Here is a 50,477-nt window from a genome sequence, read left to right as displayed (position 1 = left end):
AGCAGGAGCTTTGGGGAATGTTGCTTGCCTACAACCTGCTGCGTTTTATGATGTGCCAGATGGCGTATTCCTTGAATACGGTAATGCCATACCAAATAGGTTTTAAGCAGGCATCGATATTTTTGGTGAGTCAGTTGCAGATGCTCCCGGCAGTCGCGCCCGGAAGATATCCAGAAGTGCTCAGGTATATCCTCGATATGGCAGAGAGCTTTGTGCTTCCAGAGAGGAGGGAGAGGACATATCCAAGAGCAGTAAAGAAAAGGCCCAGTCGCTATGCGACTAGGCCTTCTAGAAGGCGTAATTCAGCTTAATTCACATGCATTAGTGAGAAATCACCGCTTTTTTTCATTTTCGTCTTTGTCTTTGTCTTCGTGTTTGCTTTGGCTATTTGTTAACGCTTTGTCCACGCATCATGCCAGTAAGCCGAGATGGCAGGTGCATACGCGGCATTCGCGCACCAGCCTGAGTTTGGCCACGGTTTGCATTGGTACAATGCGTTATCTGCGCCGACAACAATGTCACCTTCTTTGTAAGCGGTACCGGCTTGATAGGCTGGGTATTCCCCCGGTGGTGGTGTCACTTCTGGCTCAGGGTCAGGCGTTGTACAGACATCGTCCGAGGCTTTCTTCCACACCCCCCATTCGCCCGTTGTTCCCGGCGCTTCACCTTGTGTCCACCATCCTGCTTGCCACACAACGCCTTGGTGCGCAACGCGATCGCCACTGAGGTAAATCGCCTGTTTGCGCCAATCCGCGGTGCAGACTTCATTCGCTTCGACGGTAACAAGGCGCTCAACGTTCGTTTGCTGTGCGTTACTGTCGATGGCGGTATAGGTCAGCACATACAAACCGGCTTGTGCTGTATTCACTGCGCCTGACACCGTGATGTTCGCGGTAATGTCGCCATCTTCAACATCATGTGCGCTGACGCCTGCAAGCGGATCGAAGCGATCATTGATTTTCAGCGTGATGTTCTCTACGCCGCGAAGGGTCGGGGCTTCACCAAGCTCAGTCGTGATTGTGCTGGCCGTTGGCGTGTCGGTTGGCGCGGTGATATCCATGCTGTCGAGCAAGGTGTTGTTGCAGTAAAGCTCGGCGCGATAGGGTTGGCTCTCGGTCGCCACGTTGACGTGGAATCGGTTCATCAAGCCATCGTTTAAGCGACGGTTGTGCAAGTTAAAGGTAAGTGTGCCATCGTTGTGAGTCTGAACATTAAGCTGACAAGATGATGGCGTGAAGTTGTCTTCGTACACCGCGCCGAACGCGCCGTTCAGCGCGGGGTAGAAATAACTCGGCAAGGTGTTCTGTGGGTCGTAATAGCCAACCAATGTAGTGACAGCGATGCCTTGCTCGTGTGGAACGCGATCAAGGGTACGGTCTATGATGTTGCTGTCGACTTGAACCCATTGGCCAGCCTCAAAACGGAAAGCATGTTGCTGACCATTGATGAGTAGCATCGATGTGTTACCGAAGTGGATGTGTGAGTTGTAGCCTGCGGTAGAGCGGAATACCGCCACTTTGCCTTCGAAGCTTTCATCTTCTGGTAAGTAGAAATCTCTCGCCCAATGGCCATTGCCCGTGTTGAGTCGTACTGCGTCTGCGGTGGCAAACAGCGCATGGAATTGACGGCTGTTTTCATCGAAGTTATTTAGCGCGTTGTTGTCGCTGACGACAGCAATGTTAAAGGCCAAATCGTCGGTGAGGGTATTTGCCCACGGTGTCATGGTCAGGCTTTCTGTATCCCATTTGCTGAAACCGGTTGGGGATGCAGCGTCGAAATTGGCTTTGCTTTCCAATAGGGTCTGAAACACATTCAGCTCATACGGGGTATGCAGCGTGTATTCATTGCCCCCTGGGTGCAGCGGCCAACCGCCAGCCATGGTTCCCCAGCCAAAGCTGTGACCTTCGAACGGTTCGGCGCATTGTCCTTCATAGCATGATGCGCCGTTGGTTCTCGCTTTGCTCAGGTTCGGCAGGAAGGTGTTTTCAAACAGATCCCAGCCCCACGTTGAGTTGATTTGGGTTGAGCTGTTGTGCACTGAGCCTTTGAATCCGCCCAAATAATGCGCTTCAGGGTGAACCGAGCCAATGCCCGCGCCCAATTCATGGCCAACTTCGTGGCTAAACTCATTGCCTGTTGAGCTGACAACGGATGCAACGCCAGCATACGAGCCGAGCAAGCCGTGATTGATGATGCCGTTACTGTAATTGCCCCGTGAGTTGTTCACTGTTATTTGCGCTGCGTGATACGGCGCACTGATATTCCATCGGGCACTGTCCATTACGCCAGCGCTGTTTACGCCGTAGTTGGCGCTGTTGATACCCGCAGAGATAAGCTCGCGCGCAATGCGATAGTGAGAGTCACTGCCGTAGGCATCGGCACTGCTTGGGTCGACATCAACCAGTAGGCGACCATCTGGTAGCATGATTTCTTCGAGGTGGATGGGCGCATAAGGGTTCACAATCAGTTTGCTGATTTGCAGAGATTGGAAGTAATCACGGTGAAGGTTTTTGTCTGCCATGAAGCGGAATTCACCGCGCGGTGGTGTTAATAGGCCGACATCGACGGTGTTAAGGATTAATGTCGTGTTCGCCCCCACTTGAATGCCTTCAACCGTGCCTTCGCTGTCACCTGCGGTGAGCGTTAAGCTAAAACCTGGCTGAATGACGTCGGCTGGCAATATTGTGGTGTAGGCGGTTTCGCTGTAGGCGAGGTTGCCATAATCGACATCGGATTGTGCATACCACAGCCCATCCACATTGTTATAGGTGATGCTGTTGCCGCGGCTTAAGGTGTCAACACCATGGGAATAGTGAAGCGTTGAGTTGTAGCCTGCTTGTGAGGTGAAAGTGACGATTTTGCCCGTGAATTTTGCGCCTTCTGGCAGAATAAATTCATAAGCAAAGTTGCCGTCGCTGGTGGCGACTTGGATCGTATCGTACTCGGCGAGTAGGGCTTTAAAGGTCGCTTGTCCTTGTTCGCCTGCAATGCTACCGATGGTGTCGTTGGTGCGCAACGTGTGCGCGTAGGCATCTGGCACGACAACCGTCACGTCTGTTTCAATTTGACCCGCAGGTTTTGGTTGTTCTGTGGGGGCCTTCAAGGTGGCGTGGTGAACAGGTTTACCTTGGCTGTTTTTCACCACCACCGACAGATCATCGCCCTCAATGGCTTGTGCGTCGTGCGGTTCAACGATCACCAATGCTTTGCGTAATGCCACTAAATGAGGTTGGCGATCACCATCGATGTTATGAATGGTCGGCATGATGACACTTTGCGCCATGCTGACGCTGGCTTGCAGTGTACCTTGCGTGTCTGACGGGAGCTGTTTTTGATTGAAGTAGACCTTCTGATTCGCCAAACCTAACGGTGATGCGTCAAACGTTTGTGTGATCGCATTGGTTGCATGAAAGGCATGGCTGGTGGTGCTGAGTAACAGTGTTGAGAGAAAGCTGGCTATGTACGTCTTATTCATATGCGCTTTGTTTTTTATAATGAGTGTTGGGAGTGGAAATATAGGGAGTTATGAATAAGTGGGTTACTGAAAAATAAGGAACTTTGAAGCAGTCCCTCAAAAGCGAAGAAGGAAAAGGAAGCATCATCAAACTCTCTATTGAGTATGTGCATTTTTACAGCAATTTTTACCAAACTTTTACACCCTTACTGCTTCTCTTTTGTTCATAACTCCTTGATGATGTGCTCAATTATTTAGCGAGGATTGCGTAATGTCTGTATTGGTCGAAGTGTGTATCGATAGCCTTGAATCTCTTCCTATTGCTGAAAAAGCCGGTGCGGGACGCATCGAATTGTGCAGCTCATTAGCCACGGGCGGTTTAACAGCCAGCGCGGGGTACATGAAAGCGGCTGCCCGCGTGGCCAATATTCCGGTGTACGGGATCATTCGTCCGCGTGAAGGGGATTTCCTCTACAGCAGTGACGATGTGGAAATCATGCTGGAAGACATTCACACCGCCCACAAAATGGGCCTGAACGGCGTGGTGATCGGTGCTTTGAATGCGCAAGGGCACATTGATGCCGATGCGGTGAGCGCCATGATCAAGCAAGCGAATGGATTGGGTATTACTTTCCACCGTGCTATTGACCACTGCGCGTCGCCGTTTGATGCGTTGGAGTTTTTGATGTCACACCACGTCGAGCGCGTGCTGACGTCTGGCTTGGCGAAGCGCGCAGATGAAGGCATGGACACCCTAAAAGCGATGGTGGAATTCTGCCAAGGCCGACTCGGCATTATGCCGGGCGCAGGCGTTTCTTCTGACAACGCGAAGCAGATTGTTGATTTCACGGGCGCACATGAAATCCATTTGTCTGGCAAAACGACGCGTGCTTCGCACATGCAGTTTCGCAATGAGAAAGCCACCATGGGGAATGGCGACAGTGATTTCGATATTACAGTGACCAACCCCGACACCATTGCTCGTGCCATTGCTGCGGTTCGCGGTTAACGTTTTTTGAGAAAGCCACTGCGGCGCGAGGTGTGTCGACAGGGAGAGGGAAATAACCAAACGCCAGATACAAAAAGGGCCCGGTGGTCCGGGCCTCATTATATTTGTGTCAGCTGACTTTGGCTTTACGCTACACGTGCTTAGCGCACGTTATAGTGTTGGGGGAACAACCGCTGTTGAGATGCGGTCTAAAAGCCGATTACAGGTCGTCAGAGTGCTCAGACAGGAACGCTGCAACACCTTTAGGTGACGCGTCCATACCTGCTTTACCTTCTTCCCACTGTGCTGGGCAAACTTCACCGTTTTTCTGGTGGAAGTTCAATGCATCAACCATGCGTAGCATTTCGTCGATGTTACGGCCTAGTGGAAGGTCGTTAACCACTTGGTGGCGAACCAGACCGTCTTCGTCGATCAGGAATGAACCACGGAACGCAACGCCCGCTTCTGGGTGCTCAACGTCATATGCTTTACAGATTTCGTGCTTAACGTCAGCAACCAATGGGTAAGCAACTTGACCGATACCGCCGTCTTCAACAGCAGTGTTACGCCATGCGTTGTGAGAGAACTGAGAATCGATTGAAACACCGATTACTTCAACGCCTTTCGCTTGGAAATCAGCAAGACGTTTGTCAAAAGCGATTAGCTCAGAAGGACATACGAAGGTGAAATCTAGCGGGTAAAAAAAGACAACCGCTTTCTTACCTTTGGTGAACTCTTTGAAGTTAAAGTTATCTACGATTTCACCATTGCCCAGTACTGCTGCTGCAGTAAAATCTGGGGCTTGACGGCCAACTAGTACCATTTCTCAGCTCCTAAATATTTTTAGCTTTAAGGTGTAAAAACCTTAATTCCTTATTGAACGCGACAAACTATAAAGGAACTGGTAGATTGAAAAAAGTGGATTTAACAGATTAAACCAATCGGAAAAATCGATGACAAAATTCCCTTCTCTCAAACAGCTCCATTATTTGGTCACGCTGCATGAAACCCGCCACTTCGGTGAAGCGGCTAAACAGTGTTTCGTCAGTCAGTCTACACTAAGTTCCGGCATTCAAAATCTCGAAGACTTAATCGGATCTCAACTTATTGAGCGCGATAACAAAACCTTGGTATTTTCTGCAATCGGCGAAGATGTTGTGTCACGAAGTCGAGAGATTTTGGCGCGCAGCCAGGACCTCATGGAGTTGACGCAAGTGAGTGAAATGCCAATGCAGGGCAAACTGCGTGTCGGCTGTATTCCTACCATTGCGCCGTTCTTGTTGTGCGACCTTGTTCAAGCCGTGAATCAAAACTTCCCTGAACTTGATCTTCTGCTTCGTGAAGACACAACGGCGAACCTATTGAGTGCGCTGAAAAGCGGTGAGATGGATGTGCTGATTTTGGCGTTGCCTGTTGAAATTGGTGCCATGGCAAGCCGCGTGGTAGGGCGAGACGTGTTCAAAATGGTACTCAGCCGTTCCCAAGCGGCCACCGTGCCTGTGCCGGTGAGCTATGCAGACTTGCCGGATGAATCTGTTTTCTTGCTCGAACGTGAGCATTGTTTAACTGATCATGCAGTTTCAGCCTGTAAGTTAACCTCAACCGCTAAGATTAACCCCTTCACAGCCACCAGTTTGCATACCTTGGTGCAAATGGTCGCGAATGGACTGGGCACAACCTTTATCCCACAAATGGCCATAAATCATGGGCTTGTTGATAATTTGGATTTGGTGGTCGTAGAGCCTCCCGGTACGGAAGCGTATCGCGAAATTGGTTTGGTATGGCGTCCAACGTCCAGCCGTCAGCCAACATTTGATGCGTTGGCTGATCTGGTAGAAACATTGTTGTAAGTGTTTTTCGGTCGTTTTTTGCCCATTTCTGATGCCTTAATGACAGAATGCTTACTTAAATAACGAGGAATTCTTCATTTGTCTCTATGTGCGATCATGCATAAAACGATGAAATTTCCTCGATTATTTCAAGAATCTTTAGCTCCCATTGCTTTCCAACTAAAGTTTGGTGTTTTTCTCTAGTATTCATTCCTCAAGCAACACTTTCCTCTTTTTACACGCCAGTAAGCCTCCTGCAGTTTTGAAATTAAATTCTGTAGTCCTCCCCACATTTTTTTTGACGATAATTAATGCCTTATCGATAGGTTTTGTTAGAAATATATTTTTCATTTATCTGTTAAATAATTGTTATGAAAAGAATTTTGGCAAAATTAAAGTTCGGCTGCTACGTTTAATTGTGGGTGTCTCATTTTCAACACTCTCATAATGATATGAAATTTTATTACGTAATGAGTTACAAAAATCAGACTAAAGGAGGATTTCATCACGAACGGTGGAAGAATCTGAGATTTGTTTTAATTTAGTGTTTTGAGTTAAAACTCTAAAATTTATAACTTGTTGTAATTTATATAATTGATTGGTTTTGTTGGTTGCTTTGATTGATGGTGAGGTGTTGACCTTCAACCGTAAATACGACAGCTTAATAACAGAGCGAGCCAAATCAGAACATGCAATACGAGAGCGGTAACGATCGGTTTGTTGTGATTTAGTTACAAAAGGATTTTGGGGGAATATTTATGACAGTACAAACACAACAGGAACTGACGTTTGTTCCACCGCTAACAGAAAAAGAAGCGGATGTACTGACGAATGATGCAATGGCTTTTTTACAGGCACTCGCCACACGCTTTGCTGATCGCATCCCTTCATTGCTAGCAGCACGTGAAGAGAGACAAGCGACGTTTGATGCGGGCGCACTGCCGAATTTCTTGCCGGAGACTGCGGATGTTCGTAGTGGTGACTGGTCTATTCGGGGTATTCCTGCCGATCTTCAAGATCGCCGCTTAGAAATTACAGGTCCACCAGAGCGCAAAATGGTGATCAATGCGCTGAACGCCAATGTGAAAGTGTTCATGGCAGATTTTGAAGATTCTTTTTCACCCGCATGGGGACCGGTACTTGATGGACAACGCAACCTGACGGATGCCATCAACCGTACCATTTCATACGAAAACCCAGCAAACGGTAAGCAATACCACCTGAATGACGACCCTGCGACACTGATTTGTCGTGTACGTGGTCTGCACTTAAAAGAGAAGCATGTGCTGTTAAATGGCACGGCGATTCCTGGTGCGCTGTTCGACTTTGCCCTGTATTTCTACCGTAACCATAAAGCGCTGCTTGAAAATGGCTCAGGCCCTTACTTCTACTTGCCGAAACTGCAGGCGCACCAAGAAGCGGCATGGTGGAACGATGTGTTCTGTTTCACTGAAGACCATTTTGAGCTGCCGCGTGGCACCATTAAAGCCACCATCTTGATTGAGACGCTGCCGGCTGTTTTCGAGATGGAGGAAATTCTCTACGCCTTGAAAGACCATATTGTTGCACTGAACTGTGGCCGCTGGGATTACATCTTCAGCTACATCAAAACATTCAGAAATCACCCAGACCGCGTGTTGCCCGATCGTCAAGTCGTGACGATGGAGAAGCCTTTCCTCAACGCGTACTCACGTTTGTTGGTGAAAACGTGTCACCGCCGCGGTGCGATGGCCATGGGGGGAATGGCGGCGTTCATTCCGTCGAAAGATCCTGAAAAGAATGCATGGGTACTCGATAAGATTCAAACCGATAAGTCGTTAGAAGCCAATAACGGACACGACGGTACGTGGGTTGCCCACCCTGGTTTGGCGGATACCGCAAAAGCGGTGTTTGATGCAGCACTCGGTGACCGTAAAAACCAACTGGATGTGCTGCGTGAGCAAGATGCACCAATCACGGCAGACGAGTTACTGGCGCCGTGTGAAGGTGACCGCACAGAAGAAGGCATGCGCCACAACATTCGCGTGGCAGTGCAGTACATCGAAGCGTGGATTTCAGGTAACGGATGTGTGCCTATTTACGGACTGATGGAAGACGCCGCAACCGCAGAAATTTCTCGCGCATCGATTTGGCAGTGGATACGCCACGAAAAATCGCTGAGCAACGGCAAAATAGTGACGGCCGAGTTTTTCCGTCAATGTTTGGCTGAAGAGATGAACGTTCTACAAGAAGAATTAGGTTCTGACGTATTCAATAAAGGGAAATACCAGCAGGCGGCCAGCATGATGGAGCAGCTGACCACCAGTGATGCGCTGGCAGATTTCTTGACCTTATCTGGATACGAATTGTTGGATTAAAAAGCCCCGGCTTTTTGACCGAGTTTTAGATTAAACCCAAGACGCGTTAACCCAAGTTTAGGAACACATTGAGAGAGGGAATCACAATGACGATGACAAGACAGCAGCAAATCGACGCAATCAAAGCAGACTGGGCAGAAAACCCGCGCTGGAAACATGTAAAACGAACATATACGGCAGAGGAAGTTGTTGCGCTGCGTGGTTCTTTCATCCCTGAGCAGACAATCGCTCAGCGTGGTGCAGACAAATTGTGGGAACTGGTAAACGGTTCGGCGAAAAAAGGGTATGTGAACTGTTTGGGCGCGCTGACTGGCGGTCAAGCGGTGCAACAAGCGAAAGCAGGTATCGAAGCGATTTATTTGTCTGGTTGGCAGGTGGCGGCGGATAACAATACTGCATCAAGCATGTACCCTGACCAATCGCTTTACCCTGTAGATTCTGTGCCTGCAGTGGTTAAGCGTATCAACAACTCTTTCCGCCGTGCGGACCAAATTCAATGGTCAAAAGGTGGCACACCAGAAGACGGCACGGATTACTTCCTACCGATCGTTGCGGATGCTGAAGCCGGTTTTGGTGGCGTACTGAATGCTTACGAGCTAATGCGTTCGATGATTGAAGCGGGTGCGGCAGGTGTTCACTTCGAAGACCAGCTAGCATCAGTGAAAAAATGTGGTCACATGGGTGGTAAGGTGCTGGTTCCTACCCAAGAAGCCGTTCAAAAACTGGTAGCGGCGCGTCTCGCTGCTGATGTTGCAGGCACCACCACCCTTGTGATTGCACGTACCGATGCGAATGCCGCTGACCTGCTTACCTCTGATTGCGATGAGTACGATAAAGACTTCATCGTGGGTGAGCGCACGGCTGAAGGTTTCTACAAAGTACGCGCAGGTATCGAACAAGCGATTTCTCGTGGCCTTGCGTATGCTCCGTATGCCGACCTGATTTGGTGTGAAACGGCAAAACCTGATTTGGAAGAAGCGCGTCAGTTTGCCGAAGCGATTCATGCGAAATACCCAGATCAACTGCTGGCCTACAACTGTTCGCCTTCGTTCAACTGGGAGAAAAACCTGGACGCAGACACCATTGCACGCTTCCAGCAAGAGCTGTCAGACATGGGCTACAAGTACCAGTTCATCACTCTCGCGGGTATTCATAACATGTGGTACAACATGTTCGAACTTGCCCACGCGTACGCACAGGGTGAAGGCATGCGCCACTACGTTGAGAAAGTTCAGCGTCCTGAGTTTGATGCAGCTGAGCGTGGTTACACCTTCGTTGCGCACCAGCAAGAAGTGGGTACCGGTTACTTCGATACCATGACCAACACAATTCAAGGTGGTAACTCGTCAGTGACTGCACTGACAGGTTCTACTGAAGAAGACCAATTCTAATAATAAAAAAAGCAACACTGTTCCTAGCATCCACTGTTCAAGCGGCCTCCTTCGGGGCCGTTTTTTTGGTTTGAAGGCGAGATACGAGATACGAGATACGAGATTTGAGGAAGAGCAGATAAGGGCAGGAAGAGCAGGAAGAGCAGGTCCTGGATCCTAGGAAAAGCGGAAGCCAGAGCCAGAGCTAGAGCTAGAGCTAGAGCTAGAGCTAGAGCTAGAGCTAGAGCTAAAGCTAGAGCGACTCCTCCGCTTGAAAAGTTGACGGGATAAGGGCGAGAGCCGATATTTCCTCGTACTTAGGCTCTTGATTTTTCTCCTCCAACTTTTCAAGGGGAAGGTTGGGAGGGGGTTGTTGGCTCGAAGAGCTAAGGGTTTATCGACTTGAACTAAATTTTGGTCAATTGTCTGAAATGACGAATAAAAGGATTGATTAACATCGCCTGTGTTCTCATTCTTTTCTCGCAATCTCGCAATCTCGCAATCTCGCAATCTCGCAATCTCGCAATCTCGCAATCTCGCAATCTCGCAATCTCGCAATCTCGCAATCTCGCAATCTCGCAATCTCGCAATCTCGCAATCTCGCAATCTCGAAATCTCAGCCTTTCTTCTTTGCAGCGTCCAGTACTTGCTCATAAATAGGAGGGAAGGCATCGATAAATGCGTCGTAATGCTGCAATAGCACGGGGGCAGTGTCAGCAAGTGGTGCCATTCTTGGGCTTCGGGTCGACATGCGGCTTAACACATGTTGAAGCGTCTCGGCGTGTGCATAAGAGGGGATCCACTGCTCCCGCCACATGCGTGAAGACAGCGTCAGAAAGCGCTCGGGGAGGGGGAAAGGTTCATCCAAGACAGCACGTTGGCATTCGGATTCGGCATGTTCGACAAATTGGGCAAAGGAAACGTCCGAGAAACGATCCCAATGTTGGATTAACGCGTGATCCCAAAACACGTCGAGCGCAATCGCGCTGTATCGATAGAGTGCGGATGGAAAGCGTTGGCGACAGGTTTTTATCTCCGGTAAGGCATCAATCGTGCTATCGACGAAACGATGCAAATAGATGCCTTCCACTGTCAGGGGGGAGAACTGATTGTCTGGTCTGCCTTTTACAAAGTCCGCCAGCAAGTTTCCCATTAATTGGCTGTCGCATTGTGTTGCTACGTGTAAATGCGCAAGGTAATTCAATCCGCCTCCTTACCGTCACTTTTGCTAAGGCAAGGGAGCATCTGACCAGATTGCGCGTGAAATTCATAGGCCTAAATCTAGGCCACGATCTCTTCTTCCTCTTCCATAGGTTCTGTTTCTTCTTGAATTTCAAGAAGGTTGATGGCGATGGCAACGAAGTCGGTGTCTGTAATGATACCGACCAATCTGTTGTCATCTACCACAGGTAAACAGCCGAATTTATGCCGTTGCATATAAAGTGCGGCTTCTTTTAAGCCACCGTGCGAAGAGACGGTGCAGATCTCCTTGCGCGTAAAGCATTCAAGCGGGGCATGCATAGGATCGAGCTCGCCAATGGCTTTTTCTAAGCTAGAACTTTGCGCTGATAACACATCGCGTTGTGTGACTAAACCACGCAGTGTGTTGTCTGCTGAAACTATCGGTATATGTCGAATTCGCTTGGATTCCATCAGGCGTTTTGCGTCATATATCGTATGCTTAGAAGTGAGAGTAATGGGTTCGGGTGTCATCATCTCGTTAACCGTCAACATATGACCTCCTTAAAGACATAATAAAATGAGGGTTACCTGTTGAGTGTAGAGAAAACCTGACAAGGTAAAGGTGACGGTATTCAAAGATCTGCCTGGCAGTTGTCTCGATGCTCACACTCTCATCAAGCAGTAGCGAATGCGCTGAAAACACAGTTTTCAGGGGAAAGAAGACTGGTTTGAGGGATACACATTATGTGGGGAAAATACCTGATTGTTGCGGCAATGAGTTTGTCGTCATTTTCGTTTGCCGCTGAAAAAGAAGCGCGCGTCGTTGGGGGCAGTGATGCCACGATTTCACAAGCGCCTTGGCAGGCCTTTGTCAGGATCGGTAACAACTTCTGCGGTGGTGTTATCATCTCGGATTTTTGGATCCTGACTGCGGCACACTGCTTAGATACTGCGGGATCGGATGACCCTTTCTCGTTGGCGTCTGCATCATCGGTAACGGTTTACACAGGAACGGCTGAAACCTTCAATGCAAATTTCTCTGATTTCCTGTCAGAGGTCGATGCGGTGTATGTGCATGGTGGTTACAGCAAAGATTCGCTAGAGAACGATATCGCACTGGTGAAGTTGTCTTCGAGTGTGCATGCGAATGCTTCAAGCGTTGTGTTGGCAGATACCAGCGTTCAAGCCAATGTTGATGCTACTGGTAATCAAGGATTAGGCGATCTCAGGTTGTCGGGCTGGGGTTTCACAGATACTGGACGAACCACGTCCACTAACACCCTCCAAATCGCCTCATTATCAACAGTATTAGATTCGACATGCGCAAGTGCATGGGGGGCGACAGTGTCTGGCGTCTCTAGTTACCAAAACAAGTTCTTCTGCGCACAAGAAAGCAATGTGGGTGCCTGTAACGGTGACTCCGGCGGCCCGCTAATTTGGATGGATCCAAACCGCGCATCCGATGCCGATAACGGCGCAACGCTGGTGGGCATCGTGAGTTTTGGCGTGAACGCCCAATGTGCATCCAGCACTTTCCCTGATGTCTACACGCAAGTGTCCAATTACAGCGATTGGATTGGTGCGTGCCAAGCGGGTAACTGCGTTAACTCTTCCTCGAATACGGTGTCTGGCGGGGGAGGTGGGGGGGCTATTCACTATTACCTCTCCGTCTTTTTGCTTTTAATTTTGATGTTAAGGCGTGAAAGCACAAGATTCTCCCCTGTCTTAAAAAGAGGAATGTGAGTGTCTATTAAGATAGGTACTGTTTTCATACTCTACAGCTACTGATTGCGGAACGCGTATTGCGATATTGTTACCCTGAAAACAACTCAGTGGTAAGGGTTCAATATGAGAATAAAGCAATGGATGGCTGTAGTATCTCTCGCGACTGCTATTTCGCCAATGACGGCGATGGCTGCAACCGAAGGTGCTGAAAAATCACCGCGTATCGTTGGCGGCGGTTTTGCGCCTATCAGCGACGCGCCTTGGCAGGTGTTTTTGGAAGTTGGAAATTTCGTGTGTGGCGGTGCCATTATTTCCAATGATTATGTGTTGACCGCAGCGCATTGTGTCGAGGGGGCTAGCGCGTCGAATATCACTGTGTATGCGGGTATTGAGGATCTCAATGATCTAAACGGTAACGGCATCGCGGTATCTTCTGTATTAAGTAACCCAAACTATAACAGCAGCTCGTTAACGGCTGATGTTTCCCTTATTCAACTTGCTGGGGCTCTCCCCTCAAATGCAAAGCCTATTCAGCTTGTAGACGCCAGTGAGCAAGCTGATCTTGATAATGAGTTTGCAGTAGCTGAGGACCAAAACCTCTATGTTTCTGGGTGGGGGGAAACCTTTACAAATAGCAGTATCAGTCGATACCTAAAAAGAACATACTTGGATGGTGTCTCTGATACTACTTGTGGTTGGACTCGCAGTGGTGGTGGGGTTGTTCAAGCGTTCGCAGATGCTTTCATTTGCGCTAATGATCCTCTGGTTCCAACGGGCATTTGCTCTGGTGATTCCGGCGGTCCCTTAGTCTGGCAAGATCCTAACCACGCGGCAGATGCTGATAAAGGTTATCGTCTCGTCGGTCTTGTAAGTTTTAGCAGCACTGATGGTTGCGCTCTCACAGGTATAGAAGATGGTTTTACGCAGTTAAGTACTTATCGAGATTGGATCAGTAATAACATGAATGGCGGTTATTTAAATCCGAACGTGAGCTTTGATGCGGATATTTTCGATGCGTCAAGAACGTATACGCCTCCTGCTGATATTCCTACAGTAACTCCGCCTGTTAACGATACACCTACTACCCCTACTACCCCTGCTACCCCTGCTACCCCTGCTACCAGTGGCGGCGGTGGCGGCGCTATTTCTTTGTTCGCATTAGTACTTTTGAGTTTTTTACTAGGGTTTAGCATCTACTCAAGACGTCGATTCCTTTCCTAATGCCCTAGTGTTTGTATTGGCTGGCCACCCTCGGTCAGCCAATTCTCGAAATGAGACATCCCTCGGTAAAGCACCAATAAACACAACACCTCTGTAACCAATTCGATACATTGCCTCCGAACTAACCAAATTACGTTGGGAGAGATATTGATGAAAATATCGAAATGGATTGCTGTATTTTCGACAGTCGTCATGGGGATTATTTCTACTGCTTCAGCAGCACATGCATCCGAACAGCATAGTGAGCGTGCGCCCAGAATTGTGGGTGGGGATAACCTAACGATTGATCAAGCACCCTGGCAAGTGCTGGTTCATGCATCTAACGGCATTATATCGGGGTACTGTGGCGGTGCGATCATTGCTGATAATTACGTTCTAACGGCTGCCCATTGCCTGACCAAGTTTTCAGCTCAGGAGCTGACGGTTTTCGCGGGAAATGAGGTCTGGCTGGATGGTGAGCCTATTGAAGTGTCAACCATGTTTATTCATGAAGACTATGATGATAAGTCATTTTTTGCTGATATAGCCTTGCTCAAATTAAGTGGTTCCCTTCCCTCAAATGCTAAATCAATCTCGTTAATCTCTGCATCAGAGCAGAGCGAGTTAGAAACAGAAATGGGGATTTCGATGCCAAACAACTTTTTTGTTTCTGGCTGGGGAGCAACAAGCGGTGATGGAGTCAGTGAAACCATCCTGTTGAAAGGTGTGTCGATGACGGGCGTTTCTGATTCGAGCTGCGGTTGGAATTATGACTCGAATTACCAATTTAATTCGGCATTTGCCAACTCCATTATTTGTGCGAACAACACGCAAGCAGCGGGTGCATGTTCTGGAGATTCAGGCGGCCCTCTCGTGTGGCAAAACCCTAACCGTGTCGCTGACAGCGACGAAGGCAAACGTCTGGCTGGGGTTGTGAGTTTTGGCTACAAGTATCAATGTGGAAGTCAGTTTTATGAAGACGGCTTTACACAAGTCTCAACCTATCTGAGCTGGATTAACGCCAAGATGGCGGAGGGCAACAGCGTTGCATTGGGCGGCGGTGGCGGTGGCGGTGCTGCAGGCTGGCTATCCTTCATTGCGCTTGGGCTCTTCATGATGCGTCGACGTTTACACCTTTCATAATTTCTGACAAATTGTCTCTGCTTAAATGCAGTGAGCGAGCCCCATCCTGCTTGATATTGCAGCGCTTCCGCCTATACTAGCGGGCTGCTACAGAATGGGGCTTTTTCAATGCAAGTATCCGATTTTCATTTTGACCTTCCAGATTCTCTGATTGCGCGTTATCCGCAGCCAGATCGTACGTCCAGTCGCCTACTGCAACTTGACGGTAACTCCGGTGAGCTTAGCCATAAGCAGTTCACGGATGTGCTTGATCTTGTTGAGCCAGGAGATTTGATGGTGTTTAACAACACCCGAGTGATCCCTGCGCGCGTTTATGGTCGCAAAGCGTCTGGCGGCAAGATCGAAATGCTGGTGGAGCGCATGCTGGATGAAAAGACGATCCTTGCACATGTTCGTGCGTCTAAGCCGCCAAAACCGGGTACGCAATTGTTCCTCGGTGAGAATGACGAATTCGATGCGGAAATGGTTGCGCGTCACGATGCCTTGTTTGAGATCCGGTTCAGCGGCGAGCAAGCGGTTTTAGATATTCTGAACCAAGTCGGTCACATGCCACTGCCGCCGTACATCGATCGTCCAGATGAAGACTCAGACAAAGAGCGTTATCAAACGGTTTACAATGAAAAGCCGGGCGCTGTTGCTGCGCCAACGGCAGGTTTGCATTTCGATGAGAAAATGCTTGCTGCGCTAAAAGCTAAAGGCGTAGAAATGGCGTTTGTTACCTTGCACGTCGGCGCAGGTACATTCCAACCTGTCCGTGTTGATAGTATTGATGATCACGTGATGCATGCGGAATACGCAGAAGTATCGCAAGAGGTAGTTGATGCGGTTAACGCGGCAAAAGCGCGTGGCAACCGCGTTATCGCCGTAGGCACCACGTCTGTGCGTTCACTGGAAAGTGCAGCCCAAAGTGCAAAAGAACAAGGCTCCGAATTAAAGCCGTTCTTCCAAGACACCAAGATTTTTATCTACCCAGGGTATGAGTGGAATCTGGTTGATGCGTTGGTGACCAATTTCCACCTTCCTGAATCAACCCTGATCATGCTGGTGTCTTCGTTTGCTGGCTATGACCATGTAATGAACGCTTATCAGCAAGCGGTTGAAAATGAATACCGTTTCTTTAGTTACGGCGATGCGATGTTTGTAACACGTCAGACTGCGTTATAATCAGTCGCTGTATTAAATCTATTCTACTGGCTGTCAGCCTATAAGTTGACAGCCAGTTTTGTCTCAGTGCGATGAGGATGTCCCTTATTGGCACCATAGCGCCAGACTGTTTCTCTGGCATTTCGGAGGTATTGTGAAATACGAACTGCTTAAAAAAGAAGGCCGCGCACGCCGTGGTCGTCTGACTTTCGAACGAGGTACTGTTGAGACCCCTGCATTCATGCCTGTGGGTACTTACGGTACGGTTAAAGGTATGACGCCAGAAGAAGTGGCGGAAACCGGCGCTGAAATTTTGCTGGGTAACACGTTCCACCTTTGGTTACGTCCTGGCCAAGAAGTGATGCGCGCACACGGCGATTTGCACGATTTTATGCATTGGCAAGGTCCTATCCTGACAGACTCAGGCGGTTTCCAAGTATTTAGCTTGGGAAAAATGCGTAAAATCACCGAAGAAGGCGTGCATTTCCGCAACCCGGTGAATGGCGATCGCATCTTTATGGACGCAGAAAAGTCGATGGAAATCCAATACGACTTGGGCTCTGACATCGTGATGATTTTTGACGAGTGTACGCCATACCCTGCGACACACGACGAAGCAAAAAAATCGATGGAAATGAGCTTGCGTTGGGCACAGCGTAGCCGCAACCATTTCGATAAGATGGAAAACAAAAACGCGTTGTTCGGTATCGTTCAAGGTTCTGTGTATGAAGACCTGCGTGATGTGTCTGTTGAGGGCCTAACAAGCATCGGATTTGATGGCTATGCTGTCGGTGGTCTTGCGGTAGGTGAACCAAAAGAAGACATGCATCGCGTTCTGGAACATACCTGTCCAAAACTGCCTGAAGATAAGCCACGTTACCTGATGGGTGTGGGCAAACCTGAAGACTTGGTGGAAGGTGTTCGCCGCGGTATCGACATGTTTGACTGTGTTATGCCTACGCGTAACGCACGTAACGGCCACCTGTTTGTGACTGGTGGTGTGATCAAGATCCGTAATGCGACGCATAAAAGTGACACAACTGCACTGGATCCACAGTGTGACTGTTACACTTGCCGCAACTACAGCAAGGCGTATCTGCATCATCTTGATCGCTGTAATGAAATTCTGGGTGCACGCCTTAACACGATCCACAACCTGCGTTATTACCAGCGCCTGATGGAGAGTTTGCGTAACGCTATTGACGAAGGTAGATTAGAAACCTTCGTAACAGAATTCTACGCACGCCGTGGCCAAGACGTGCCACCGCTGAAAGAAGACTAAGGTCTTTGTGCCTCTTTAAAAGTTCTTTTAGAGAGGCTCTGATCTAAATAAAAATGTTCAAATTGATACTACGAGGACGTGACTGAATGTTTATTTCACAAGCTCATGCAGCAGCAGAAGGCGCACCACAAGGTGGCGGTATGCAGCTATTTATTATGCTTGGCCTGTTTGCCGTAATTTTCTACTTCATGATTTATCGTCCACAGGCAAAACGTGTGAAAGACCACAAGACCCTGATGTCGTCGATGGGTAAAGGTGACGAAGTACTAACTGGCGGTGGCCTTGTTGGTAAAATCACTAAGATTTCAGAAGACAACGATTTCATTGTTATTGCTCTGAACGACAACAACGAAGTAACTATCAAAAAGGATTTTGTGACTGCTGTTCTGCCTAAAGGCACGATTAAGTCGCTATAAGCCCCTAACCATAAAGGATCATAGCAGTGCTAAACCGTTATCCTTTGTGGAAGTACATTATGGTTGCGTTGGTGATTTTCGTCGGCGCACTCTATGCACTTCCCAATATTTACGGTGAAGATCCAGCGGTTCAAATCACCGGGGCGCGTGGCGCCTCGGTTGATATCTCAACTCTGGATACCGTAAAAGCTACCCTCGAAAAAGATAAGCTTCCTTTCAACTCCATTGCGCTAGAAAACGGCACAGTACTGGTACGCTTCTCCGACACTGATAACCAAATCGCAGGACGTGACGCGCTAAGCGAATCGCTCGACGAAGGGTTAATTGTTGCTCTCAACCTTGCGCCAGCTACGCCATCATGGCTTGAAGCCATTGGTGCGAATCCTATGAAACTGGGTCTTGACCTTCGCGGCGGCGTGCACTTCTTGATGGAAGTGGACATGGACGCAGCAATGGAAAAGCTACTCACTCAACAGGAAGAGACATTCCGTACCGAACTGCGTGAAGCGAAAATCCGTTACCGTGGTCTTCGCGTTGGCAGTGATGACAACGTTGAAGTGATGTTCCGTAATGAAGCGGACATGGATGCGGCAGAAGCCGAACTCGAGAAATTGCATCCTGATATGGTGTTTACCACTGACAGCAGCCGTTTCGCGGTGTCAGGTAAATTCACCGAAGAGCGTTTGCTTGAGATCCGTAACTACGCCGTTAGCCAGAACATCACGATTCTTCGTAACCGTGTGAATGAGCTGGGTGTTGCTGAGCCATTGGTTCAACGTCAAGGTGCAAGCCGCATCGTTGTTGAGCTTCCTGGTGTTCAAGACACTGCACGTGCAAAAGAAATCTTGGGCGCTACAGCAACCCTTGAGTTCCGCGAAGTGGATGACAGTGCCGATCTTGCTGCCGCAGCGGCTGGCCGCGTGCCACCGGGCAGTGAAATCAAAACAGATCGTGATGGTCGCCCTGTCGTTCTGAAAAAGCGCGTTATTCTTGGCGGTTCAAGCATCACCGATGCAAGTTCTAGCGCTGATGAATACAACCGTCCTCAAGTTAACATCTCGCTAGACAGCGACGGTGGTAGCAAGATGGCTGCGTTCAGTAAGAACAATGTCGGCAAGCTAATGGCGACGGTATTTGCTGAATACAAAGACAGCGGCAAACGTGACGAAAACGGCAAAATCATTCTTTCTAAACATGAAGAAGTGATTAACCAAGCGACCATTCAAACGGCGCTGGGTCGTAATTTCCGTATCACGGGGATTGATTCACAATCAGAAGCGCAAAACCTTGCGTTGTTGCTTCGTGCGGGTGCATTGATTGCCCCTATCTCGATTGTAGAAGAGCGCACCATTGGTCCATCTATGGGTCAACAGAACATCGATATGGGTATTAAAGCCTGTATTTGGGGTTTGGTTGCGGTCATGATCTTTACGCTTATCTACTACCGTAAATTCGGCATCTTTGCGAACTGTGCGTTGTTTGCCAACATCGTGCTTATCATCGGTATCATGTCGATGATCCCGGGCGCGACCATGACCTTGCCAGGTATTGCAGGTATCGTGTTGACCGTCGGTATGGCGATTGATGCCAACGTGCTGATATTCGAGCGGATACGTGAAGAGTTAGCCGAAGGGCGAAATCCGCAGCAAGCGATCCATCAGGGATACGCGAATGCATTCAGCACCATTGCCGATGCCAATATCACTACCCTTATCACAGCGATCATTTTGTTCTCTGTCGGTACAGGCGCAGTGAAAGGCTTCGCCGTGACGCTGTCTATCGGTATTTTGACCTCTATGTTCACCGCAATTATCGGTACCCGTGCACTGGTTAACCTTGTGTACGGCGGTAAGCGCATTGATAAGTTATCGATTTAAGGAGGCATAAAAATGTTTCAAATTTTAAAAGCCGACCTGTCGATTAACTTCATGCGTTGGTCAAAGACTGCTTTCATTTTCTCTTTGCTAATGATTGCAGCATCGTTCGCGAGCCTATCAACCAAATGGTTAAACTGGGGGTTGGACTTTACTGGCGGTACGCTGATTGAAGTTGGTTTTGAGCAACCTGCAAACCTTCCGATGATCCGTGAATCGCTGGAGGCCAATGGCTTCGGTGATGCGGTGGTTCAAACCTTTGGTACTGCACGTGATGTGATGGTGCGTTTGCGTCCACGCGATGATGTTAAAGGTGAGTTGCTTGGCAACCAAATCCTTGATGCCATTAAAGCGGGCACTGGCGAAACCGTTGAAATGCGTCGTATTGAGTTTGTCGGTCCTAACGTGGGCGATGAACTGACGGAAGCGGGTGGTCTTGCCATTCTTGCTTCATTGATCTGTATTCTGCTGTACGTCTCTGTTCGTTTCGAATGGCGTCTTGCTGCGGGTGCGGTGATGTCTTTGGCGCACGATATTATCATTACGCTCGGTATTTTCTCTTTCTTCCAAATCGAAGTTGATTTGACCATCGTGGCAGCATTGCTGACGGTGGTAGGTTATTCATTGAACGATACCATCGTTGTGTTTGACCGTATTCGAGAGAACTTCCGTAAAATGCGTAAGGGTGATCCAGACGAAGTGATTAACGCCTCTGTCTCTCAGACATTGAGCCGTACATTGATCACCTCTGGTACAACCTTGTTCGTTGTTATTGCCTTGTTCCTTCAAGGTGGCGCGATGATCCATGGTTTCGCTGCAGCATTGTTGATTGGTATTACCGTGGGTACTTACTCATCAATCTACGTTGCATCTGCACTGGCACTCAAGTTGGGTATTACCCGTGAACACTTACTTCCACCTCCTCCTGTGGAGAAGGAAGGCGAAGAGTTCGATGCAATGCCGTAACGCATGCTGAAATAAAAAATGGAGCCGAAAGGCTCCATTTTTTTTATGGGGGAAAACGAGTGTCGAGAGGCGAGAAAAGAGCAGTTTTGAGGTAAGAGATAGAGCAGGGAGAGAAAAGATTGACGGCTTTGACCAACTTGTAAAAATCGTATCTCGTATCTCGTATCTCGTATCTTGCCTCCAAACAAAAACGGCGCCCCGAGGGACGCCGTTTTTTTCGATTCTAACGAATCTTATTTCTTCATTGCTTCGTTCGCGTTGTCGCGAACTTTCGCCAAAATACCTTTCAGTACTTTAGGGCTTGCAGACACGATGTTGCCTGTCTGCATGTAATCTGTTGCGCCAGAGAAGTCGGTGCACAGTGCGCCTGCTTCACGCGCGATAAGCTCACCCGCTGCCATGTCCCAAGGTTTCAAGCCTAGCTCGAAGAAACCGTCGAAACGACCCGCTGCAACGTAGCAAAGGTCAAGTGCTGCAGAACCCGTACGACGGAAGTCTGCGCAATCAACGAAAAGTGCACTAACGACTTTCATGAAGCCTTCAGAGTGTTGTTTTGCTTTGTACGGGAAACCTGTCGCTAGAATAGTGCCGGTCAGGTCTTTCGGGCTGTTCACACGAATACGCTTGCTGTTTAGCTGTGCGCCAGAACCGCGTTGTGCAGAGAACAGTTCGTTACGGATTGGGTCGTAAACACACGCAACTTCAGTGCGGCCTTTAATACGCAGAGCGATAGACACAGAGAAGTGTGGAATGCCTTTTACGAAGTTGGTGGTGCCATCCAGTGGGTCGATGATCCATTGGTAATCAGCATCTTTACCTGAGATAACGCCCGCTTCTTCAGAAACGATGCTGTGGTCAGGGTAAGATTTCTTGATTACATCGATAACAATGTGCTCAGCAGAAGTATCGATATTGGTAACGAAGTCATTAGTGCCTTTTTGAGTGGCTTCTACGTTATCAGGGTTTTCAGCAGATTTAGCGATAAAGTCGCCAGCCTTTCGCGCAGCGCGAATGGCAATGTTTAGCATAGGATGCATACAAATTTCCCAACGGATGTTAAAGAACGGAAAGCGGCGGCGAGTATATCAGAGCTGCGGTAAAAGGGAAGTGGTTATTTTTTGCTCGCTCACTGTTCTTGTCGCGCCAAAAGCGGCCCATCTTTCATACCAATATGGTAGAATCCGGCGGCTTAATTTCTTCAACAGTATGCAGTGGTTTCTAAATGTTAGAAAATATTCGAATTGTGCTTGTTGGCACATCGCATTCAGGCAACATTGGTTCAGCAGCACGTGCAATGAAAGTCATGGGACTGACAAACTTAGTCTTGGTGGCACCAGAGTGCAGTGTTGATGGACAGGCCATTGCTTTAGCAGCTGGCGCAAGTGATATCGCTAACAATGCTCGCATTGTAAATACTGTGGAAGAGGCGGTCGCTGACTGCGGCTTGGTGATCGGGACAAGTGCACGAAGCCGTACTCTTGATTGGCCGATGTTAGATTCTCGCGAAAGTGGCATTAAAGCTATCGAGGAATCAACCCAGCATCCCGTTGCCTTCGTGTTTGGTCGTGAGCGCACTGGTCTGTCGAATGATGAGCTTCAAGCGTGTAACTATCACGTAGCCATCCCGGCAAACCCAGAATACAGCTCACTGAATCTGGCCATGGCGGTACAAACCCTTTGTTACGAAACGCGCATGGCGTGGTTAGATAGCCAAGCCTATAAAGGTGAAGTAAAAGAACAAGAGTATCCACTGTCGGAAGATCTCGAGCGTTTCTATGCGCACCTAGAGACGATATTGGATACCACTGGTTTCATCAAAAAACAGCATCCTGGCATGGTGATGACCAAACTAAGACGTTTATTTAACCGCGCAAGACCTGAAAGCCAAGAGCTAAATATTCTTCGTGGTGTACTTTCTTCAGTCGAAAAAATTGCGAAAGAGACGTCAAAATAACCTCTTTTTGTTAAGGGTTAAAAACTTGACTAAAACACTCGGGTAAATACTTGACCGTTTTAGTCGGGTATGTCAGACTCGGTTCATTGTTACTCAAAGGTAGAGTGTTATGAGACTGACTTCTAAAGGTAGATATGCCGTAACTGCGATGTTGGACGTCGCGTTGCATTCAGAAATGGGCCCCGTGCCTCTTGCTGATATTTCAGAGCGTCAAGGGATTTCTCTGTCTTATCTTGAGCAACTATTTTCCCGTCTACGTAAAGCAGGCCTAGTGTCTAGCGTACGTGGACCAGGCGGTGGCTACCGTCTAGGTGTGGATGCTAACGACATTGCCGTTGGCATGGTTATCGCAGCGGTTGATGAATCCGTTGATGCCACGAAGTGTCAAGGTAAAGGCGATTGCCAAGGCGGAACACGCTGCCTGACACACACACTTTGGCGTGACCTTAGTTCACGCATTAGCAGCTTTTTGAATGACATCTCGCTCGGCGAGTTGATGCAAGATAACGAAGTTAAGCAGGTGGCAGGTCGTCAAGACTCATCGCTTGATTCGTCAACAATTGTTAGACATGGCTTAAACTCCAGTAGCAGTGAAAACCCAGCAAGTGCTCTGGGTGTGAATTTTCGCTCTTGATTAGCCGTACCGGAGTATTTGGAGATACAAATGAAATTGCCAATTTATTTTGACTATTCAGCTACATGCCCGGTAGACCCGCGTGTTGCTGAAGTAATGATGCAGCACCTGACGCTAGATGGCGTATTCGGTAACCCTGCATCTCGCTCGCACCGTTTTGGTTGGCAGGCAGAAGAAGCGGTTGATACTGCACGTGAAGATATCGCGAATTATCTGAACGCAGACCCGCGTGAAATCGTATTCACTTCTGGTGCTACTGAGTCTGATAACCTGGCGATTAAAGGTGTTGCGCACTTCTACAGCAAGAAAGGCAAACACATCATCACCTGTAAAACAGAGCACAAAGCTGTGCTTGACCCTTGTCGCCAACTTGAGCGTGAAGGGTATGAGGTGACGTACCTTGAGCCAGAATCAAACGGCATTATCGATCTGAACAAATTGGCAGACGCCATGCGTGAAGACACTGTGCTTGTTTCTATCATGCACGTGAACAACGAAATCGGCGTGATCCAAGATATCGCAGCCATCGGTGAACTATGCCGTGAGCGCAAAGTGGTATTCCACGTTGATGCTGCACAATCTGTCGGTAAATTGCCGCTAGATACGCAAGAAATCAAAGTCGACCTTATTTCGATGAGTGCACATAAAGCCTACGGCCCTAAAGGCATTGGTGCTTTGTATGTTCGCCGTAAGCCACGTATTCGCCTGGAAGCGCAAATGCACGGCGGCGGTCACGAACGTGGCATGCGTTCAGGCACATTGCCTACGCACCAAATCGTGGGCATGGGCGTTGCATTCCGCCTCGCGAAAGAAGATCTAGAAAAAGACCAAGCACATGCACTAGCACTGCGTAACCGTTTTTACGATGGCGTAAAAGATCTTGAAGCGGTTTACGTGAACGGTGATTTTGAGCAACGTGTTGCTGCAAACTTGAACATTAGCTTCGCCTTTGTTGAAGGTGAATCACTGCTGATGGCGCTGAAAGACTTGGCGGTATCATCGGGTTCGGCATGTACATCAGCGAGCCTTGAGCCTTCTTATGTATTGCGTGCATTGGGTCTGAATGACGAATTGGCACATAGCTCAATTCGCTTCTCTTTCGGTCGTTTCACGACAGAAGAAGAAGTTGACCACGCAATCGAGCAGGTTCGTAAAGCGGTTATCAAGCTGCGTGAAATGTCACCTCTTTGGGATATGTACAAAGAAGGTATTGATTTAAACACTGTTGAGTGGGCACACCACTAAGCGGTCTCTGGATTTCGAGGAACAGATCATGGCTTACAGCGAAAAAGTAATCGATCACTATGAAAACCCACGCAATGTTGGTGGATTCGACAAGAATGATCCAAGTATTGGTAGTGGTATGGTTGGCGCACCAGCATGTGGTGACGTGATGAAGCTTCAAATCAAGGTTAACGAGCAAGGCATCATCGAAGATGCGAAGTTTAAAACCTATGGTTGTGGTTCTGCTATCGCCTCAAGCTCACTGGTTACCGAGTGGGTAAAAGGCAAGTCACTTGACGAAGCAGCAGCGATCAAAAACGCTGAAATCGCGGAAGAGCTTGAACTGCCACCAGTAAAAGTACACTGCTCAATTTTGGCGGAAGATGCCATCAAAGCTGCAGTCAGTGATTACAAAAAGAAACACGAAGCTTAATACGTAAAGGGTTGTTGTATCTATGGCCATAACGATGACAGAAGCGGCCGCATCACGCGTTCGCTCTTTTCTTGAAAGCCGAGGCAAAGGCCTTGGGTTGCGCCTAGGTGTTCGCACTTCTGGCTGTTCTGGTATGGCTTACGTACTGGAGTTTGTCGATGATCTCGAAGAAGAAGACCATGTCTTTGAAGAGAAAGGTGTGAAAGTGATTGTCGACAGCAAAAGCATGCTGTATCTCGACGGCACCGAGCTGGACTTTGCAAAAGAAGGGTTGAATGAAGGCTTCCAGTTCAACAACCCTAACGTCAACAGTGAGTGTGGTTGCGGCGAAAGCTTTAACGTTTAATCCGTGAGTTGAAATGAATCATTTCGAATTATTCGGGCTATCATCTCAGTTTGATCTGGATGGTAGCTCTCTTTCTTCACAGTTTCGCGAACTTCAGCGACGCTTTCATCCAGACAAATTTGCCACAGCATCGGAACAAGAGCGCCTGCTCGCCGTTCAGAAAGCGGCTCAAATCAATGATGCTTACCAAACCCTCAGTGATCCCGTCAGACGCGCAGAATACCTGCTTGCGCTGAATGGATTAGAATTGCGTGACGAAACCCAAACCATGCAAGATCCTGAGTTTTTGATGCAGCAAATGGAAATGCGTGAAGAGCTAGAAGATATTGCAGACAGCAATGAGCCAGATGTATTGTTGTTTGACTTCGAAGAGAAGACGGTGGCGATTCACCAATCACTATTGATTGAATTGAAAGACGCCTTGAACAGTGCGCAATGGGAAACTGCTGCGGTACTGGTTCGTAAACTCAAGTTTCTCGTCAAACTCAAACAAGAAATCGAACGAATCGAAGATCGGCTGCTCGGTTAACAACACGCGGCGGCGGGTCCGGCTACAGGAACCAACATGGCACTGTTACAAATTGCAGAACCGGGTCAAAGTGCTGCGCCGCACGAGCACAAGCTTGCGGTAGGTATTGACCTTGGCACCACCAACACGCTTGTTGCTTCAGTACGAAGTGGCACAGCGACAACGCTTAACGACATCCAAGGTCGCGCACTGATCCCTTCAGTGGTTCACTACGGTGAAGATGCGACACTCGTGGGTTATGACGCACAAGCTCGCTCCGAAACAGACAGCGCAAACACCATAGTGTCAGTAAAACGCATGATGGGTCGTTCGCTGGCGGATGTTCAATCTCGTTATCCACACCTTCCTTATGCACTTACTGCCTCTGAAAACGGCTTGCCGTTGATCAACACACGTTCGGGCAACAAAAACCCTATCGAAGTGTCTGCGGATATTCTTCGCACAGTCAACGAACGTGCTGAGGCATCACTCGGTGCTGAACTCGAAGGTGTTGTGATTACCGTTCCAGCCTATTTTGACGATGCACAGCGTGCAGGCACAAAAGATGCGGCGAAACTGGCGGGCTTAAACGTTCTTCGACTGCTTAATGAGCCAACCGCTGCGGCCATCGCTTATGGTTTGGATTCGGGCCAAGAAGGCGTCATTGCTGTTTATGACCTTGGTGGCGGCACATTCGATATCTCTATCTTGCGTCTGTCTAAAGGCGTATTTGAAGTGCTCGCAACGGGCGGCGACTCCGCGCTGGGTGGTGATGATTTTGACCATCTGATTGCAGATTGGATCGCTGAGCAAGCAGGCTTCGCTTCGCTGTCTGGTGATGATCACCGTCGATTGTTGAATGCGGCAACTGCAGCCAAAGTCGCGTTGAGCGATGCAGACACCACAGACATTTCAGTGCTTGATTGGCAAGGCGCACTCACTCGTGATCAGTTTGATGAACTGATTGGTGCGCTTGTGAAGAAAACGCTGCTTTCTTGCCGCCGTGCGCTAAAAGATGCGCAAGTGAAAACTGACGACGTGCTAGAAGCGGTGATGGTGGGGGGCTCTACCCGCGTGCCATTGGTGCGTGAAAAAGTGGGTGAGTTCTTTGGCCGTACGCCACTTACCACGATTGACCCAGACAAAGTTGTTGCGATTGGTGCAGCAACCCAAGCCGATATTCTCGTTGGCAATAAGCCAGATGGCGAAATGCTGCTGTTGGACGTTATCCCGTTGTCTTTGGGTATTGAAACCATGGGTGGTTTGGTGGAGAAAATTATTCCACGTAACACCACGATCCCTGTCGCTCGCGCACAAGAATTCACTACCTTCAAAGACGGTCAAACCGGCATGAAAGTGCACATCGTTCAGGGTGAACGTGAGATGGTGGACGATTGTCGTTCGCTAGCGAACTTTACGCTGAAAGGCATTCCTCCAATGTCTGCGGGTGCTGCGCACATTCGTGTCACCTATCAGGTTGATGCGGATGGTTTGCTATCCGTGACGGCGATGGAAAAGAGCACGGAAGTGCAATCATCGATCCAAGTTAAGCCTTCTTACGGTTTGAGTGATGATGAAATTGCCAACATGATCCGCTCTTCCTTTACACACGCACAAGAAGACAAAGATGCGCGCTACCTTGCGGAGCAACGCGTTGAAGCTGACCGTGTGATTGAAGGGCTGCTGGTTGCGCTTGATGCCAATGGCGATGAGTTGCTGTCAGAAGACGAAAAGAAAGCCCTAATTTCTGCCATTGAAGCCTTGATTGTGCTGCGTAATGGCGATGATGCTGCAGCCATTGAGCAAGGCATCAAAGACACAGATAAAGCGAGCCAAGACTTTGCCTCACGCCGTATGGACAAATCCATCCGTGAAGCCTTGGCTGGCCATTCCATTGACGAGGTTTAAACATGCCAAAGATTGTTGTTCTGCCACACCAAGACCTTTGCCCTGAAGGTGCAGTTCTGGAAGCAGAAGCCGGAGAAACAGTATTAGACGTTGCACTACGCAACGGCATTGCAATTGAACATGCGTGTGAAAAATCTTGTGCGTGTACAACGTGTCATGTGGTTATTCGTGAAGGATTCGACTCACTTGACGAAAGTGACGAATTGGAAGACGACATGCTGGATAAAGCATGGGGCCTTGAGCCAGAATCACGTTTAGGTTGCCAGGCGAAAGTGGCGGACAAAGACTTGGTTGTTGAAGTGCCGCGTTATACTCTGAACCACGCAGCAGAAAACCATTAAGTTTCGCTTGGCATTGCCAAACGAGTGAGTGATTGTAGGGAGTTGAGACAATGAGCCTGAAATGGATTGATTCACGCGATATCGCGATTGAACTGGTGGAAAAGTTTCCTGACACTGACCCTAAAACCGTGAGGTTTACAGATCTACACGCGTGGGTGATGGAGTTGGACGATTTTTCTGATGACCCTAATCACTCAAACGAAAAAATCCTAGAGGCGATCATCCTGTGCTGGATGGACGAAATGGATTAATCGTTGGCTAAAGTGCTTGTTTGATGGGTTTTTTACAGGCACATTAGTTTTATCCAAGCGGGCTTATGGCCCGCTTTGTTTTTCTCATCAATACGTCATTTTTGATGTTCACAATGATACACATACTGCAAAGGGTATGTGCTTGCTATCAAGCTTTCCCTTCGTAGATAACAAACGTCAGCCTTCAGAATTAAAAACCTTACTATTGTTTCAGTAAGGGCTAGGAACAAGGAGTTCAACATGACCGACAAGATGCAAATCGCACTGACCAATGAGCCCGCAGCTGATGTGTGGGGTGGTGCTAACGCCGTTATCTCTTTTGACCAACACGGTGCGACGGTGCACGCGAAGGGTGAAGCCGCCTTGGATAATGTGCAGCAAGCTGCGAGAAAGCTGGATACGCAAGGTATTCGCAAAGTGGCGTTAAAAGGCGATAACTGGGACGTCGAATCTGCGTGGGCATTCTATCAAGGTTTACGTGGTCCAAAAGCGGGCTATGAGTTTGCTGCGCCAACACTGGATGACAAACAACAGAAAGAGTTGAACAACCGTATTGTGGCGACAGATTGGGTTCGCCAAATTATCAATGAAACCGCAGAAGAAGTCGGCCCTCAGCAACTTGCAGTTCGTGCTGGTGAGTTCATTAAATCACAGGCGCCAAACCCAGAAAACGTGAAATACAAGATTGTGTCAGGCGCTGACTTGCTTGAGCACGGTTGGGTCGGCATTCACACCGTGGGTCGCGGCTCTGCGCGTAAACCGGCGATGCTGCAGTTGGACTATAACCCAACGGGCGATGCGGATGCCGAAGTCTTCGCGTGTATCATTGGTAAAGGCATTACCTTTGACTCTGGTGGCTACAGCATCAAGCAATCGAGCTACATGGATTCCATGAAAGCCGACATGGGCGGTGCAGCAATGGCGACCGGTGGTTTAGGGCTTGCGATTGCACAAGGGTTAAACAAGCGCGTTAAGCTGATCCTGTGCTGTGCTGAAAACATGATTTCCAGCAATGCTTACAAACTTGGCGACATCATCACCTACAAAAATGGTGTGACCGTTGAAGTATTGAACTCAGATGCAGAAGGGCGCCTAGTGCTTGCAGATGGTCTTCTTTACGCGAACAAGTACAATCCTGCATTGACCATAGACTGTGCGACCTTAACTGGTTCAGCCAAAATGGCGTTGGGCAATGATTACCATGCATTGTTCTCATTTGACCAAAATCTGGCTCAGCGTTGCCTTAGCGCTGCTGATGCGGAAAACGAAGGCATGTGGCAGCTGCCACTTGCTGAATTCCACCGCAACATGCTGCCTTCAAGCTTTGCTGATTTGGCGAACGTAAGTGGTGGACAGTATTCACCTGGTGCGAGCACGGCAGCCGCGTTTTTGTCGTACTTCGTTGATGACTACAAAAAAGGGTGGGTTCACCTTGATTGCTCGGGCACTTACCGCAAAGGCGCAAGCGACAAATGGTCGGTTGGCGCAACGGGCATGGGCGTGAAAACCTTGTCTCGCATATTGGTCGACGAATCGGCACGATAACTGATATTTTTGTCGGTAAAAACGTAAAGCAACCTGTTAATTAACAACTCACCCTTAGAATTAACAACAGAGTTAACGGTTCCGCGATATCGGGGTGGGGTATGGCGGAATGCTCTGGTAGGCTGTCCTTAAGATAACAAGCTGATAACGCGCTAATAAGGCGTTATCAGGCGAATAAAAAAAGGAATACAAAATGACTATTGAGCGCACTTTTTCGATCGTGAAGCCTGACGCCGTTGAACGTAATTTGATTGGCGCAATTTACCAACGAATTGAAGCAGCAGGATTACGTGTTGTTGCTGCAAAAATGCTGCACCTTTCCGAAGAGAAAGCGAAAGGGTTTTATGCTGAGCATGAGGGAAAGCCTTTTTATAACGATCTCGTTGAATTCATGACGTCTGGTCCAGTGATGGTGCAAACGTTGGAAGGTGACAACGCCATCAGTCGTTACCGCGAGCTGATGGGTAAAACGAATCCAGAAGAAGCAGCCTGCGGCACGCTTCGTGCAGATTTTGCTGTAAGCATGCGCCTAAACTCAGTGCATGGTTCTGATAGCCCTGAATCCGCAGAACGCGAAATTGCATACTTCTTCGCGAGTGATGAGATTTGTCCTCGTAAGGACTGATTCATAAGAGTCGACGAATGACGTAAACAAAGGGAGCGAATGCTCCCTTTTTTATTTTGTGCGTTTCTCGGCGAATCCCCCAACGACCTGAAGGTGTTCGCATTGATGGCCTCTCTTCGAGCAGGTTGAATCCTGCATCTTCAGATTGTTTGGGTATACACTAAAGCAAATGCACAGTTTGAATGAGCAAAACAGCGTTGAAAGCCATGAGTGATGCGCGATGGTCATGCTTGTGTCTTCTTTGCTGCGTGTGTTGTGGCGAGTGGGGTCACAAGTAAGAGGTGGAATCTGGATCACAAAGACTGTACAATTTCGCGCCTTGATTTCAGGGCTTGTCGTCATGTGTTGACGCAACGTTGCTGTTAAATTAAACGCAACATATTCCCGTTTCTATTACGTTTCACGAGGCAATCTGATGACGACGGAAAAAATTAATCTGCTGGATTTCGATCGGCAATCACTACGAGCGTTTTTCGCTGATGAGTTAGGCGAGAAGGCGTTTCGTGCTGATCAGATCATGAAGTGGATTTACCATTTTGGTTGTGACGACTTCGATCAGATGAACAACATCAACAAAAAGCTTCGTGAAAAACTGAAAGCGAAATGCGAAATTCGCGCGCCAGAAGTGTCTCTTGCAAAGCATTCAAGTGACGGCACCATCAAATGGGCCATGCGCGTGGGTAATCAAGACGTAGAAACGGTTTACATCCCTGATGAAGATCGTGCGACCCTGTGTGTTTCTTCACAAGTGGGTTGTGCGCTTGACTGTAAATTCTGCTCGACTGCGCAACAAGGCTTCAACCGTAACCTGAAAGTGTCTGAAATCATCGGTCAGGTTTGGCGTGCGGCGAAAGAAATTGGTATCGAGAAAGAAACGGGTCGTCGCCCGATCACCAACGTGGTGATGATGGGCATGGGCGAGCCGTTGCTTAACATGAAAAACCTGATCCCGTCGCTGAATTTGATGTTGGATGACTTGGGATTCGGCTTGTCAAAACGTCGTGTGACGGTGTCGACTTCAGGTGTCGTGTCGGGTCTTGATCAAATGACTGACAAAATCGATGTGGCGTTGGCTATTTCGCTTCACGCGCCAAATGATGAGCTTCGCAGCCAAATCATGCCGATCAATGATCGCTTCAACATCGAGACGTTTTTAGACTCTGTTCGTCGTTATATCGCCTCTTCAAATGCGAACCGTGGACGAGTCACTGTTGAGTATGTGCTCCTTGATCACGTGAATGATGATATGGACCATGCGCGCCAACTCGCAGAGCTGTTAAAAGACACGCCTGCGAAGATAAACCTGATTCCTTTTAACCCCTATCCTGGGTCACCATACAAGAAACCGAGTAATTCGCGCATCGATAGGTTCATGAAAACATTGATGCAATACGATTACACGGTCACGGTGCGTAAAACGCGTGGTGATGATATTGACGCTGCATGCGGTCAGTTAGTCGGCGATGTGATTGACCGTACTAAACGTACTCAAGGCAGACTGAATGTTGAGGAGCAGATTCCCGTCAAATCAGTCTGATAACTGATTGATAGGATGGGAATATGGCAAGGACGCTTTGTAGTCTGTTATTGATGGGATTATTAGCTGGTTGTGTCACAGTAACAGAAGAGAAAAACAACGCGAAGTTTGATACCATTCAAATTGCTGAATCCCGAATAGCGCTTGGGCTTGCCTATCTTGATGCTGGGCAATGGGAAAGGGCACGACAAAACCTTGAAATGGCTGTGCAGCATGCACCGACCTATTATCGTGCACTGATCAGCTTCGCTCACTATCTTCAAGAAGTGGGCGAGTACGACCAAGCGGAAGAGCAATTTAAGAAAGCGCTTCGTACATCACCGCGAAACGGAGATGTTAGAAACAATTATGGCGTTTTCTTGTGCCGTCAGGAACGTTATGACGAAGCACAAGCAGCCTTTGCCAAAGCGATAGAGCAGCCGTACTATTACAAAATGTCAGGCAGTTACGAGAATGCCGCCATTTGTGCCTTAAAGTCTGGTGACGCGGTCTTAGCAAAGGAATGGTTTGAAAAAGCCATTGATCATGAACCAAATCGTCCATTGTCTACGCTGCAACTTGCAAAGTTAGAAGTGGAAGACGATGAGCTGAATGAAGCCAGATTACGCTTGTTCCAGTTCCATAAGAGATATGGATACCGCTCTAACAGTTTGCTGACTATGATTTCATTGGAAGCAAAAGCGGAGCGCCCTCACGAAGTGGAGCGTTATGCGAATGTATTGGCTAAACAATTCCCTAAATCGAAAGAATATAGACTGTACTTAGCGAATGAATACTGAAAAAAACGAAGAGCAGCCATTAGACATCGAAGCGACACATCCAGGTACCGCGCTGAAGCAAGCAAGAGAAGCGCAAGGGTTGACCGAACAGGATGTGGCGGATCGATTGCGACTTCGTGTTTCCGTTATTCGTGAATTAGAAGCGGATTGTTGCGATCAAAAACAGATCGCCACGTTTACCCGTGGTTATATTCGTTCTTACGCCAAGCTTGTCGGGCTAGATTCTGACAAGCTACTGTGCGATTTTCAGCCAGCAAAAGAACATGAAGACTCTGCACAACAAATGCAGAGTTTTTCGCGTAAAACGCGTTTAGAAAAACACGACAGCCGTGTGATGGGATTAACCTGGGTGATCCTTGCGGTGGTGATTGGCTTGACGGCATTTTGGTGGTGGCAAAACCAGCAAAACGATCCGTTGCTTTCGCTTCCAGAGAGCGCGAATATTTTTACGCAGCAAGAAACTGAAACCAGCGATGGCAATATAGTCTCCCTCGATGTTGTCACTGACGTGGTTGAGCCTGCATCAACAGATGGTTCAAGTGATACCGCTGCATCTGCAAGCAATGTTGATGCTGCAAGCAATGAAGACACAGCGACTGACGCAAACGCAGCAGAAAGCAATGTGACAGAAGAGAACGTCTCCACTGACATTGTGTTGTCTAAATCAGAGCCAACGCAGACCGCAAGCAGCGCGGAGCGCACTGAAACATCCGCACCGGTGACAACAACGGCATCTTCGACCACATCTACAACACCGACTGCAACGCAAAACTCACCGCTTGCGCCGTTAACCATGCGCTTTAGTGCAGATTGTTGGGTTGATGTGCGTGATGCCAATGGCAAGCGCTTGGTTGCGGGTATTAAAACGGCCGGAGAAAGCGTATCGCTATCTGGCAAAGCACCGTTTAAAATCGTCCTAGGTGCGCCTAGCGCCGTAGACCTCGCCTATGATGGCAAAAAAGTTGATCTCAGTGGTTATCCTTCAGGTCGGGTAGCCCGTTTGAGCCTTCCGAAGTAATTCAGAGTACACCTAATGCATACCGAATCTCCTATTAAACGTCGTCAATCCACGCGTATCTATGTGGGTGACGTGCCAATTGGCGACGGCGCACCAATAGCAGTCCAGTCAATGACAAACACCCGCACAACTGACGTCGACGCGACAGTTGCGCAAATTCAGGCGCTGGAAAAAGTCGGTGCTGATATTGTTCGTATCTCTGTGCCTACCATGGAAGCCGCAGAAGCGTTTAAGTTGATCCGTCAACAAACGTCGATTGCGTTGGTTGCTGATATTCACTTCGACTATCGTATCGCGCTTAAAGTCGCTGAGTACGGTGTGGATTGTTTGCGTATCAACCCTGGTAACATTGGTAATGAAGAGCGCATTCGCTCTGTTGTTGATGCTGCACGTGACAAAAATATCCCTATCAGAATTGGTGTGAATGGCGGCTCACTTGAGCGCGATTTACAAGAAAAATACGGCGAGCCAACGCCGGAAGCGTTGGTGGAATCCGCCATGCGCCACGTTGATATCCTTGATCGATTAAACTTTGATCAATTCAAAGTCAGCGTGAAAGCGTCCGATGTGTTCTTGGCGGTAGAATCATACCGTCAGCTTGCAAAGCGCATTGATCAACCGCTTCACCTTGGTATTACCGAAGCGGGCGGCGCGCGTGCGGGTTCCGTGAAATCGGCGGTTGGCCTTGGTATGCTGCTCAGCGAGGGGATTGGTGATACTCTTCGTATCTCATTGGCAGCAGACCCTGTTGAAGAAATTAAAGTTGGCTTCGACATTCTCAAGTCATTGCGCATTCGTTCACGCGGTGTGAATTTTATTGCGTGCCCAACATGCTCCCGTCAGGAGTTTGATGTTATCGGCACGGTGAATGCGTTGGAGCAACGTCTGGAAGACGTGGTTGTTCCTATGGATGTTTCCATCATTGGTTGTGTGGTCAATGGCCCCGGCGAAGCGGAAGTATCACACATTGGTGTTGCCGGTAGTAATAAACGCAGTGCGTATTACGATGATGGCAAGCGTCAAAAAGAACGTTTTGATAATGACAACCTGATCGATCAGCTGGAAGCGAAGATCCGGGCAAAGGCATCAATGCTTGATGAAAACAATCGCATTGATGTAAATACAGAGAAGTAAGCAATCTGCAGACTTCACGCGAAACATAAGATCGGTTACGAGAGTTAAAGTGGCAAAATCAATTCAAGCGATTCGAGGCATGAACGACTGCCTCCCTACACAGTCTCCACTTTGGCAAAAAGTTGAAGGCACAGTAAAAGACGTGATCAGCGCATACGGCTACAGCGAAGTGCGCATGCCGATCGTTGAAATGACGAATCTATTCTGTCGCGCAATCGGTGAAGTGACCGACGTGGTAGAAAAAGAAATGTACACCTTTGAAGACCGCAATGGCGATAGCCTGAGTCTTCGTCCTGAAGGGACGGCGGGTTGTGTGCGTGCAGGCATCGAAAACGGCCTGTTATACAACCAAGAACAACGCCTATGGTACATGGGTCCTATGTTCCGCCACGAACGCCCTCAAAAAGGTCGCTACCGTCAATTCCATCAATTTGGTGTTGAAGTCTTCGGTCTAAATGGCCCTGACGTTGATGCAGAACTGATCATGATGACAGCGCGTCTATGGCGTCAACTGGGTATTCATGAACATGTTCGTCTAGAGCTGAACTCTATCGGTTCTTTAGAAGCACGCGCAAATTACCGCGAAGCCTTGGTGAGCTTCTTGATGCAGCATGAGTCTGTACTTGATGAAGATTGCAAACGCCGTATGCACACCAACCCGCTGCGCGTTTTGGATACCAAAGTACCAGAAATCCAAGCGGTACTGACTGACGCACCTAAGCTGTCGGAGTACTTGGATGAAGCGTCAACGCAACATTTTGCAGGTTTGTGTGAACTGTTGGACGCGGCTGGCATCCAATATTCGGTTAACGAGAAATTGGTACGTGGTCTTGATTACTACAACCGTACTGTTTTCGAATGGATCACTGAAAGCCTAGGGTCTCAAGGCACTATCTGCGGCGGTGGCCGTTATGATGGCCTTGTTGAGCAACTGGGTGGTAAAGCGACGCCTGCGGTTGGCTTTGCAATGGGTGTTGAGCGTTTGGTTCTGTTGATGGAAACACTCGAGCTTAACGAAACACGTCCCGCTGTTGATGTTTACATGGTAACGTCGGGCGAAGGCACACTGGCTGCGGGCATGAAACTGGCTGAAATGCTGCGTGAAACCGTATCAGGTCTGCGTGTGATGACCCACTTTGGTGGGGGTAACTTTAAGAAACAATTTAAGCGCGCGGATAAAGTCGGCGCGTCTGTTGCTCTCGTGTTGGGTGAAGATGAAGTTGCGCAAAATATGGTGACTTACAAAGACCTTAAAGGCGGTGAGCAGCTAACCATTTCTCAGGATGATGTAGCTGAAAAATTGGCTCAATTGGTTTAAGAGAGGACAAAACGTGGACGTCTACACCACAGAAGAACAACAAGTCGAAGCGATTAAACAGTGGTGGCGGGATAACGGTAAAGCCGTTGTCCTCGGCGCAGTGATTGGTTTGGGTGGCCTATATGGATGGCGCTATTTCCAAGCTGAACAAGAAACGGGCCGCGAGCAAGCATCTGAAGCTTACACACAAGTCGTCAATGCATTGGCGGCGGGTGATGAAAAAGCAGAAGAACAAGCTGCCGCTTTCATCAGTGAGCGTCAAGGCGAAGCGTATGCCTCTCTCTTGTCTCTACAATTGGCAAAATCGCTGGTTGAAACCAATGAATTGGTAAAAGCCGCGGAACAGCTTCGCATGGTTCAATCATCAAAAGATGAAACCCTAAGTGCGATTGCTTCTGTGCGTCTTGCGCGTGTTGAAGCTGAGCTGAAAAATTACGATGTAGCGCTGAAAGAATTGGACAAAGTGACAGCACAAAGCTGGACTGCTCAAGTTGAAGAGCTACGTGGTGACATCGAACTTCGTCAGGGAGACACAGCCGCAGCACGTTCTGCGTATGCAGCATCTATCGCCGCTGCTTCAAACCCTGTTGTTCAGATGAAGCTAGATAATCTGCCGCAATAAGGTCTGACAATGATGCGCAAGGGATGGAAACATGTTGGTGCAGTCGCCCTTTTAGGCGCACTACTTGCTGGTTGTGCGAGTGAAGAAGATTCGATCCAAATGGCACCATTGCCAGTGGTTCAAAGCGAATTTACTCCAGCACAATTGTGGTCTTCTCAAGTGGGTGATGGTGTTGGACGCTATTTCAGCAATCTATCACCAGCAGTGGCTTACGATAAAGTGTATGCTGCTGACCGCGACGGTATCGTCTCGGCCATGGATCTTGAAAGCGGCAAAACCGTTTGGAGTGTGAACCTTGGTGAAGAAGCGCCTGCGCTTCTTTCTGGCGGTATCACAGCTTCATACAGCAAATTGTACATTGGTACTGAAACTGGCGAACTCATTGCGCTGGATGAAGAAACCGGTGAGCTCGTATGGCGCACGCAAGTTGGTGGCGAAATTTTGTCTAAACCGCTTGCTGATGAAGGGCTGATCGTGGTGAATTCAAGCCGCGGTGAGATTTCAGCTTATGAAGCTGAAACAGGTGAGCAGCGCTGGAGTTTGTCCAGTGAAGTGCCAAACCTGACGCTTCGTGGTGACAGTTCGCCAGTCTCGATTTCTGGTGGTGTATTCTGGGGCATGGCAAATGGTCGTCTAGGTGCTGCATTCATTGAGAATGGCAATATCATTTGGCAGCAAACCATTGCAAGCCCGAAAGGCGCAACTGAAATTGATCGTTTGGTTGATGTTGATTCAACGCCAGTGGTTGCGGGTTCATTGCTTTATGCGGTGGGTTACAACGGTTCGTTGGTGGCGATCGACTTACGTTCAGGTCGCCCTGCATGGAAACGCACGTACAGTTCGTCAACAGATATCATGGTTGCTGGGAGCTACTTGTTCCTGATCACCGATAAAGATCATGTTGTTGCCGTTGATGCACGTAGTGGCACAGAGCTTTGGACGAACAAAGAACTTGAGTATCGTCAGCTAACCGCGCCTGTGGCTATTTCTGGCTATGTGGTTGTCGGTGATGCCGAAGGCTACCTGCACTGGATTGATCCAACGTCTGGTGAGTTTGTTGCTCAACAGCAGCTTGATGATAGTGGCATTGCGGTTGCGCCAATGAACGTGGACGATGGGTATATCGTCGTTACACGCGATGGCAGCATCACCAAAAAGCAAACGCCATAGTTAAATCGTAACGTCCAATTCGATACAAGGTATTGAGTATTGGGCGTTTATAAAATATTCGGCTCCTGACTTTTCAAAGTCAGGAGCCGCTGTTATTCATAACCAAGAAAATTCTAGAGGTCAGTATGATTCCTGTAGTAGCCCTTGTTGGGCGTCCGAATGTTGGGAAGTCGACACTCTTTAACCGGCTAACACGTACGCGCGATGCGCTTGTTGCCGATTTTCCGGGATTGACCAGGGATCGTAAATACGGAAAAGCCATGCTGGGCGAGCACGAGTTCATCGTGGTTGATACCGGTGGTATTGATGGCACAGAAGAAGGTGTCGAAACCAAAATGGCTGAACAGTCATTGGCTGCGATTGAAGAAGCTGATGTTGTTTTGTTCATGGTTGATGGACGTGCAGGTTTGACGGTTTCTGATGAAGCTATCGCTCAACATCTGCGTTCACGTGAAAAAACCACCTTCCTTGTCGTTAACAAGGTTGATGGCATCGACGCTGATGCTGCAAGTGCAGAGTTCTGGCAGTTGGGCATGGAGCACATGTTCCAAATTGCTGCTGCACATGGTCGTGGTGTTCTCGGTCTGATGGATCGCGCTTTGAAACCGTATGCGGAAGCATTGGCAGAAAAAGAAGCACACGAAGGCCTGGTCGATCTGACTGGCGAAGAAGAATTTGAGGAAGTAGATAAAGATCTGACGGAAGAAGATGCAGAAACTGCGCTTCAGCGTCTGCAAAATCTGCCAATCAAATTCGGTATTATCGGCCGTCCAAACGTGGGTAAATCAACACTGACTAACCGTATTCTCGGTGAAGATCGCGTGGTGGTTTACGACATGCCAGGTACAACCCGTGACTCTATTTATATTCCTATGGAACGTGATGGTCGCGAGTATGTGATTATTGATACGGCGGGTGTTCGTCGTCGTAAGCGTGTTAACGAAAAAGTAGAAAAATTCTCTGTTATCCAAACACTGAAAGCGATCGAAGATTCGAACGTTGTTCTGCTAGTGATTGATGCGCGAGAAAACATCTCAGACCAAGATCTGAGCTTATTGGGCTTTGCCTTGAACGCGGGCCGCTCAATCGTGATTGCAGTGAACAAGTGGGATGGTTTAGATAAAGACGTGAAAGACCGCGTTAAATCTGAGCTAGATCGCCGTTTAGGTTTCGTTGACTTTGCGCGCATCCATTTTATTTCGGCACTGCATGGAACGGGTGTTGGTCACTTGTTTGAGTCAATTCAGGAAGCGTATGAGTCCGCGACTAAGCGTATCTCAACAGCAATGCTGACACGCATCATGAACATGGCACAAGACGATCACCAACCACCGATGATCCGCGGTCGTCGTGTTAAGTTGAAATATGCGCACGCGGGGGGTTATAACCCACCTATCTTCGTGATTCACGGTAACCAAGTGAAAGAGCTGCCTGATTCTTACAAGCGCTATTTAATGAACTACTTCCGTAAATCGCTAAAAATCATGGGTACGCCAATTCGTATTCAATTCCAGAGTAGCGAGAACCCGTTTGAAGGTAAGGGTGAAAAACTCACTATCTCTCAATCGCGACAACGTAAACGCTTGATGGATATGGTTAAAAACCGAAATAAGAAATAATCATTCTGAATGATGATAAAAAACCGGCCCACTGAGGCCGGTTTTTTTATGCCATTTAATCTTCACAGACTTTTAAAAAAACATCTTTCCGTAATTTTGCCATTTTGGCTCATGCTTTCAGAGATCTCTCAGAAAAAATGCCAGATCACAGCGATGTTGTTATTGATCTGTTTCTTCCGTTTCACTAATTACTTGATCTTAGTCACATTAAAAGTGTAATTCAGTTAAAAATATCGTTCTAGATAGCATGGATGAATTAATGTACGCTCGATAAATGACCTTTTATTTATAAAAGTCTGTAAGTGTTCATGTTTATAACATTTAACGATATTTTATATTGCCTTAAATCCATATGCAGAACATGTAACTTATGCTTTCGGGAGTTGTATTGATAAATATTCTTTTGAGGGGTGATCGCTGATCAGATGCCGTTAACACGGAGATCTGACGATCTTCCTAGGATCCAGCAAGATGCTGTTCTCATGCGTTCACTGTTAAAGATAGAATAGAAAAGCAGACTGCGTGCTGTATAAGCGTATGAAAATACAGTGAGAGAGGTTGATTGGTGGGCAGCGCTATGGAAAATTTATGTCCGGATTGTGGACAAGCATTGATGTGGGAAAGTGGCGTATATGTTTGTAATCCTTGCGATAACACTTTTATCAAACAGGGATACTGTAACACGTGCAGCGCTCAGTTAGAGAGGCTACAGGCCTGTGGCTCAACCAGTTACTTCTGCCATGAGTGTAATGAGTTAACATCTCGCTCAACGGCAAACATTGTCTTTGAAGCAAAAAAAACGGTGTCTTAAAGACACCGTTTTTCCATCAGCAAGATCCCATCACAGGATCGTAGATTGCACTTCACCATCTGCAAGTGTCGTTGTAATCACATCACCTTTTGATGTGTCTGCGACGTTTTTCAGCACGTTCCCTTTGTCATTGCGCGTGATCGAATAGCCTCGCGCTAATGTGGCAAGCGGACTTACGGCATCCAGCGTTTCCATTTGTAAGGCCAGAGCATGGCGCTGTTGGCTCATCAATTGTTTCATGCCATCAACCAAACGTTGCTCCGTGTAACGAAGCTGAATACTGAGTTGTGGAATCTGACTCGCAGGGGAGTAACGCTCTAAGCGTTGTGCCGATCGATCAAGACGTTGTGCCTCTGTTTGAAGCGTTTGACGCATGGATTGATATAAACGGCGCTCAAGCTCATCAAACTGCTGTGCTTGCTGTTGGAGCCTCGCTTGGGGGTGTTGCATTGCCAAACGGTGTTGAAGCCTTGTGAGGGCTGTTCTGCTTCTTGCTAGGTGGGTCGAGACACTGTGCGCTAGCCTATCGGTACGCTGAGAATACTGTTGAGTGCGTAGTGAGGTATCACGGCTGACGAGCTCAGCGGCCGCTGACGGGGTCGGAGCTCTAACATCAGCAACAAAATCGGCAATGGTGACATCCACTTCGTGGCCGACCGCACTCACAATAGGAATGGTGCTGGCAGCAATGGTGCGTGCGACGATTTCTTCGTTAAAACACCATAGATCTTCGAGCGAACCACCACCACGTCCAACAATCAGCACGTCACATTCATCTCGACTGTTTGCTCTGCCTATGGCTTGTGCAATTTGAATGGCGGCATCTTTGCCTTGTACTTGTGTCGGATAAATTACCACAGGAAGGCTTGGATCACGTCGTTTCAATACATGCAGAATGTCGTGCAGTGCAGCGCCCGTTTTCGAGGTGACGATACCAACACGGCGGGGTTGCTCTGGCAGTGGGCGTTTTAAGTCTGCCGCGAACAAACCTTCTGCAGCGAGATTCATTTTGAGTTTGTCGAACTGTTGCTGCAATAAACCGTCGCCTTCGGGTTGCATGCTTTCGACAATGATTTGGTAGTCACCCCGTGGCTCATACAATGATAGGCGAGCTCGCACGAGCACTTGGTTACCGTTGGCAGGTTTGAAGGTGACGCGACGGTTATTCCCTTTGAACATGGCGCACTTTACCTGTGCACGGCTGTCTTTTAAGGTGAAATACCAATGCCCTGATACGGGAACGGTGAGGTTAGAAATCTCACCAACCAGCCACACAATGCCCATTTCGTTCTCAAGCAACAGCCTGACTTCAGCGTTGAGCCGTGAGACAGTGTAGATATTGTTGTTGGCAGAATTCATCGATATTTATGCCTTGATAATCAGCGGGATGAGAACATGGTACTGAGCCGAAAAATGAAAGCCAAACGTTTTCGTGAAAATCTATAGCCAAACGTTTGCGTCATCAGTATAATGCTGCGGCAATATTTAGTCCCCCCGTATTTAATTTTGGCGTGAGATATTGCAATGTTACGAATAGCTAAAGAAGCCCTAACTTTCGATGATGTATTGCTGGTTCCAGCACATTCCACAGTTCTTCCAAACACTGCCGACTTACGCACTCAACTGACGAAAACTATTTCGTTGAACATCCCAATGATTTCTGCGTCTATGGACACAGTGACTGAAGCACGTTTGGCTATCGCACTGGCGCAGGAAGGCGGCATTGGCTTCATTCATAAAAATATGTCAATTGAACAGCAAGCTGAGATGGTTCACCAAGTGAAGATCTTTGAAGCTGGCGTTGTCACCCATCCAGTCACGGTTCATCCAGATGCGACAATCGCAGATGTTGTTGAACTCACCAAAAAGCATGGTTTTGCCGGTTTCCCTGTCGTCACCGAGAGTAACGAGCTTGTTGGTATTATTACTGGTCGTGATGTTCGCTTTGTGATTGACCTATCCAAGAAAGTCTCTGCTGTTATGACGCCTAAAGAGCGTCTAGCGAGTGTAAAAGAAGGCGCATGTCGCGAAGAAGTGCAAGAAAAAATGCACCAAGCGCGCGTTGAGAAAGTACTGGTTGTGAATGATGATTTCCAACTGACAGGGATGATTACCGCAAAAGATTTCCACAAAGCTGAAACCAAACCACATGCTTGTAAAGATGAGCAAGGTCGTCTGCGTGTTGGCGCGGCAGTGGGGGCTGGCGCAGGCAATGAAGAGCGCGTAAAAGCACTGGTTGAAGCAGGCGTGGACGTTCTACTTATTGACTCTTCACATGGTCACTCTGAAGGCGTGCTAAACCGTATTCGCGAAACACGCGAAGCATACCCTGATCTCGACATCATCGGCGGCAACGTCGCAACGGGTGCGGGAGCGAAAGCCCTTATTGAAGCTGGTGTGAGCGCTGTTAAAGTGGGTATTGGCCCTGGCTCTATCTGTACTACACGTATCGTGACTGGTGTCGGTGTTCCTCAAATCACAGCGATTGCTGATGCTGTTGAAGTCGCAAATGGCTACGGTATTCCTGTTATTGCTGATGGTGGTATCCGTTTCTCTGGTGATATCTGTAAAGCCATCGCGGCTGGCGCATCGTGTGTCATGGTTGGCTCAATGTTTGCGGGTACAGAAGAAGCACCAGGTGAAGTGATCCTATACAACGGTCGTTCATACAAGTCTTACCGTGGCATGGGCTCATTGGGCGCAATGTCTCAAGGTTCTTCAGACCGCTACTTCCAATCAGATAATGCGGCAGACAAGCTGGTTCCTGAAGGTATCGAAGGTCGCATTGCATATAAAGGTCACCTGAAAGAAATCGTTCACCAGCAAATGGGCGGTCTGCGCTCAAGCATGGGTCTGACGGGCTCAGCAACGATTGAAGAGATGCGCACCAAAGCTGAATTTGTTGTTATTTCAGGTGCGGGCATGGCGGAATCTCACGTGCATGACGTACAGATCACCAAAGAAGCACCGAACTACCGTCGCAGCTAATTTCTGGTAAAGAATTCCTGAGACGTAAACGTTTGCTTTTTTTCTTGAAGCACTGATATGAGGCGAGTACACTCGCCTCGTTTTCATAACCCACAACCACAGCGTAGGAATAAAACCCATATGGTATGGGTCTTCCCAAGCGATCAAGCTTAGCTGGCGGTAACGATAAGACTGCTCAAAATGACTAAAGACATCCATGACCAACGCATTCTAATTTTGGATTTCGGTTCTCAATACACTCAACTCGTCGCACGCCGTGTACGTGAAATCGGTGTTTACTGTGAGCTATGGAGCTGGGATGTAGATGAAGCGGATATTCGTGAGTTCAATCCAGATGGCATTATCCTGTCTGGTGGCCCAGAGAGCGTGACAGAAGCAAACTCTCCACGTGCGCCTCAATATGTATTCGATTCTGGCGTGCCAGTGTTTGGTGTATGTTACGGCATGCAAACCATGGCAGAGCAACTTGGCGGTAAAGTCGCGGGCTCTGACGAACGCGAATTTGGTTATGCAGCAGTACAGGTGACGGGTGATTCAGCACTGTTTGCTGACCTAGAAACTACTCAAGATGTATGGATGAGCCACGGTGACAAAGTGGTCGAGATCCCAGCTGACTTCGTGAAAATCGCGCAAACAGACACCTGTCCGTTCGCGGCGATGGCAAATGAAGATAAAAAATACTACGGCGTGCAGTTCCACCCAGAAGTAACGCACACCAAAAATGGTCTGAAGATGCTTGAGAACTTCGTACTGAACGTATGTGGTTGTGAGCGTTTGTGGACTGCTGAGTCAATTATCGAAGATGCAGTTGCGCGTATTAAAGAGCAAGTGGGTGATGACGAAGTTATCCTTGGCTTGTCGGGCGGTGTAGACTCTTCTGTTGTTGCGATGCTTGCGCACCGTGCAATTGGTAACAAACTAACGTGTGTATTCGTTGATAACGGTCTGCTTCGTTTGAATGAAGGCCAGCAAGTCATGGATATGTTTGGTGACCAATTTGGCCTAAACATCATTAAAGTCGATGCCGAAGAACGCTTCCTTAACGCACTGGAAGGTATCTCAGATCCAGAAGCCAAGCGTAAGAAAATTGGCCACGTGTTCGTCGATGTCTTCGATGAAGAATCGAAGAAGCTGAAAAATGCGAAATGGCTAGCACAAGGCACTATCTACCCTGACGTGATCGAATCTGCAGCGTCTAAGACGGGTAAAGCGCACGTGATCAAATCTCACCACAACGTTGGCGGTCTGCCAGACGACATGGAAATGGGATTGGTTGAGCCGCTGAAAGAGCTGTTCAAAGATGAAGTGCGTAAGATCGGCCTAGAACTTGGTTTGCCTTACAACATGCTTTACCGCCACCCATTCCCTGGTCCTGGCCTAGGTGTTCGTGTGCTTGGTGAAGTGAAGAAAGAATACTGTGATTTGCTGCGCCGTGCTGACGCTATCTTCATTGAAGAGCTGCACAAAGCGGACCTATACAACAAAGTGTCTCAAGCGTTCACTGTATTCCTGCCAGTGCGCTCTGTGGGCGTAATGGGTGACGGTCGTAAATACGATTGGGTTGTGTCTCTACGTGCTGTTGAAACGATCGATTTCATGACCGCACACTGGGCGCATCTGCCATACGATTTCTTGGGTAAGGTGTCTAACCGCATCATCAATGAAGTTGATGGTATTAGCCGTGTTGTTTATGACATTTCAGGCAAACCACCTGCAACAATTGAGTGGGAATAATTCATTATTTCCGTTTCAATAAAGTATGCGTTAATCGCTTAGCTTTTTTAAACCCCGAACAGGCTTCGGGGTTTTTTTATGCCTTGGGCAATGTAAAGGTCAAAAATTAACCATTAGCTGACCGGAGATTGACATGGATTTATGCAAACATCTGCTTATCAGTAAACCTGCTTTTCATCAGTACAATAGCCCGAATTTTCAAACAGAATGTCGCTCCATATATTCCTGTCTTATTGTTTAGAAAAACACTGACTAGACACTCTTATATAGTAGTTAATGCTTTTTTAGTCCTCACCTTATGTCATCTAACTTCATGGTTTAACGCTCATTTCCTGCCCTTGAAACGTTCTCAACCTCTGCCATAGTCGATAGTGCGATGTATGAACTTCTAGTCTTTCTGGCCCAGATATCTATAGGGCTTCTTACTCTCAAAAGAAGTGCTTACATCGGTATTCGTATGACTTATTAAAAGGTATCGAAAATGGCAACGATCAATGGAACAGTGAACGATGACACACTCGTAGGCACATCAGACGCGGATCAGATCTATGGTTCTGATGGCAATGATTATATCCGCGGCGAGGGTGGTAACGACTACATCAATGGCGGTTCAGGCAATGACACTTTGCTCGGTTCGGAAGGCGATGATGAAGTGCACGGCGGTACGGGGGATGACACCATTGTCGGAGGCGGTGGTGCCGACTTCCTCTATGGCAATGATGGCCAAGACAATATTGAAGGCGGTGAGGGTAATGACACTATCTATGCCGGTTTAGCGGACGATGTCGTCTATGGCCAAGCCGGAAACGACGTTATTTTCGGCCAGGGCGGTGTTGATCGTTTATTTGGCGGGGATGGTGATGACACCTTGGATGGCGGTCAAGGTGATGACATTCTCTGGGGGGATGCGGGCAATGACACCATGGATGGCAACGTTGGCGACGACATTCTCTGGGGGGGCGACGGTAACGACACCCAAAACGGCGGCAATGGTGCGGATTATCTTTGGGGGCAAAACGGCGTTGATACGCAACATGGTGGGAATGGTGACGACGTGATGCTCGGCGGTGATGGCGATGACCAAATGTACGGTGATGGCGATAACGATATGCTCTTTGGTCAGGCTGGCAGCGACTACATGGACGGTGGCGACGGCGATGACAAACTCGAAGGGTATATTGGTGATGACACCTTAATTGGCGGTGACGGCAATGATGATCTCTGGGCCGGGGACGATGATGACACCATCGACGGCGGTGACGGCGATGACATCATTTCCGGTGGGTGTGACGATGACACGATCACGGGCGGCGATGGCGATGATGTCATTTACGGTGATGAAATAAACCTCGTCCTTAACAGTGGCTTTGAAAGCTGGGGGGATAACTCTGGCAACGATTGGACATTGTTGGAAGACGATCAAGTTCCGGGTTGGTACAGCGTAGATGCCACCAAGATCGAACTACAGCAAGGATCGTTTGGTGGCACGCCTTACAACCCGCAGCACAACACAGTGCTAGAGCTGGATAGCACAGTCAACACTTCTGTTCGCCAGGATATTGATGTCACCAACGTGACAGCAGACGGCGACCGCACCATGAACTTCTCCTTTGATTATGCCAATCGCTTTGCGGGTAACAACACCACAACCAGTCCATTCAAGGTTGAGGTATTTGATGGTGATGGCAATGTTTTGTTTAGTCGATCCTTTGATAACCAGTCGACGGTTCGTGCTTACCAAAATTTCGAGGCCAGCTTTGAGATCCCTCAAGGCGTTGAAGACATCACACTGAGCTTTACAGCAACAGGCAAATCCGATTGTATCGGCGCCTTAATTGATAACGTGGTGCTTGAAGCAACCGATGATTGCCACGGTGATGACGTGATCGACGGCGGCGCGGGTGACGATACCATCTACGGGAATGGCGGCGATGATGTCATTACCGATAACAGTGGTAACAATACCGTCTTTGGTGGCGATGGCGATGATCACATCACCACAGGTAATGGCACCGATGTGTTGCATGGCGGTAACGGGAATGATGGTTTCTGGGCTGGCGGCGGTAACGACACTATCCATGGTGGTGATGGTAACGATTATGGCGACGGTGGCGCCGGCTGCGATACCTTCTTCGGTGGTGCTGGTGACGATAGTTTCTCTGGCGGCGCTGGCAACGACATGTTGTATGGACAAGCAGGGGACGATACCCTAAATGGCAACGACGGCTGTGATAGATTGTACGGCGGCCCTGGGGATGACACGCTAAACGGGGGCAATCATAACGATCTTCTTTCTGGCGGCTCGGGTGACGACCACCTGCTGGGTGGTAATGATTGTGACAAGTTGTACGGAAATTCTGGCAATGATTGGCTACAAGGTGGCAACCACAACGACATTTTAGCCGGTGGCAGTGGCTGTGATAGCTTTGTGTTTGAAACCAACGATGGTCGAGACACCATCAAAGATTTCAACAAGCACTATGATTCGCTGGTGATTGATAATTCTGTCGCTACGCACATCAGTCAAGTCAACGTGTATTCGTTTGATTGGGGTAAATCGACCTTGATTACGTTTGATTGTGATAACACACAGATCGTTCTCGAAAACTTCAAATGCTGGAACGTAAGTTCAGACATGTTTGATTTTGCTAACGTTTAATCGCTAACCCTTAAAGCGCTCAAAGCCTCTGCCGATCAGGCGGAGGCTTTTTCATCAACGGTGATTTTTTGTTCATTGATGTATGCCTTTCTTTCAATATTCACTTGAACTTGTCTGATTCTTCTGTCCCTCTCAAAACCGTGACGTCACTCACTAACAGCCTGCTTAATACTCATTTCTTCATCCTGACGTAAACGCATTATTTCGTTTGTTGCGCGTCAGGTGGTTCATTGTTTCCAGTGTGTATGAAAGCTGTGTATTTCCTGAACTAATATTCTTTTTTTGTGAGTTAATTGGGTGTTTGTGACTATCAAATAAGAATTAAATATGTATTTTATGCTGTTGAATAATTATGACGTGGTTTCACGTCAGCAAAATAATTCGCAGTAAGCGAAGCAAACACACACTTTTAACCATGGAGCTTTACATGAGTAACCATGCTATGGACAACATTCCAGACGCGCCGAAAAGCGCAATGGACAAGTTTCTCAACGGGATTGAGAAAGCAGGGAACAAAATCCCTGATCCGGCATTATTGTTCTTTTATGGACTGTTGATTGTATGGGGCTTGTCGGCACTTCTTTCTCAGGTTGATTTTGGCCTGATACACCCTGTTACCGGCGCATCCGTAGAAATTAACAACCTCCTTACAGGTACTGCATTGGCGAACTTCCTTGCCAATATGGTGACCACCTTCACTAGCTTCGCGCCTATGGGTATCGTGCTAGTGGCAATGCTGGGTGTGGGTGTAGCTGATGCGTCTGGCTTCATCACCACTGGCTTGAAGAAAATGCTAAACGTCACCCCTAAGAAACTGCTGACACCAGCACTTATCTTAGTGGCCATCGTGTCGCATACAGCGGCAGATGCGGGTTATGTTCTGGTTATTCCATTGGGCGGCATTATCTTCCACGCAGCGGGTCGTCACCCACTGGTGGGTATTGCAGCTGCATTTGCGGGCGTATCTGGTGGTTTCTCAGCGAACTTCATTCCTGCGGGTATCGACCCATTGCTTGCTGGTTTCACCCAGTCAGCAGCACAAGTATTGGATAAAGACTATGTGGTAAACCCACTGGCTAACCTTTACTTTACGGGTTTGTCGTCATTCCTGATCGTGGGTATCGGTTGGTATGTGACCGAGAAAATCATCGAGCCACGCCTAAACAAACTGCCTATCGATGAAGATGCTGAAAAAGCACCGGATTTGGGTAGTTTCACGGATATCGAAAGTAAAGCATTCAACCGCGCAGGTTTTGCCATGCTTGCAGGTATTGCGTTGCTGGTGTTTGCGATTCTTCCAGAATCTTCAGCACTGCGTTCACCTGAAGGTGAACTGACAGCATTTACCGCACCGCTGATGAAATCTATCGTGCCATTGATCTTCATCTTGTTTGTGATTCCAGGTGTGGTTTATGGCCGCGTAGCGGGTACATTCAAAACCCAAGGTGACATCATCAAGGCAATGAGCCTGACCATGTCTACGATGGGTAGCTACCTCGTGATGTCATTCTTCTGTGCTCAGTTCCTTGCTGCATTCAGCCAATCAAACATTGGTACCTTGCTGGCATTGGAAGGCGCTGAATTGCTAAAAGCACTGAACATGCCTGGTCAATTGACCATCATTGGTATGATCCTGCTTACCGCGAGTGTGAACCTGCTGATCGGTTCTGCGTCGGCGAAATGGGCATTGATTGGTCCAATCCTTGTTCCTATGCTGATGGCGTTGGGTATTTCCCCTGAATTGTCTCAAGCGGCTTACCGTGTTGGTGACTCAGTATCTAACATCATTTCTCCTTTGATGGTGTTCTTCCCGCTGGTGGTTGTTTACTGTCAACGTTATGTGAAGAGCACAGGTATCGGTACGCTGGCGTCAATGATGATGCCTTACTCGATTGCCATGCTGATCGGTTGGAGTATCTTCCTGCTAGCATACTGGGCTCTAGGTATCCCATTGGGTATCCAAGCGCCATACACTTACTCTATGTAAGCGTGATCCTTGCCGGTGTGCTTGATCAAAAGCACACCGCAATGCATCGAGAGCCTCGCCACTGTGCGTAATGCCGATCAGTTAAGCAAAAAATGATCGGTTGAACGATCCTGAGAGGCTGGCAAAATCCGAGTGTATTTCTACACTCGGATTTTTTTATGTTCTTAAGACAAGCCCTCGACCGAATACACCAATTTTCTGCTGACCAACTTAATGGCCTATCAGATCTCCTGTGCCCCGCTCTCATTAATCAATGCCTTGAAGACACAGGCGTCACGACGATTCGAAAGCGTAGGCTCCCCATGGAACTGATGGTGTGGAGCGTCGTGGGAATGTCACTTTATCGGCACCTATCGATGAGTAAGGTGGTCTCTCAGCTCGATATATTACTTCCAGGTAAGAA

General features: G+C 48.3%; 43 protein-coding genes and 1 pseudogene. 38 read left to right on the top strand and 6 right to left on the bottom strand.

The window, feature by feature from the left end:
- Window positions 1-311 (top strand): annotated as a pseudogene (locus BM082_RS19350) (IS4 family transposase); the annotation flags it as partial.
- A gap of 80 nt (window positions 312-391) precedes the next feature.
- On the opposite strand, the gene BM082_RS19345 reads toward BM082_RS19350, so the two are convergent.
- Window positions 392-3,475, bottom strand: coding sequence for a M66 family metalloprotease (locus BM082_RS19345; RefSeq protein WP_074928236.1), 3,084 nt, complete (start codon window positions 3,473-3,475; stop codon window positions 392-394).
- 250 nt (window positions 3,476-3,725) lie between these two features.
- Here BM082_RS19345 and BM082_RS19340 point away from each other — a divergent pair, with 250 nt between their 5' ends.
- Window positions 3,726-4,463 (top strand): copper homeostasis protein CutC, encoded by a 738-nt coding sequence (locus tag BM082_RS19340; RefSeq protein WP_074928232.1) that lies wholly within the window; start codon window positions 3,726-3,728, stop codon window positions 4,461-4,463.
- Window positions 4,464-4,662: 199 nt separating this feature from the next.
- On the opposite strand, the gene BM082_RS19335 is transcribed toward BM082_RS19340, so the two are convergent.
- A complete protein-coding gene (locus BM082_RS19335; RefSeq protein WP_017007698.1) occupies window positions 4,663-5,265 on the bottom strand; it encodes a peroxiredoxin C in 603 nt (200 codons plus the stop codon).
- Between the two features lie 130 nt (window positions 5,266-5,395).
- Here BM082_RS19335 and BM082_RS19330 point away from each other — a divergent pair, with 130 nt between their 5' ends.
- The 3 genes from BM082_RS19330 (at window position 5,396) to aceA (ending at window position 10,019) form a co-directional block, all read left to right on the top strand.
- Window positions 5,396-6,292 (top strand): hydrogen peroxide-inducible genes activator, encoded by an 897-nt coding sequence (locus BM082_RS19330; RefSeq protein ID WP_017007699.1) that lies wholly within the window; start codon window positions 5,396-5,398, stop codon window positions 6,290-6,292.
- 737 nt (window positions 6,293-7,029) lie between these two features.
- The gene (aceB, locus tag BM082_RS19325; RefSeq protein WP_017017133.1) at window positions 7,030-8,628 is read left to right on the top strand and encodes a malate synthase A; all 1,599 of its coding nucleotides are present in this window, start codon (window positions 7,030-7,032) and stop codon (window positions 8,626-8,628) included.
- 86 nt (window positions 8,629-8,714) lie between these two features.
- On the top strand, window positions 8,715-10,019 hold the full coding sequence (aceA, locus tag BM082_RS19320) for an isocitrate lyase (protein WP_017007702.1): 1,305 nt from the start codon (window positions 8,715-8,717) through the stop codon (window positions 10,017-10,019).
- Between the two features lie 595 nt (window positions 10,020-10,614).
- Here the strand turns inward: aceA and BM082_RS19315 are convergent.
- Together BM082_RS19315 and BM082_RS19310 are read right to left on the bottom strand one after the other, a co-directional pair.
- Window positions 10,615-11,202 (bottom strand): acyl carrier protein phosphodiesterase, encoded by a 588-nt coding sequence (locus tag BM082_RS19315; RefSeq protein WP_017007704.1) that lies wholly within the window; start codon window positions 11,200-11,202, stop codon window positions 10,615-10,617.
- Window positions 11,203-11,279: 77 nt separating this feature from the next.
- Window positions 11,280-11,732 carry a CBS domain-containing protein gene (locus tag BM082_RS19310; RefSeq protein ID WP_017017131.1) on the bottom strand — a complete coding sequence of 151 codons (453 nt, stop codon included), beginning with the start codon at window positions 11,730-11,732 and terminating at the stop codon, window positions 11,280-11,282.
- Between the two features lie 192 nt (window positions 11,733-11,924).
- Between BM082_RS19310 and BM082_RS19305 the strand changes: the two genes are divergently transcribed.
- The 8 genes from BM082_RS19305 (at window position 11,925) to secF (ending at window position 20,929) form a co-directional block, all read left to right on the top strand.
- The gene (locus BM082_RS19305) at window positions 11,925-12,923 is read left to right on the top strand and encodes a S1 family serine peptidase (RefSeq protein ID WP_017017130.1); all 999 of its coding nucleotides are present in this window, start codon (window positions 11,925-11,927) and stop codon (window positions 12,921-12,923) included.
- 105 nt (window positions 12,924-13,028) lie between these two features.
- The gene (locus BM082_RS19300; protein ID WP_083417939.1) at window positions 13,029-14,126 is read left to right on the top strand and encodes a serine protease; all 1,098 of its coding nucleotides are present in this window, start codon (window positions 13,029-13,031) and stop codon (window positions 14,124-14,126) included.
- Window positions 14,127-14,276: 150 nt separating this feature from the next.
- Window positions 14,277-15,248, top strand: a complete 972-nt coding sequence (locus BM082_RS19295; RefSeq protein WP_017016680.1) for a S1 family peptidase — start codon at window positions 14,277-14,279, stop codon at window positions 15,246-15,248.
- 108 nt (window positions 15,249-15,356) lie between these two features.
- The gene (gene queA / locus BM082_RS19290; protein ID WP_017016681.1) at window positions 15,357-16,412 is read left to right on the top strand and encodes a tRNA preQ1(34) S-adenosylmethionine ribosyltransferase-isomerase QueA; all 1,056 of its coding nucleotides are present in this window, start codon (window positions 15,357-15,359) and stop codon (window positions 16,410-16,412) included.
- A 133-nt stretch (window positions 16,413-16,545) separates the two neighbouring features.
- The gene (gene tgt, locus BM082_RS19285) at window positions 16,546-17,673 is read left to right on the top strand and encodes a tRNA guanosine(34) transglycosylase Tgt (RefSeq protein ID WP_017008610.1); all 1,128 of its coding nucleotides are present in this window, start codon (window positions 16,546-16,548) and stop codon (window positions 17,671-17,673) included.
- A gap of 86 nt (window positions 17,674-17,759) precedes the next feature.
- A complete protein-coding gene (gene yajC / locus BM082_RS19280; protein ID WP_017008611.1) occupies window positions 17,760-18,089 on the top strand; it encodes a preprotein translocase subunit YajC in 330 nt (109 codons plus the stop codon).
- A gap of 26 nt (window positions 18,090-18,115) precedes the next feature.
- Complete coding sequence (secD, locus tag BM082_RS19275) at window positions 18,116-19,966, top strand: protein translocase subunit SecD (RefSeq protein WP_017008612.1); 1,851 nt, start codon at window positions 18,116-18,118, stop codon at window positions 19,964-19,966.
- Window positions 19,967-19,978: 12 nt separating this feature from the next.
- Entirely contained in the window at window positions 19,979-20,929 is a 951-nt protein-coding gene (secF, locus tag BM082_RS19270; protein ID WP_017012610.1) for a protein translocase subunit SecF, read from the top strand.
- A 233-nt stretch (window positions 20,930-21,162) separates the two neighbouring features.
- Here secF and suhB read toward each other — a convergent pair whose 3' ends face one another.
- Window positions 21,163-21,966 (bottom strand): inositol-1-monophosphatase, encoded by an 804-nt coding sequence (gene suhB, locus BM082_RS19265; RefSeq protein WP_017016682.1) that lies wholly within the window; start codon window positions 21,964-21,966, stop codon window positions 21,163-21,165.
- Window positions 21,967-22,151: 185 nt separating this feature from the next.
- On the opposite strand from suhB, the gene trmJ reads away from it, so the two are divergent.
- From trmJ to BM082_RS19165, 20 genes are all read left to right on the top strand, one after another.
- Complete coding sequence (gene trmJ / locus BM082_RS19260; protein ID WP_017008615.1) at window positions 22,152-22,883, top strand: tRNA (cytosine(32)/uridine(32)-2'-O)-methyltransferase TrmJ; 732 nt, start codon at window positions 22,152-22,154, stop codon at window positions 22,881-22,883.
- 109 nt (window positions 22,884-22,992) lie between these two features.
- A complete protein-coding gene (iscR, locus tag BM082_RS19255; protein WP_017012612.1) occupies window positions 22,993-23,517 on the top strand; it encodes a Fe-S cluster assembly transcriptional regulator IscR in 525 nt (174 codons plus the stop codon).
- Window positions 23,518-23,547: 30 nt separating this feature from the next.
- Window positions 23,548-24,762 (top strand): IscS subfamily cysteine desulfurase, encoded by a 1,215-nt coding sequence (locus BM082_RS19250; RefSeq protein WP_017016683.1) that lies wholly within the window; start codon window positions 23,548-23,550, stop codon window positions 24,760-24,762.
- A 28-nt stretch (window positions 24,763-24,790) separates the two neighbouring features.
- The gene (gene iscU, locus BM082_RS19245; protein WP_017008618.1) at window positions 24,791-25,174 is read left to right on the top strand and encodes a Fe-S cluster assembly scaffold IscU; all 384 of its coding nucleotides are present in this window, start codon (window positions 24,791-24,793) and stop codon (window positions 25,172-25,174) included.
- Window positions 25,175-25,196: 22 nt separating this feature from the next.
- Window positions 25,197-25,520 (top strand): iron-sulfur cluster assembly protein IscA, encoded by a 324-nt coding sequence (gene iscA, locus BM082_RS19240; RefSeq protein ID WP_017008619.1) that lies wholly within the window; start codon window positions 25,197-25,199, stop codon window positions 25,518-25,520.
- 13 nt (window positions 25,521-25,533) lie between these two features.
- Entirely contained in the window at window positions 25,534-26,049 is a 516-nt protein-coding gene (gene hscB, locus BM082_RS19235) for a co-chaperone HscB (RefSeq protein WP_017016684.1), read from the top strand.
- Between the two features lie 36 nt (window positions 26,050-26,085).
- Window positions 26,086-27,936, top strand: coding sequence for a Fe-S protein assembly chaperone HscA (gene hscA / locus BM082_RS19230; RefSeq protein ID WP_017016685.1), 1,851 nt, complete (start codon window positions 26,086-26,088; stop codon window positions 27,934-27,936).
- A gap of 2 nt (window positions 27,937-27,938) precedes the next feature.
- Complete coding sequence (fdx, locus tag BM082_RS19225; RefSeq protein ID WP_017008622.1) at window positions 27,939-28,277, top strand: ISC system 2Fe-2S type ferredoxin; 339 nt, start codon at window positions 27,939-27,941, stop codon at window positions 28,275-28,277.
- Window positions 28,278-28,327: 50 nt separating this feature from the next.
- Window positions 28,328-28,528, top strand: a complete 201-nt coding sequence (iscX, locus tag BM082_RS19220) for a Fe-S cluster assembly protein IscX (RefSeq protein ID WP_017008623.1) — start codon at window positions 28,328-28,330, stop codon at window positions 28,526-28,528.
- Window positions 28,529-28,768: 240 nt separating this feature from the next.
- A complete protein-coding gene (gene pepB, locus BM082_RS19215; protein WP_017008624.1) occupies window positions 28,769-30,073 on the top strand; it encodes an aminopeptidase PepB in 1,305 nt (434 codons plus the stop codon).
- Window positions 30,074-30,266: 193 nt separating this feature from the next.
- Window positions 30,267-30,698, top strand: a complete 432-nt coding sequence (gene ndk / locus BM082_RS19210; RefSeq protein ID WP_017016686.1) for a nucleoside-diphosphate kinase — start codon at window positions 30,267-30,269, stop codon at window positions 30,696-30,698.
- A 415-nt stretch (window positions 30,699-31,113) separates the two neighbouring features.
- Window positions 31,114-32,235, top strand: coding sequence for a dual-specificity RNA methyltransferase RlmN (rlmN, locus tag BM082_RS19205; RefSeq protein WP_017008626.1), 1,122 nt, complete (start codon window positions 31,114-31,116; stop codon window positions 32,233-32,235).
- Window positions 32,236-32,258: 23 nt separating this feature from the next.
- Window positions 32,259-33,014, top strand: a complete 756-nt coding sequence (gene pilW, locus BM082_RS19200; protein ID WP_026024455.1) for a type IV pilus biogenesis/stability protein PilW — start codon at window positions 32,259-32,261, stop codon at window positions 33,012-33,014.
- On the top strand, window positions 33,004-34,032 hold the full coding sequence (rodZ, locus tag BM082_RS19195; protein ID WP_017008628.1) for a cytoskeleton protein RodZ: 1,029 nt from the start codon (window positions 33,004-33,006) through the stop codon (window positions 34,030-34,032). Before pilW ends, rodZ begins: the two co-directional genes overlap by 11 nt.
- A gap of 15 nt (window positions 34,033-34,047) precedes the next feature.
- Entirely contained in the window at window positions 34,048-35,166 is a 1,119-nt protein-coding gene (gene ispG / locus BM082_RS19190; RefSeq protein WP_017008629.1) for a flavodoxin-dependent (E)-4-hydroxy-3-methylbut-2-enyl-diphosphate synthase, read from the top strand.
- Between the two features lie 49 nt (window positions 35,167-35,215).
- Window positions 35,216-36,484, top strand: coding sequence for a histidine--tRNA ligase (gene hisS / locus BM082_RS19185; RefSeq protein WP_017008630.1), 1,269 nt, complete (start codon window positions 35,216-35,218; stop codon window positions 36,482-36,484).
- Between the two features lie 13 nt (window positions 36,485-36,497).
- Window positions 36,498-37,106, top strand: a complete 609-nt coding sequence (locus tag BM082_RS19180; RefSeq protein WP_017008631.1) for a YfgM family protein — start codon at window positions 36,498-36,500, stop codon at window positions 37,104-37,106.
- Between the two features lie 9 nt (window positions 37,107-37,115).
- Window positions 37,116-38,276 (top strand): outer membrane protein assembly factor BamB, encoded by a 1,161-nt coding sequence (gene bamB / locus BM082_RS19175; protein ID WP_017008632.1) that lies wholly within the window; start codon window positions 37,116-37,118, stop codon window positions 38,274-38,276.
- Between the two features lie 125 nt (window positions 38,277-38,401).
- On the top strand, window positions 38,402-39,895 hold the full coding sequence (der, locus tag BM082_RS19170) for a ribosome biogenesis GTPase Der (protein WP_026024456.1): 1,494 nt from the start codon (window positions 38,402-38,404) through the stop codon (window positions 39,893-39,895).
- 577 nt (window positions 39,896-40,472) lie between these two features.
- The gene (locus BM082_RS19165) at window positions 40,473-40,706 is read left to right on the top strand and encodes a zinc ribbon domain-containing protein (protein ID WP_074928226.1); all 234 of its coding nucleotides are present in this window, start codon (window positions 40,473-40,475) and stop codon (window positions 40,704-40,706) included.
- 30 nt (window positions 40,707-40,736) lie between these two features.
- On the opposite strand, the gene xseA is transcribed toward BM082_RS19165, so the two are convergent.
- Window positions 40,737-42,071 carry an exodeoxyribonuclease VII large subunit gene (gene xseA / locus BM082_RS19160; RefSeq protein WP_208862540.1) on the bottom strand — a complete coding sequence of 445 codons (1,335 nt, stop codon included), beginning with the start codon at window positions 42,069-42,071 and terminating at the stop codon, window positions 40,737-40,739.
- 159 nt (window positions 42,072-42,230) lie between these two features.
- On the opposite strand from xseA, the gene guaB reads away from it, so the two are divergent.
- The 5 genes from guaB to BM082_RS19135 all read left to right on the top strand — a co-directional run.
- Window positions 42,231-43,694 carry an IMP dehydrogenase gene (gene guaB, locus BM082_RS19155; RefSeq protein ID WP_017008635.1) on the top strand — a complete coding sequence of 488 codons (1,464 nt, stop codon included), beginning with the start codon at window positions 42,231-42,233 and terminating at the stop codon, window positions 43,692-43,694.
- 180 nt (window positions 43,695-43,874) lie between these two features.
- Window positions 43,875-45,428: a glutamine-hydrolyzing GMP synthase gene (gene guaA / locus BM082_RS19150; protein WP_017008636.1), complete on the top strand. Its 1,554-nt coding sequence runs from the start codon at window positions 43,875-43,877 to the stop codon at window positions 45,426-45,428.
- A 481-nt stretch (window positions 45,429-45,909) separates the two neighbouring features.
- The gene (locus BM082_RS19145; RefSeq protein ID WP_074928220.1) at window positions 45,910-48,087 is read left to right on the top strand and encodes a calcium-binding protein; all 2,178 of its coding nucleotides are present in this window, start codon (window positions 45,910-45,912) and stop codon (window positions 48,085-48,087) included.
- Between the two features lie 427 nt (window positions 48,088-48,514).
- Complete coding sequence (locus BM082_RS19140; RefSeq protein WP_017008638.1) at window positions 48,515-50,074, top strand: AbgT family transporter; 1,560 nt, start codon at window positions 48,515-48,517, stop codon at window positions 50,072-50,074.
- A 158-nt stretch (window positions 50,075-50,232) separates the two neighbouring features.
- The coding region (locus BM082_RS19135; RefSeq protein WP_208862506.1) for a transposase domain-containing protein at window positions 50,233-50,477 on the top strand (245 nt) is incomplete at its 3' end.

This window comes from Enterovibrio norvegicus DSM 15893 (assembly GCF_900115495.1).
GTDB classification, from domain to species: domain Bacteria; phylum Pseudomonadota; class Gammaproteobacteria; order Enterobacterales; family Vibrionaceae; genus Enterovibrio; species Enterovibrio norvegicus.
This window is presented reverse-complemented; position numbering and strand designations above follow the sequence as displayed.

Excerpts from the sequence above, each read along its gene's own strand:
- BM082_RS19345 (WP_074928236.1), bottom strand. The coding sequence starts at position 3,475 with ATGAATAAGACGTACATAGCCAGCTTTCTCTCAACACTGTTACTCAGC.
- BM082_RS19340 (WP_074928232.1), top strand. The coding sequence starts at position 3,726 with ATGTCTGTATTGGTCGAAGTGTGTATCGATAGCCTTGAATCTCTTCCT.
- BM082_RS19335 (WP_017007698.1), bottom strand. The coding sequence starts at position 5,265 with ATGGTACTAGTTGGCCGTCAAGCCCCAGATTTTACTGCAGCAGCAGTA.
- BM082_RS19330 (WP_017007699.1), top strand. The coding sequence starts at position 5,396 with ATGACAAAATTCCCTTCTCTCAAACAGCTCCATTATTTGGTCACGCTG.
- aceB (WP_017017133.1), top strand. The coding sequence starts at position 7,030 with ATGACAGTACAAACACAACAGGAACTGACGTTTGTTCCACCGCTAACA.
- aceA (WP_017007702.1), top strand. The coding sequence starts at position 8,715 with ATGACGATGACAAGACAGCAGCAAATCGACGCAATCAAAGCAGACTGG.
- BM082_RS19310 (WP_017017131.1), bottom strand. The coding sequence starts at position 11,732 with ATGTTGACGGTTAACGAGATGATGACACCCGAACCCATTACTCTCACT.
- BM082_RS19305 (WP_017017130.1), top strand. The coding sequence starts at position 11,925 with ATGTGGGGAAAATACCTGATTGTTGCGGCAATGAGTTTGTCGTCATTT.
- BM082_RS19300 (WP_083417939.1), top strand. The coding sequence starts at position 13,029 with ATGAGAATAAAGCAATGGATGGCTGTAGTATCTCTCGCGACTGCTATT.
- BM082_RS19295 (WP_017016680.1), top strand. The coding sequence starts at position 14,277 with ATGAAAATATCGAAATGGATTGCTGTATTTTCGACAGTCGTCATGGGG.
- queA (WP_017016681.1), top strand. The coding sequence starts at position 15,357 with ATGCAAGTATCCGATTTTCATTTTGACCTTCCAGATTCTCTGATTGCG.
- yajC (WP_017008611.1), top strand. The coding sequence starts at position 17,760 with ATGTTTATTTCACAAGCTCATGCAGCAGCAGAAGGCGCACCACAAGGT.
- secF (WP_017012610.1), top strand. The coding sequence starts at position 19,979 with ATGTTTCAAATTTTAAAAGCCGACCTGTCGATTAACTTCATGCGTTGG.
- suhB (WP_017016682.1), bottom strand. The coding sequence starts at position 21,966 with ATGCATCCTATGCTAAACATTGCCATTCGCGCTGCGCGAAAGGCTGGC.
- trmJ (WP_017008615.1), top strand. The coding sequence starts at position 22,152 with ATGTTAGAAAATATTCGAATTGTGCTTGTTGGCACATCGCATTCAGGC.
- iscR (WP_017012612.1), top strand. The coding sequence starts at position 22,993 with ATGAGACTGACTTCTAAAGGTAGATATGCCGTAACTGCGATGTTGGAC.
- BM082_RS19250 (WP_017016683.1), top strand. The coding sequence starts at position 23,548 with ATGAAATTGCCAATTTATTTTGACTATTCAGCTACATGCCCGGTAGAC.
- iscU (WP_017008618.1), top strand. The coding sequence starts at position 24,791 with ATGGCTTACAGCGAAAAAGTAATCGATCACTATGAAAACCCACGCAAT.
- iscA (WP_017008619.1), top strand. The coding sequence starts at position 25,197 with ATGGCCATAACGATGACAGAAGCGGCCGCATCACGCGTTCGCTCTTTT.
- hscB (WP_017016684.1), top strand. The coding sequence starts at position 25,534 with ATGAATCATTTCGAATTATTCGGGCTATCATCTCAGTTTGATCTGGAT.
- hscA (WP_017016685.1), top strand. The coding sequence starts at position 26,086 with ATGGCACTGTTACAAATTGCAGAACCGGGTCAAAGTGCTGCGCCGCAC.
- fdx (WP_017008622.1), top strand. The coding sequence starts at position 27,939 with ATGCCAAAGATTGTTGTTCTGCCACACCAAGACCTTTGCCCTGAAGGT.
- iscX (WP_017008623.1), top strand. The coding sequence starts at position 28,328 with ATGAGCCTGAAATGGATTGATTCACGCGATATCGCGATTGAACTGGTG.
- pepB (WP_017008624.1), top strand. The coding sequence starts at position 28,769 with ATGACCGACAAGATGCAAATCGCACTGACCAATGAGCCCGCAGCTGAT.
- ndk (WP_017016686.1), top strand. The coding sequence starts at position 30,267 with ATGACTATTGAGCGCACTTTTTCGATCGTGAAGCCTGACGCCGTTGAA.
- rlmN (WP_017008626.1), top strand. The coding sequence starts at position 31,114 with ATGACGACGGAAAAAATTAATCTGCTGGATTTCGATCGGCAATCACTA.
- pilW (WP_026024455.1), top strand. The coding sequence starts at position 32,259 with ATGGCAAGGACGCTTTGTAGTCTGTTATTGATGGGATTATTAGCTGGT.
- rodZ (WP_017008628.1), top strand. The coding sequence starts at position 33,004 with ATGAATACTGAAAAAAACGAAGAGCAGCCATTAGACATCGAAGCGACA.
- ispG (WP_017008629.1), top strand. The coding sequence starts at position 34,048 with ATGCATACCGAATCTCCTATTAAACGTCGTCAATCCACGCGTATCTAT.
- bamB (WP_017008632.1), top strand. The coding sequence starts at position 37,116 with ATGATGCGCAAGGGATGGAAACATGTTGGTGCAGTCGCCCTTTTAGGC.
- der (WP_026024456.1), top strand. The coding sequence starts at position 38,402 with ATGATTCCTGTAGTAGCCCTTGTTGGGCGTCCGAATGTTGGGAAGTCG.
- BM082_RS19165 (WP_074928226.1), top strand. The coding sequence starts at position 40,473 with ATGGAAAATTTATGTCCGGATTGTGGACAAGCATTGATGTGGGAAAGT.
- guaB (WP_017008635.1), top strand. The coding sequence starts at position 42,231 with ATGTTACGAATAGCTAAAGAAGCCCTAACTTTCGATGATGTATTGCTG.
- guaA (WP_017008636.1), top strand. The coding sequence starts at position 43,875 with ATGACTAAAGACATCCATGACCAACGCATTCTAATTTTGGATTTCGGT.
- BM082_RS19145 (WP_074928220.1), top strand. The coding sequence starts at position 45,910 with ATGGCAACGATCAATGGAACAGTGAACGATGACACACTCGTAGGCACA.
- BM082_RS19140 (WP_017008638.1), top strand. The coding sequence starts at position 48,515 with ATGAGTAACCATGCTATGGACAACATTCCAGACGCGCCGAAAAGCGCA.